Below are 57,671 nucleotides of genomic sequence, written 5' to 3'. Positions count from 1 at the left end.
TAGCTTTATTGTAATTGTTTAGTAACCAATCATACCAATCGGTATCGCGCTCAAAGTGAATTTCGGGATAATCTTCCAAAACTTACAGGGTTTTTGATTCTATATAAAAATCAGGATCAATTTCAAAAGTATTGATTTTAGAATCTGATGACATCGTGTTCCATTCAGCTTTAGGAAATAACCATTTTTCTTCGTTATTTATTTTAACTTGAATGGGCATATCGAAGTTTTCAACAATGTTTGTCCATCTATATTTTAAATCCTTCTTCTTAATTGAAAATTCTAAAGTTGGTATTTTAGTAGTTCTCAGATACTGATTAAAAAATGCAGTTAAGTCAATACCAGTTTCTTTAGATAGAAAACTTTCAATTTGTTGAGTAGTTACCGTTTGATGATAAAACTCAACGTTCATTTTACGCAAAATTTTTCGCCATTTTTCATCATCTTCAAGAAGTTGTCTTAGCGTATGAAGCATATTGGCGCCTTTATAGTACATATCTCCAGAACCTTCTTTGTTCACATTGTAAAATCCAATTATCGGTCTATCGTTTTGAATGTTTTTTCGAGTACCAATAACATATTCCGCTGAAGCTTCTTTCCCAAAGTGATAATCCAAATATAAATTTTCAGAATAGGCGGTAAATCCTTCATGAATCCACATATCTGCTACGTCTTTATATGTAATATTATTAGCAAACCACTCGTGTCCTGATTCATGAATAATAATGAAATCAAATTTTAGACCCCAACCAGTTCCTGACAAATCATTTCCTAGATACCCATTTTGATACCCATTACCATAAGTCACAGAGCTTTGGTGTTCCATGCCTAAATAAGGGACTTCAACAAGTTTAAAACTATCTCTATAAAATGGATATTGCCCAAACCAATGCTCAAAAGCTTTTATCATCATTGGCGCTTGTTTAAATTGCGCTTTGGCTTTTTCAAGATTGTAACTTAAAACATAGTAATCCATATCAAGATTCCCCGCCATTCCATCATAGACTTCAGAAAAATTTACATAATCTCCAATATTAATATTAACGCCATAATTATTTATAGGGTTTTTTACCACCCAAGTGTATGTTTTTGTATCACCTATTTGCTCGACGCGTCTTAACCTACCATTAGAAACATTGATTAATTTACTTGGTACGTTTACGCTAATTTGCATACTATCTACTTCGTCATACATGTGGTCTTTACATGGCCACCAAACACTAGCCCCCAACCCTTGACAAGATGAGGCTATAAAATGATTTCCGTTTTTATCTTTTTTCCAAGAAATACCACCGTCCCATGGTGCATTAGCTGCCTCTTTAGGGTGACCTTCATAATAGACTGTTAAATTATTGATGTCATCAATGTTTTGGTTTTCAAATAGTGATATGAAATGTGCATTACCATCATGTTTAATCTTTAATGCTTTTCCATTTTGAACAGCTTTTAGAAGTTTCATAGGCGATTGTAAATCAATTTGTAAGACAGAATCTTGTTCTAAAACCTTATATTGAATGGTGTTTTTGCCAGATATGAATTTATTATCTGGATCAACTTTTATATCTAAATGATAATAGGTTAAATCCCACCAAGCACGTTCAGGGGTAATACTTCCTCTTAATGTATCTTGCCTTGTGAAATTATTTTTTTCTAAAAGCAAACCTTGTGCATTTAAAAAAGCTAGCGGAGATAGTAAAACCACTATTAATAAGCTGTAACAATATTTCATTGACTAGTTTTATTTAAATTTAAGCAAAAATGTTATTAAGAGTACGTTCATATTTAATCCCTAAAAACGTTATTAGGAAACACAACAACACTTTCAAAACCATTCTCTCCAACTGAAGCTATTCCAAAAAAGTAATTATCAATAACAATACCATCTAATAAGAATTCTGAAACATCACCCACATAACGACTGTGATCCCAAGTTGGGGAGGTGGTTTCTCTCCAGTAAATTTTATAACCTTTTGCGCCATCAACTTTATTCCATTTAAATTTAACTGAAGGTTCTACAATACCCCCAATCGAAACACTTTTTGGGGCAGGAGGAGAGGACGCTAAACTTGCTAAATTAATAGCATTTACGGCAGTTAGTTTTTTTGCATATTCAAAATTGACATGCTCAATGACATCCCCATATTTAATACCATTTTCAACTCTAATGTCTTGATGCTGCTGTGTGTAATTTTCGTGTGCCTCCATTATTCTAATACCAGCGTACCCTAAGTCGTTAAAAGGACGATGATGACCGCCACGACCAAAACGGTCTAACCTGTAAACCATCATGGGATTCATTTCTGGCATGTATGTTTTAGTAGTTTTATAGATGTAACGTGCTAATTGCCTCGAAATACCATCTACTTCACCACCATAAAACCTGCGCATTTTTCTTTCTCTATCAGTTTCGGTTGGAGGAACAGGTTCAGAAAAAATTCTAAAGGTTCTATTGTCAATAATGCCATCAACCCCTTTAATATTTCCAATCATATCATTATTTAAAACACCAATAATATCCCAACTATTATCTTTAGCATATTTTGCTAATCCAGCGCCACCAAATAAACCTTGTTCTTCGCCAGATAAACCAACATAAACAATACTACTTTCAAATGTATATTTTGAAAGTACACGAGCTGCTTCAATAGTGCCTGCCATACCTGATGCATTATCGTTGGCTCCAGGAGCATCTGTTGTAAAATCCATAGTGTCACTTGCTCTAGAGTCAATATCACCGCTCATAATAATATAGCGGTTAGGGTATTTTGTGCCTTTTTGAATAGCAACTACATTAACAACCCAAGCATCATGAGGTACACGACTATTGCCTTGTTTTGAAACAAAATCTTTTTGGTAAAATACATTTAAGCAATTATCACAATTTTTCGAAATGGTTGAAAACTCAGATTTAATCCATCTTCTTGCAGCACCTATACCCCGTGTATTTGAAATGGTGTCACTAAATGTGTTTCTAGTTCCAAAATCTACAAGAGTTTGAACATCCTTTTGAATTCTATTTGCTGATATATCAGAAATAATATCGTATACCTGTGTGTTAGTTTGTGCAATAATAAAATGAACAGATAAAAGGAAAGCTGCAGAAATTAACGTTTTCATATTTAAAAATTTATCTAAAAATACTGAAATAAAAAACGCTTCGAAAATTAATTCGAAGCGTTTTTTAAAATTGAGTTAGTCACTCTATAAATTTTGTGTTTAAGATTAAAAACAATATTTATTTTCTTTAATTACTTTTTCAGCAATAATATGTCTTAATTCTATAATATTTGGCATGTTTACATATTTGATGTAACGCTTCAAGCCCATAAGCATCATTCGTTGTTCATCACCCGTAGAGAACGAAATTATAGAATGTTTTCCCGCAGTTTCAATAACATCAATAGCATGGAATAAGTTTAATTTTGCCATGGCTATTTGTTCTTTCACATTGTCTTCACCTTCTTTCTTTGCCATTTTTTCAGCACGAAGAATAGCAGATTCTGCTAAATATACTTGAATTAATATATCTGAAGCGGCTAACATAAGTTGTTGTTGCTCTTCAATTTTTTCTCCATATTTCTGAAGGGCAGCACCAGCTACCATTAAAAATAATTTTTTAAGGTTTTTAACAATACTTTTTTCTTCAGAAAATAACTCTGAAAAATCTGGTACTTCAAAAGAAGGAATTCCGGTAAGTTCTTTTGCTACATCTTGAGCAGGGCCTAATAAATCAACATGACCTTTCATGGCTTTTTTAATTAACATACCAATAGAAAGCATTCTGTTAATTTCATTAGTCCCTTCATAAATTCTTGCAATTCTAGCATCCCTCCAAGCAGATTCTATCGGTGTTTCTTCAGAGAAGCCCATACCACCATAAATTTGGATACCTTCATCAGAACATTTTTGAATAAATTCTGAAACAGCTACTTTTAGAATAGAACATTCAATGGCATATTCTTCAACACCTTTTAGTTCAGCTTCTTGATGTGTGTCTTTTTCGTTATTTTGACGAATAGTAATGCGGTCTTCAATATTTTTGGATGCACGATAAGTTGCAGCTTCACCAACCCAACAATTAGTAGCCATTTCTGCGATTTTTTGGCGAATAGCGCCAAAGCTTGAAATTGGAACTTTAAATTGAACCCTTTCATTGGCATAATTTACAGATTCTGAAATCACACGACGTTGTGCATCTAAACAAGCAGCGGCTAATTTTATTCTTCCTACATTAAGTGCATTCATGGCAATTTTAAAGCCATTTCCTCTTGTAGACAACATATTTTCAACAGGAACCACAGTGTCGTTAAAGAATACTTGTCGCGTAGAAGAGGCACGAATACCAAGCTTATGCTCTTCTTCACCCATGGTTATTCCGTTCGGATTTTCTGGGTCGTACTCAACGATAAAACCCGTGATGTTTTTATCATCTTCAATTCTAGCAAAAACAATCATCAAGCTGCAAAAACCAGCATTGGAAATCCACATTTTCTGACCGGTAATCTTATATGTTTTACCATCATCAGAAAGTACCGCTTTCGTTTTTCCAGAATTAGCGTCACTACCTGCACTAGGTTCAGTTAAACAATAAGAACCAAACCATTCGCCAGAAGCCAATTTAGGGACATACTTTTGTTTTTGTTCTTCATTACCGTATAAAGTAATAGGCATTGTTCCAATACCAGTATGTGCTCCAAAAGCTGTGCTAAAAGAACCCGTTGCACCAGAAATGAAATCACAAACTAAAACGGTATCGACAAAGCCCATACCCATGCCACCATACTCTTCAGGAACTGAAACACTTAAAAAACCTAAGTCTCCAGCTTGTCTCATGCACGACTCCGTTAAGGCATAATCTTTCTTTTCAAATTGTGCCTTTTTAGACCAAATTTCTCTGTCTACAAATTCGGTTACAGCTTCTTTCATCATAAGCTGATCTTCATTGAAATCTTCAGGTGTAAAAATATCTTCACAATCGATTTCTTTAACTAAGAATTGACCGCCACGTAAAATGTCTTTTTCCATAATAAGCCCCCTCTAACTCCCCCTAAAGGGGGAGATCTGTTACGGGGTGTTTTTTAAGTTATACTTTGTTTTTATCTTTTTACTTTTTAACTCTCTACGAAGGAGAGAAATCTATTGCGTGTTTGCACGGATATTTTTACTGGTTATGAGTTTTCCTTCCCTTTGGGGAGGTTAGGAGGGCCTCATTTAATTTAAAAATTCAAAGATGCCACATGCACCTTGTCCTGTACCTACACACATGGTAACTGCTCCATATTTACCTTTCATATCACGTTTACGCATTTCATCAAATAACTGTACAGAAAGTTTTGCTCCTGTACACCCCAGTGGATGACCAAGAGCAATGGCTCCTCCATTAACATTTATTATGTCTGGATTTAAATCTAACTCTCTAATTACTGCTAAAGATTGCGATGCAAATGCTTCATTCAATTCGATTAAATCTAAATCACTTTGTTTTAGACCAGCTAATTTTAATGCTTTTGGAATAGCCTTTACAGGACCTATTCCCATAATGCGCGGTTCAACACCTGCAGCTGCATAATTTACCATTCTTGCTACGGGTTCAAGATTTAACTCTTTAACCATATCTTCACTCATTACCATAACAAATGCTGCGCCATCACTCATTTGAGATGAGTTACCAGCAGTAACACTTCCGCCAGCGGCAAATACGGCTCTTAGTTTTGCTAAAGCTTCTTTACTGGTTCCGGCACGAGGGCCTTCATCCTTTGTAACTGTATACTTTTTTATTGCCTTTTTTCCGTTAGCATCTATATAAGTTTGTTCTACTTCAATAGGTACAATTTGATCTTGAAAACGATTTTCTGCTTGTGCTTTTAAAGCTTTCATATGAGAATTAAAAGCAAATTCGTCTTGGTCCTCACGAGATACTTTAAATTGGTTAGCGACTGCTTCGGCAGTATTTCCCATGCCCCAATAATAATCTTCGTGACCAGCTTTAACAATGGCATCATAATTTAATTCTGGTTTAAACCCTGTCATTGGTACGCTGCTCATGCTTTCTGCACCACCTGCGATAATACATTCTGCCATTCCAGCTTGGATTTTTGCAGTTGCCATAGCAATCGTTTCTACACCGGAAGAACAAAATCGATTAACGGTTACTCCAGGAACATCAATAACTTCTAGTCCCATTAAAGAGATTAATCGTGCCATATTTAGTCCTTGAGACCCTTCAGGCATCGCATTACCAACAATAACATCATCAATACGTTTTGGATCTAAATTGGGTAACTCTTTCATCATATATTTGATGGTTTCGGCTGCCAATTCATCTGTTCTTTTAAAACGGAACACGCCTTTTGGTGCCTTACCAACTGCGGTTCTATATGCTTTTACTATATATGCTGTTTTCATTTTCTTAGTTTCTTAAAGGTTTTCCTTTGGTTAACATGTGCTGAATTCTTTCTAAAGTCTTGCGCTCTGTGCAAAGCGAAAGGAAAGCTTCACGTTCTAAGTCTAATAAATATTGCTCGCTAACTAAAGTTGGTTCAGATAAATCTCCACCGGCCATAACGTAAGCTAATTTGTTAGCAATTTTCATATCGTGTTCGCTAATATAATTCGAGTCTTTCATAGCATCGGTTCCTACTAGAAACATACCTAAGGCTTGTTTGCCAAGAACAAGAACATCTTTTCTGCGAATAGGTTGCGTATAGCCCATTTCTGCCATCAATTTGGCATGTTGTTTGGCTACTGCAATTTGTCGGTCTTTATTAACCACCACAATATCTTTTCCTTTTTGAAGCACACCTAAATCGAAAGCTTCATAAGCAGAAGTCGATACTTTGGCCATTCCAATAGTTAGAAAGTACTCCTGTAATGTATTTAATTGCACATCACCTTTTCTAAAAGTATCAGACGCTCTTAATGCCATTTCTTTTGATCCAGCACCTCCAGGAATCACTCCAACTCCAAACTCTACAAGTCCCATATAGGTTTCTGCTGCTGCAACAACTTTATCGGCGTGCATTGATAATTCACAAGCACCACCCAAAGACATGCCGTGTGGGGCAGAAATTGTTGGTATTGATGAATAACGCATACGCATCATGCTATCTTGGAAATATTTAATGGCGCCATTAAGTTCATCATACTCCTGTTCTGCAGCCATCATAAAAATCATACCTATATTTGCACCAACAGAGAAGTTTGCACCTTGATTACCAACTACTAAACCTGCGAAATCTTTTTCAGCAATATCAATCGCCTTATTTAATCCAGCAAGCACATCGCCACCAATGGTATTCATTTTAGATTGGAATTCTAGGTTGAGAATACCATCTCCTAAATCTTCAACAACAACTCCAGAGTTTTTGAATACTTCGTTAGATTTTCTAATATTATCTAATATTATGAAGCTATCTTGTCTAGGAATTTTTTCTTGTGTTTTCTTAGGAATATCATAAGCATATGTTGCTCCGTTTTTTACGGTATAGAAAGAAGAACTTCCTGAAGCAAGCATATCGCTTACCCATGCATTAGGTTCTAAACCTTCAGCTTTCATGATTTCTATTCCAGCTTCAACACCAATAGCATCCCAAATTTGAAAAGGACCATGTTCCCATCCAAACCCAGCTTTCATAGCATCATCAATCTTATATAAGTCATCCGTAATTTCAGGAATTCTATTTGAAACATAAGCAAATAAGGCTGCAAAACTTTTTCTGTAGAATTCACCAGCTTTATCTTTTCCGTTCACTAGTACTTTGAAACGGTCAACAACTTTATCTATAGATTTTGTTAACTCTAAGGTGGCAAATTTTGCGCGTTTAGCTGAACGATACTCTAATGTGTTTAAGTCGAGCGTTAAAATTTCCTTTTTACCATCAGCTGACACTTGTTTTTTATAAAATCCTTGCCCAGTTTTACTTCCTAACCATTTATTTTCCATCATACTATTGATGAAATCAGGCAATTTAAACAATTCTAAACGTTCGTCGTTTAAACAGTTCTCTCTAATGCCATTGGCAACGTGAACTAAAGTATCTAATCCAACAACATCAACAGTTCTAAAAGTGGCCGATTTTGGACGACCAATTACTGGACCTGATAATTTGTCAACTTCTTCAACCGTTAAATCTAATTCTTTAACGGCGTGGAATAAACTTTGAATACTAAAAATTCCGATACGGTTTCCAATAAATGCTGGCGTGTCTTTGGCAACTACAGAAGTTTTTCCAAGGAATTGCTCACCATAACCATTTAAGAATTCTAAAACGGAAGCATCGGTTTTTGGTCCTGGAATGATTTCGAATAATTTTAAATAACGTGCTGGGTTAAAAAAGTGAGTCCCGCAGAAATGCTTCTGAAAATCTTCAGATCGCCCTTCACTCATAAATTTAATAGGAATACCAGAGGTGTTACTTGTAATTAAAGTTCCGGTTGTTCTATATTTTTCTAGATTTTCAAAAACCTGTTGTTTAATATCTAAACGCTCAACAACAACTTCCATTATCCAATCAACCCCTGAAACTTTAGCAATATCATCTTCAAGATTTCCCGTAGTAATTCTGCTTGCAAAATCTTGATGATAAATAGGAGAGGGTTTAGATTTTAATGACGCAGTCAGAGCATCATTTACTAGTCTGTTTCTAACTCCTTTATCTTCTAAAGTTAAGCCTTTTGCTTTTTCTTTATCATTTAGTTCTCTAGGAACGATATCTAATAATAATACATCGACGCCAATATTTGCGAAATGACATGCAATGCCACTTCCCATAATTCCAGAGCCAATAATGGCTATTTTTTTTATTCTTCGTTTGCTCATTTTAATATTTTAACTATCAGATTGATTGTATATTTTTTTATTACAAACCAGGTCATTAATAACTTCGGATACTTCGTAAAAATGCATTAATTGCTCTTCGGAGACATTGTTTTTTATGGCTTCATTAAATAACAGAACTTTGTCTTTTGAATAATCTCTTTTTTCTATACCAAAGTCGGTTAGCGATATAATAACGCCACGACCATCATTAGGATTAGGTTTTCTTATAATTAAACCCTTTTTTTCCATTGTTTTTAATAATCTAGAAAGACTAGTGGCTTCCATCCCCATTTTTGGCCCTAAGGCAGTTGAGGGTGTTCCTTTTTCAGGGTCGATACTCAATAAAGTAAATCCTGTTGCCATAGTGCTATCAAATTTTGAGGCTTCCTCATTATACATTTTTTGTACTGTTAACCAAGTAGTTCTGAGAACATAGTCGATGGTTTTTTCTTTCATTTTTTTAGATTGGTGAGCTCAAATATAATAAAAAATACTATGCGTGCATAGTATTTTTTATAAAATTATAATTGTTTTTTCAAATAAGAGAATATCGATTGAAAAATGAGAAATTTTCGAAACATATTACGACCCTAATTTTCTGTTAACTGCTCCAATCAATCCGCTTTTTATTGTTGTCATAACAATAGGGAGACGAAGGTACAAGGCTACTAATTCCATTTTTGAATAAATGTACATCGCTAAATTAAAAAAATAATCGGGCAAATCATCCAAATATGCCACCAGCTCTGACTCCAGAAATAGTGGTTGTAGTTTTTGACTGATTAGTGTAAATATATGCCAAGAATAGTCCAAAAATTAAGCAACCTAAAAATATGAATAACAACGTATTGGGGTTTTCTTCAGGTTGTGGAAATGTATCTTTAAAAATAATAAATTACATTTTAGACTATTATTAGGGCTAGCTTTATTTCGTTATATACTATTCAGTATCTGCTAATAAATAGTGTTTTATTTTGCCACTGTTTTTAAGTGGTTATGGGCGATAAATATTTTCAATCAAATTATGATACATGTTTTTTATAACATCTCTTTTCATTTTCAAAGTAGGCGTCAGATGTCCGCCATCAATAGACCAAACTTCGGGAGTTAATTTAAAAACTTTTATTTGCTCCCATTTACCAAATTTTTGGTTGCATTTATTAACTTCTTTTTGGATTCTTTTTTGGATAACATCAGAATTAGCAATGTCTTCAAAAGAATTGCCGATAGGATATTTTTTATGCTCAATCCATTCTTTTACAAATTCAAAATTTGGTTGAATTAGTGCTGCGGGCATTTTTTCTCCCTCACCAATAATCATAATTTGTTCTATGAAACGAGATTGTTTTAGATCGTTTTCAAGAAGTGTAGGCACAATATATTTACCTCCCGAAGTTTTAAACATTTCTTTTTTACGTCCTGTAATTTTTAAAAAACCATCCGTATCAATTTCACCTTTATCACCAGTATGAAAATAATCGCCAGTCATCACGCTGGCAGTTTTTTCTGGGTCTTTGTAGTACCCCATCATTATGTTTGGCCCTTTACAAAGTATTTCGCCGTCGTCAGCTATTTTTACTTCACATTTATCAAGTACTCTCCCTACAGAACCTATTTTCCAACCTCTATTTCTTCTATCACTAACTGTAACACCAGGGGATGTTTCAGTAAGGCCATAACATTCCATTATTGGCATATTTGCAGCTCCAAATAAATGTCCTAGTCTAGGTTGTAATGCAGCACTACCAGAGGCCATAAAAACGATATTGCCTCCCATAGCTTCTTGCCATTTGCTAAAAATTAATTTTCTAGCAATAGCTAGTTTTAATTCATACCACCAGCCATTTTGTTTATAGGGTTGGAATGTTGCCCCGAGATCTACAGCCCAAAAAAACAGTTTTCTTTTTATCCCAGTTAATTCTTCGGCTTTAGCCATAATTTTGTCATATACTTTTTCTATCAATCTGGGAACAACGGTTATAACATTTGGTTTTACTTCTTTTAAATTGTCGCCAATTTTATCTATACTTTCTGCAAAATAGATAGATATACTACAATATTGGCATACATATAAAAATACCCGCTCAAAGATGTGGCAAACAGGAAGAAAGCTGAGTGTTTTATCATTAGGTTTTAAAGGAAATCTTTTTGATACCGCAAATACATTAGAAACAATATTCCAATGAGAAAGCATAACGCCTTTGGGTTTTCCTGTAGTGCCCGAAGTATAAATAATGGTAGCTAAATCTATTGATTTTACTTCGTCTTTTCGTGTATCTAATTCATTTTGATTAGAGTTGTCTTTTCCAAGTTCAAATAATTCAGAATAATTTTTGCATCCCTTAATCGTATCAAAAGAAAAAACATCTTTTAATCCTGTTTTAGATTTAATCTTATTTATTTTTTCTAAAACGTCATCATCAGAAACAAAGCAATAAATAGATTCGCTATGGTTTAAAATATATTCGTAATCTTCTGGACTAATTGTTGGGTAAATAGGCACGGTTTGAGCTCCAGTTTGTAAAACACCAATGTCGGTAATATTCCATTCTGTTCTATTACTTGAAGAGATTATAGCTATTTTGTCATCCTTTTTAACACCAAGTTTTAGTAAAGCTCTACTTAAAGCATTTGCTTTATTTAAATAGTCTTTAGTATTTGTTTCAATCCATTTTCCATTATATTTAGTTACTAAGGCAGCTTCTAATGGAGCATTTTCCATTTGATAATAAGGAAAATCGAATAATCTTGTTACTTCTATCATAAATTGTACTATAAAGTCCAGTTATTGCAAAGTATGAAAATAAATGTGATTTTCAAATAATATATATTTTTGGGTAGATTGTTATGAGTTATAAAGCATTATTCAAAAAAACGGGATATGATAATTACTTTTATTAAAAATGAGTTAAAATTATAAAATACTTCTAAGTACATGACAAAAAATGGAATATATTAGTATTCATTTGATTTTCAGTGTTTAACAATACACTAGCTAAGAAAGAGAGCCCATGTTTAAAAATACTTTTAGCTTTTCTGCCATGTTTTTTGATTGTAATAGGGTTAATTTGATGTAGGTGTATTCCAATTTTATAACACCAAACAAAAGCAATGATTACCAACAAGATTAACTTTTCAATTCTATCAATATCTTTCAAGTGTGTTTTTTCTATATCAAACCCACTGGATTTCATAGCTTTAAAAGACATTTCAATCTGCCACCGCTGTTTATAATGCTGTTGAGCTTTTTCAGGTTTGTTAAACGATATAATGATCAAGAAACCTTGTTTCCCATTTCTATTATTGAGCCTGCAACCCGATAAGTAACAGAGTTGTCCATTGACCCGTACAATTTTGTTGTAATACACAAACTCATTAGGTTTAAACCTATCAAACAAATGGGAAGCCTTAATTTCTTTGTTCTTGTGAGGTATGAATACTTTAAAGTTATTACGGATACGGATGTAGTACCTAATATTGTTTCGGTTAAGAAACCCTAGCCATTGTTCGCCTACAAATTCCCTGTCGGCGACGATAGACTCAATGACATCCTTACCAAAAAGGCGGATAAACTTATTGACCAGTTCAATACGTTCACCACTGTTGGAGTTGCCTCGCTTGTCGAGCATGGTAAACAACAAGGGAAAAGCAACACCCTTATAAACAATACCGAGCATAAAGATATTAATGTTGGTCTGCCCAAACTTCCAGTTGGTCCTATCTATGCTCAGGATTAATTTGCCCTGCTTAGGGAGCAGGTTAAAAACAAGACGTGCTATAAGGTCGGGATCTAAACTGTAGTTTGCAATAAACCGCTGTATGCGCCTTAAAGAAGACTCGGGACTTGCCTGAGTATCAAAGGCATTGGCTAATTTCTCAAAAGTAACGGTCTGTACTTTACAAAGGGCAACGATAAAGTGGGAAATGAGCTTTACCCTAGCTAAATTCAGCTTTCCTTGAAAATGAGTATTCAGAATAGAAGTTAATTCACTATTTTTAGTGACAGCATTGGTTTTCTTCATTAGAAAAATAAGTGGAATTATTCATCTAATATACTGAAAATCAATGCTTTAACCTAATTAATCAATGCTTAATTTATTGAAAATCAATGAATTATATTTTTGTCATGTACTAAAAATTTGCTCATTAAAAATTAATTACACTATCCAAAGCATCATCGGCATCTTTGTGAATAAAGTTTGCTTGATAGCGAATGGTAGTTGTTACTGAAGAATGACGATATAATTTTTGCAGCATCTGAATAGGGATTTTATCCCCAGATATATTACCGAAACTATGTCTTGCGATGTGCATACTGATATTCTTTTTAATTCCCAATTGCTTAGCAGCAATCTTTAACCTTCTGTTTACATTTCGAGTGATTGATTGTGTTCTTTTCGAAATTTCCTCAGTATTATTAAGGTCTATATCCCTCAATTGAGGAAACACTAGTCCATTGCTTTCTGATTCATCCTTATAGTTATTGAATATTTCAGTTGCCTTCTCAGGAACTTTAAGTGAAACCAGTTTACTATTTTTATTCATTCTATAAAGCAGTCTGCCATCATTAAAATCCGTCCACTTTAATTGAAGGACATCACCAACCCGAATACCAGCAAAATAAAAACTGATTAGCCAAATATGAATTGCTTTTTGTTGAGCTTCTGTAATATCTTGAGCATTTTCTAACTTTTGTATTTCATCAGAAGTAAAGCCTATTTTTTGAGATTCAGGAATTCTAATTGTCATTTTGCCTTTACCAAAAGGATATAGCCCTCTGTCCGTAATAGATTCTGCAATAGCAAGATTATAAATTGTTCTGATTAAAATATGGTAGTTTACAACCGTTCTTGGGGAAAGCTTTTTGCTATGTATTAAATAGGTTTCAAATTTCTTTAGTAAGACAACATTTAACTTGTTAAAAGGAAGCACATCCTTACCTAAAAATTCCTTAAACTTTTTTAAACGGCCAAACTCAGTATCATATTGATGATGTTTATTTCTATTTTTAAGATTTTTAAGGTGCATATTGGCAACAACAAAGAAATCAAATCCCTTGTTTTCTAATATCTTGTTTCTAATTTCTGCAACTGATTCGTACTCCGGTTTCATTTCAGATTTTAAAACCTTATCATTAGCTTCTGCAACTTTACTGACAATAAAATTATTGAGCACCTTTGAGTTTGGATGGGACTTCCGAACGTTACGATTTTTTTCGTCCCAAAATTTTTCATCAATATATTGTCCAGTATTTAGGAAAGAACTTTTACGGTCTTTAGTTATCCGTATAGCAATAGGGAACCGTCCAGCTTTATTCTTCTTTTTTCTCAAAACTACTCTTACCGTTGCCATATTAAAACTATTAGATTATAAAGATAATCATTTCAGGTACAACATAGGTGCAACATTTGTTGGTTTTGTTTACTATTATTTGATATTAAATAATATTAATCATTACTTAATACGTTGTATTTCAGTGTATTTGCACTAGTTTAGCATACAAGTATCAAACACTCATAACCCGAAGGTCACTGGTTCGAGTCCAGTTCCCGCTACAAAGTAAAATCAAGCCTTCGCAGAAATGTGAAGGCTTTTTTTATATTAATTTGTAAATTAATGTTTAATATTCAGCCAGTACCGAGTACTCTTTAATTCACCAGTTTTAACAAATATTTTTTTGTCCACCATGTCTTTTAAATCACGTGTAGCAGTAGAAGCAGAGGTTTTAGCTATTTTGGTATAGTTATCAGCACTTAAACCACCATCAAATCCTTGATGGCCTGCATCAAAAATACGTGTAACAACTTTTAGTTGTCGTTCGTTCATAAGCGTATTATAGCGATCAAAGAATTTTGCTTTTTCAATTAAAAAATCAATAAGTTTTAGAGTGTCCTCTTGTGCATCTAATATGGTTTGTCCGAAGTATAGCAGCCATTCTGTAATCTCTAGATCCTTATTATTGTTCTCTAATGCGTTATAGTATGCTTTTTTATTGCGTTCTATAGTTTTTGATAGTGATATAAGCGCAGGTTGTCCTATACTTTGTGCTATAGATTTTTCGGTGAGTGCACGTGCAATTCGTCCGTTACCATCTTCAAATGGGTGTATACATACAAAATAGAGATGTGTAATACCTGCCTTTGCAAGTGGTAATACGTTTTTTCCTGTCTTAGAATTTGAAGTATTAAACCAAGATATAAACTGCTTCATTGCTACTCGCATATTTTTTGATGGTGGCGCTTCAAAATGGACTGTTGGTTTATCTAAGCGTCCAGAGACTACTTGCATAGGATCTACATGTGTTCGGTATGTACCAATATCGGTTAGATCTTGTCTACCGTTGGTAAGCATTTTATGCCAATTAAATAGCTGTTGCTGCGTTAGCTGTTTGTTAAAATTTTTATGTAAATCAACCATCATTTCTGAAATACCAAATTCGGCAGGAGCTATTCGTTTTTTATCAACTTTTAATCCTAAATTTTTTTTAATAGACGATTGTATACTGTCTCTATCGAGATACTCCCCTTCAATTTCAGAAGTCTTTAGCGCTTCGTTAGATAATATCTCAATAATCAATTGTTCCTTTGCATTTTCATTGACGTGTTTAAAAGTGCCTAAAACAGTTCCTGTATTTTTAGAGAATTTTAATTCTAAGTCATTAAGTGCATCTTCGTTATAAGAAAAATGAGGCCATTCGATCTGTTGCCAATTCCAAATATTGCGTGCCATGAGCTATAAATATTATTTTTATAGCTCAAATATAAGTATTTTTTGAGCTATAAAGAGTGTTTTTATAGCCCAAAATTAAAATTACAGATTTTCAATGACTTTGTTTTTAAATAATAACCAGTTAAAAAAGTGCTAGGTTTTATGTCAAGAAGAATAATGTATTACAAATTTTAGCATGTAATATATTCATAGTTATTTCTATATTTGATATCAAAATAATTATAAATCAGAGTACACACTTTCGTACACGATTTTATTAAAACAAGGCATAAAAAGCATTAAATTCAGATTTATTACAGTATTCAACCATTTTTATTGGTGGTGTTAATGAGATAAATGAAGTTTTAGGAAGCGATTATAATAATTCTAATGAGGATTTTATAGAGGCCAGTAAACATTTAATAAAAGAGTTTCCTACCATTAAAAAAATATTTGATAAAATTAGAACGCCCATTAATGCGTCTTGGCATAAAATACGTTCTCGAATGTGGAATGGTTATGAATTTAGAGAAACTATGGATTTAGATATTACTCACATAGTGGACAGAATTGGAACAGGAGACGCTTACGCTGCTGGATTGATTTATGGTTTGCAATATTTTGAGGATTATAAAGCCATGGAGTTTGGAGCTGCAGCAAGCGCATTAAAACACACATATGAAGGGGATGTAAACTTTTCTTCCGTAAATGAAGTGATGAGCATTTTAGAAGGTAATACCTCATGTAGATTTAACAGGTGATTTTTTATTGGAAGAATCTCGAATAATCAATTCGGCATCTAAAATAATTTTATTTAAAGTCTGTTTCATATCCGTTGTTTTCGCATGTTCTAGAAATGTTTTAGCGGCTTGCTTTCCTATTTCTCCACTATGTTGCTTTATACTTGATATGGTGGGAGTTACCATAGACGTAAAAGGTTCGTTTCCAAAACCAACTAAGGCGATGTCTTGTGGAACCTTAATATTTTGCTCATTTAAAACTTGTAAAGCACCTAATGCCGCATAATCACCTGCAACATAAACCGCATCAGGTCTGTTTTTAAGAGATAATAAATGGATCATTTTTTCTCTGCCATCTTCGGTTGTAAGACTACTTTCTAAAAGAAGTTCTTCATCTAAAGGTAATTTGTTTTTTTTCAAAGCATCGATATAACCTCTAATTCTATTATTAAATATTCGAGTGTGTTTATAACCACCAATGTGTGCAATACGTTTACAGTCTTGCTCTACTAAATGGTTAATAATCATATGACTGCTATCATAATCATTAATGCCAATATAATCTACATTGAGATCATTTTCACCACGGTCAAATAAAATTAAAGGAATCCCTTTAGATTTAATTTTTTCGTAATATTCTAAGTCTGTGGTCTCATTTGCCATAGAAGCGATAATACCATCAACTTGAGTAAACAATAGGGTATCAATGTTATTGCACTCCTTTCTAAAAGATTCATTTGACTGAGTTATTATAATATTATATCCTTCTTTATTTAAAACTTCTTCAATATTTTGAATAACTGATGAAAAAAAATTACTATTTGTTTTCGGGACAATAACCCCAACTAAGTTACTTTTTCCTTTACGCAATGCACTTGCTAGATGATTAGGTTGATAATTTAAGTTTTTAGCAACTTGTCTTACTGCTATTTTTGTTTTTTTACTAATCCTAGAATCGTCATGTAAAGCTTTTGATACGGCAGCTGGAGAAATATTTAGCACGTTTGCAATATCTTTTATAGTAGTTTTCTTTTTTTTATTCAATTTTTTTATATATTTGCTTAAACGTTTAAGCAAATATATTGTTTTAGTTTATGTAATCAAAACTCTCCTTTTAATTATTTGAGTTTTGATTTATTTTTTTAAAAAATGCTTAAACGATTAAGCAAAACTAATTAATTTTAAATAAGACCTATTAAAATGAGTAAAGTAGTAACATTTGGAGAAATCATGTTAAGATTAGCTCCGCACGGATTTTTAAGATTTTCTCAATCCACATCTTTTGATGTTATATATGGAGGCGGAGAAAGCAATGTAGCAGTATCTTTAGCAAACTATGGCGTTCCTGTAGATTTTGTAACACGTTTACCAAAAAATGATATTGGAGAATGTGCTTTAATGGAAATGCGAAAAAGAGGAGTAGGAACAGATAAGATTATTTACGGAGGAGACCGTTTAGGAATTTATTTCTTAGAAACTGGAGCTGTAAATCGTGGAAGTAAGGTTGTATATGATCGTGCACATTCTGCTATGGCAGAAATTGAAGCGGGTATGGTAGATTGGGATGCTGCATTTGAAGGTGCTGACTGGTTTCACTGGACGGGTATTACACCAGCTATTTCTCAAGGTGCTGCTGATGCGTGTTTAGAAGCTGTAAAAGTGGCGAGTGCCAAAGGTTTAACTATTTCTACAGATTTAAATTACCGTCAAAAATTATGGGGATATTGTGATGATGCGCATAGGGAAACTGTGATGACTGAATTAACATCTTATTGTGACATTATACTAGGTAACGAAGAAGATGCTGAAAAGCATTTTGGAATCAAACCAGAAGGTTTGGATATTACTACGCAAGGTGAGCATGTTAAAGGAGCTGCTTTCCTATCAGTTTGTGATCAAATGCTTAAAAAATTTCCAAGAGCTAAAAAGGTAATTACAACGTTAAGAGGTTCAATCTCTGCATCTCATAACACTTGGGCAGGTGTTTTATATGATGGTAAAACATTATTTGAATCTCCCCAATATCAAATCACCGATATTGTAGATAGAGTAGGTGGAGGAGATTCCTTTATGGGAGGCCTTATTTATGGTTTGATAGAGTATCAAGGAGACGATCAAAAAGCACTAAACTTTGCGGTAGCTGCATCATGTCTTAAACATACCATTAAAGGAGATGCTAACTTATCTTCAATAGATGAAGTTAAAAAACTTATGGGAGGAGATTCATCTGGTAGAGTAGCAAGATAGTATAAGTGTTTAATAATCAAACAATAAAATTAATTATTTGATTTGACTGTTTGACAACTACACAAATAAAAAAAATAAACATTTAGAAAAAATGGCACAATTTTCAAGATTAGAAGTAGCGCAAGCAATGAAAGACACAGGAATGATTCCTTTGTTCTTTAGTAATGATTTAGAATTAAGCAAACATATTTTAAAAGCTTGCTATGATGGCGGGGCACGTTTAATGGAGTTTACCGCTCGTGGTGATTTTGCTCATGAAGTTTTTGGAGAGCTTACCAAATACGCCATTAAAGAATTACCAGGAATGATAATGGGCGTAGGTTCGGTGACTGATGCAGCAGCAGCTTCCTTATATATGCAATTAGGAGCTAACTTTATTGTGACTCCTGTATTAAGAGAAGATATTGCCATAGTGTGTAATAGGCGAAAAGTATTATGGTCTCCTGGTTGTGGTACGTTAACAGAAATAGCAAGAGCAGAAGAATTAGGATGCGAAATTGTTAAATTATTTCCTGGAGATATTTATGGACCACAGTTTGTTAAAGGTATAAAAGGGCCGCAACCTTGGACTAGTATTATGCCAACAGGAGGTGTTTCTCCAACACAAGAAAATCTAAAAGGATGGTTTGATGCTGGGGTTACTTGTGTGGGTATGGGATCAAAATTAATATCTAAAAGCATTGTTGCTAATAAAGATTATGCAAAACTTGAACAGGATGTTAAAAATGCCTTAGATATTATCAAATCCGTTAGAGGATAATGATAAGATTGTTTTTGATAAAAAAGATACATAGTATTTTTTAATTGCAAAAAGTCAAATTAAGTTTAAGACCTTTTAGCAGAAAAGATATATTTATAATTGAGCACTAAACTGCATAATGAACATGTGGATCATTTTTATTGAAATGCCTATAAATTAGGTGAGAGATAGTGCATATATTCGAGTATAATTTTATAATGTTATAAAGTTAGTCAAACTGGTCATGTTTCAAATTTAAACAGAATATTGTTTAAATTTGAAACATGACCAGAGACTTTATACACATTAATGATTTTACAATACTTGTTGAAGAAGCTTCATCCGAAAGCGTTTCTGTAGATTCTTGCCGTTTTGATGAGCCTGTTATAGCGGTTGCTTTTTATGGTTCAGGGGATGTTGATTTGACCGTTAAATACGGTAAGAAACAAAAAGAATTTCAGTATACAAGAGGATTAGCATTATCTTTTTATGGTGATACTGAAGTTGAGTTTATGCATACGGTGTCTCGAGAAAAACCACTACAGTGTATTTTAATTGCCACATCTTTAAGAAATTTAGATAAACTTCCCAATGAAGAAGGAGAGATTTTTGCAACCTTAATGAATGAGTTGGTAAATCCATCCGATCATTATGTTGAAGGCCCCAGTTTTTTTATGACTCCAGAAATGCAGTCTATCGTAGATTCTTTATTTAATATTGAATATGAAGGAAAAACTAAAATGATGTTTTTTAGAAGTCAGATTACAGCTTTACTGTCTCATTTTTTTGGTCAATTAGCGTTATTAAAAACCGAAAAAATAAAGACTAATGAGCGAGAAAAGTTGAATCAAGTTAAAGATATATTACTTCAAAATATTGAAAATCCGCCGTCTTTAACCGAAATCTCAAAGCAAATAGGCCTAAACACCTTCAAACTAAAAAAAGAATTTAAAGCTTATTTTGGCGTTCCTGTATTTAAATATCTTCAAAATGAGCGCCTTACATTAGCTCATAAAATGATTAGAAATCAACAGATGACTGTTCAAGAAGCCTCATGGCATGTGGGTTACGATAGCCTCAGTTCATTTTCTAATGCTTTCGAAAAAAAGTTTGGTTATCGTCCAAGCCAGATTAAGTAGCAACTTTTCGAACAAATCATAATCCCTTTACGACAAACCATTCTTTTGTCTTCCTTATAATTTTGTCTTGTAATTAAAACTTATATAGACATGAAAACTCAACGCGCCATTTTATTAGGTATAGCCATTTGGATAATCGCTATACTATTTTATTCAATTTCCTATGCCATACCCATTTTAGAAAATCTAGACACACAAGCCAATGTTGTTTTGTTTGTTGTTGTGATGCCATTAGTTTGGTTCGGATGTTATTTCTATTATAAAAAGGATAACAAAACCCATGGTCTTAAAGTGGGACAAACATTCTTACTCACTGCTGTTGCTTTAGATGCACTTATTACAGTGCCCCTTTTTGTGATGCCTAATGGTGGAAGTCATTATAGCTTTTTTACATCTGTAGGATTCTGGATTATTGCTTTTGAATTTCTACTTGTAGCCAGTTTATACTGGTATGCTCGAGTGTATTCTAAAAACTTAATTTCAAAATAATAGCATTATGGACTCTATGAATCAACATATCGCATCAATTGTTCTCGTCTTGTTAACAGGTCTATCAGCAGGTTTGTGTTTTACATGGTCTAATGCAATAACACCAGGAATTGGTAGACTAGATGACTTCGTTTATTTAAGAGCATTTCAACAGATGAATAGAAGCATTATAAGCCCATTGTTTATCATCGTATTCTTTGGTCCATTCTTCTTAGGTATCATCAATCTATACCTGTTTAAAAATGCATCAAGTGCAATAATTTGGTTATTGATTTTTGCCATTGCTCTCTACTTTTTTGGAGTGCTATTGGTTACCATTTTTGGAAATGTTCCACTTAATGAGCTTTTAGATAAAACGGATTTAAGCAACGCTAGTTTAGAGGACTTGAGAATACTTCGAGAGCAGTTTGAAGATAAATGGAATCGTTTGCATTTAATCAGAACAGTTACTGCAATTACTTCATTTATAATACTCATAATAAGCTTAGTTCAAAACACAAAATAATAACATAACATAATCAAATCATATAAATATATAAATCATGAAAAACAAAAGTAACATTTTAGTCATTGGCGGAACGGGAAAAACGGGTCGCAAAGTAGCAAGTAAATTAATAGCATTAGGACACAACGTTAGAATTGGTTCTAGATCCGCATCACCAGCATTTGATTGGGATAACCCAGAAACATGGACGGAAGCTATGCAAGGTATGGATAAAGTATACATCACTTTCCAACCCGATTTAGCAGTGCCAGGAGCCTTAGAAGCCATAGAAGAGCTTACGAAGCAAGCAAAACGATGTGATGTAAAAAAAATGGTATTGCTATCAGGAAAAGGAGAAAGAGAAGCTGAGCTTTGTGAGCAAGTGGTTATGCATTCAGGATTAGACTATACGATTGTTCGTGCCAGTTGGTTTAATCAAAATTTTAGTGAGAGCTTTTTCCTAGAGCCCATACTAGAAGGATTTGTCGCCTTACCACAGGCAGGTGTCAAAGTCCCTTATGTGGATACAGATGATATTGCCGACGTTGCTGTTGTCACCTTATTAAATGATGAACACAACGGAAAAACCTATCAACTAACAGGACCAAGATCACTCACTTTTAAAGACGTTGTTGAAGAAATATCTGAGGTTACTAGCAGAGATATCGCTTTCACTCCAATTGCTTTACCAGCTTACGTAAACGTAATGAAGCAACAGGGCGTACCGGATGATTTTGTTTGGTTAATTGAATATTTATTCTCTGAAGTTCTAGGTAATCCAACCAATTCTGAAATTACTAATGATATAGAGCTTGTATTAGGCAGGAAGCCAAAAGATTTTTCAGACTATGTTAAAGAAACCGCTGCAACAGGAGTTTGGAATCCTAAGGTTTTAGCTTAATAAAATGTCATCAATCAAAAACGAATGTTATGATACATCTAACAAGATTAATAGTATTACTTATTATTTTAATTATTTTCAATTCGACTATTTATGCTCAACAAAATACCGATAGCATTCGAGTAGTTAATGAAGCCATAAAAATGATTGATTTTTCCAATCCAGAATTTAAATCTGCATTTGTTCCAAATATGGATAACAAAACCATTGCAGATATGGGTTTTGAGCAACCTAATACATCAGCTGTTTTAAAGTTTAAAAAGAGAGATGGGATTCAAATTCATGGACAAAAATATCAGTATGACTCTAATAAAAAAGTGTTATTGTTACATGGGACTTTAGCGAATAGCTATACCTATAATAAAATGGCGGGATTATTAAGGGAAGCTACACAAGCAAAGGTTATTGCAGTTGATTTTGGGTAAACGGAAACTTATTTAAAAGTTTTATTAACTAGTTGAATTGCGTGTCAGAGCCCGACATTATTTTTTTTAGTCCATTATTTCCTGATAAATCACTACTATTTTATTTTGAATATCTTCTGTTAAGTATCAAGCTTATATAGATATTTAAACGCTTGATTAAGCTAATAAGTCTTAAAAGAAATAACTATAGCTTTTATAAACATGACTGAAGTCATCAAATAATGACTTCATAATAAATAAATTAGTACTTTAAATATTATTGCCATTTTAATTTAAAAATTTTGGGTATTTCATTTCCGTTTATTGCAGCTCTAATGGCGTCTATATTACACGTAATTACGGGGCCAGATCATTTAGCTGCAGTTATTCCCTTTGCTATTGAATCTAAAAAAAGTGCATGGAAAATTGGACTCTTTTGGGGTATTGGTCATTTGTTGGGAATGGTTTTAATAGGCGTTTTATTTTTGATTTTCAGAGAAGTAATTCCTGTTGAAGAAATATCAAATTACAGCGAACAATTAGTTGGATTAGTATTGATATTTATAGGTGTTTGGTCTTTTTATAAGTTGTTTAGTCAGGAAAGAACGCATAAACATCTACATGTTCACAATGAAAATTCACCAATAATTCACAAACATAAACATGATCATTCCCATGAAAGCAGTCATCATCATAAGCATCCTAAAGATTTAAAACAAAGCAATTTGGCTTCACTTTCTATTGGTTTTTTGCATGGTTTAGCAGGAATTGCACACTTTTTATTATTTATACCTGTCGCAAGTTTTGCTAGTCAAATAGATTCTGTTTTATATATATTCGGATTTAGTTTAGGAATCATAATCGCTATGACCACTTTTACATTGGTAATTGGCAAAATCTCATCATATAGCAGGAACGAACATAATGATGCGTTATTTAAAGGCATTCGTTTATCAGGCGGACTTTTTGCAATAATTATTGGTATTTACTGGATGTTTAGTACTTAGCAAATCCTCGGTAATTGCTCGCCAATTAATGGACTTATAATTCGCTTACCACCTACTGAACTATGCATTACAACTTTAGAGGGATGCACTTCTGTAATTTCACCAATACATGCTGAATTTATGCCTTTTTCATCTTTTATCATTTGTTCCAAAACCGCATCTGCAATTTCCGAGTCAATAATTGCTATAAACAGCCCTTCGTTAGCAACATATAACGGATCCAATCCAAGAATTTCGCATGCTGCTGCAACTTGTTTTTCCAATGGAATTTTATCTTCGTGAATAGTGATGCCTTTATTTATGTCCTTAGAAATTTCAGACAATACACTAGCTATGCCTCCTCTAGTAGGGTCTCTAAACAAATGAATTTTATCTCCGAATGCGTCAATCAAATCATTCACTAGGAAGTTTAAATTAGTTGAATCACTTTCTATAGTCGATTCAAACTCCAAGCCTTCTCGTTGAGACATGATGGCCATTCCGTGTTGTGCAACAAATCCGTTTACAATAATCTTATCACCTACTTTAATATTATCAGTTGAAATATTCGCTTTTGGATTCACTTCCCCAAAACCTGTTGTGTTAATGAAAATTTTATCACCTTTTCCACGTTCCACAACTTTAGTGTCACCTGTTATTATTTGAACACCACATTTGTCTGCAGCTTCTTTTATAGATGCTACAATGGCAATAAAGTCTTCAATTTTTAATCCTTCTTCAACTATAAATGCTAATGTTAAATACTTTGGAATAGCGCCACACATAGCAACATCGTTAACCGTTCCATGCACTGCTAAGCTACCTATGTTTCCGCCTTTAAAGAATACTGGAGACACCACAAAGCTATCTGTTGAAATCGCTGTCGGTCCATTGAATTTAACAATAGAACCATCGTGTTTTTGGTCTAAAAATGGATTGCTGAATGTTTTGAAAATAATTTTATCCAACAAGTCTCTAGTCATTAAACCCCCACTGCCATGTCCCAAATTAATAGTATCAAAACCTAGTTCTTCTTTATTCATTTATTCTAAATTATTTGAAAAGTGATAATAAGCGGCACAAGCTCCCTCTGAAGATACCATTGGCGCTCCCAAAGGATTTGAAGGATTACAAACTTTACCAAACTGACTGCATTCATTGGGTTTTTTAATGCCCCGTAAAATCTCACCTGCAATACAATCGGGGTTTTCTAGAACCTTTATATAACTGATTCCGAACTTTAACTCCGCATCAAAGGCCTTAAATTCTGGTGTTAAAACATAACCACTATTAGGTATTTCTCCAATACCTCGCCACTCTCTGTTGCCAACTTCAAAAACTTGATTTATCACATTAATTGCAGCAACATTGCCTTCTTCCTTAACAGCTCTGGAATATTGATTTTCAACAACATGAAGACCTTCTTCTAACTGTTTAACTGCCATGTAAATACCTTGTGCTAAATCCACGGGTTCAAAGCCTGTGATAACAATTGGGATTTTATATTTTTCGGCTAACGGATAATATGCTTTATAACCCATTATGGCACATACGTGTCCAGCTCCTAAAAAAGCATCAATATTACAAAATTCATCATCTAAAATAGCTTCCATTGCTGGAGGCACCAATACATGGGAGACTAAAATAGAGTAATTTTTTAAGCCTTCTTTTTGAGCATGCAACACAGACAATGCATTAGCTGGCGCCGTGGTTTCAAAACCAACTGCAAAAAAAACGACTTCCTTATCTGGATTATTTCTAGCGATTTTCACCGCTTCAATTGGTGAATATAAAATGCGTAAATCACCGCCTTCTGCTTTAGCTTCCAACAAGCTTTTTGTGCTTCCTGGAACACGAATCATGTCTCCAAATGAACAAATAATAACGCCGTTTTCAAGAAGCTCAATAGCTTTATCAATTAAATTTAATGGTGTGACACAAACAGGACAACCTGGACCATGAATCATTTGGACTTTGTCTGGCAACAATTCAAGAATCCCGTTCTTAACCAATCCATGTGTTTGTCCACCACAAACCTCCATGATATTCCATTTTTTTGTAATGGTTTTATCAATAAGTTTCAAATACTTTTTGGTGGCTTCTAAATTTCTATATTCGGTTAAATACTTCATTTACAATTTGTGTAATACATGATTTGTCCAAACGAAATGTTTTCGTCGTTAGGTGGTAAATCTTTGTTAAAATACAACTTATATTGGTTTTGAGACAAGACATTTATCATATCTATTAAGGTCGTGTTTTGAAATACGCCACCACTAAAAGCAATATGTTTGATATTCTGATTCTTTGCCATTTGAAATATTATGGATGCTAAAGTGAATAGAAAATTGGCAATCACTTGCGTTTTAGAATTTCCATTCTTAAAATCAGAATATAAATTGAAAAGCAATGTTTCAGTAGGAACTGAATTATCATATAAAACGGAACTGTATAATTTACAATCATCTAAATTATAGTCGGTTAAGTAATTTTCTAGCAATATCGCTGCTTCTCCTTCATAGGTATTGATATCGCAAATATTTAATAATGACGCGACTGCATCAAACAACCTTCCAATAGATGATGTTTTTAGTTTGTTTTTTTGTTTTAATGATTGGTAGATTTTCAATTCTTTGGATGAGAATTTATCTTCCAATACAGATTGCATGTCGTCATTGACTAATGATAGTAAAGATAATCTTGGTTCTTTTGACATTTTATCAGAAGCTATCCAATTAAAATAATCAAAATGTGAAACCCTTTCCATTTTATGGGCTTGATAATCAAAAAATTCGCCTCCCCATATTTGTCCATCATCTCCATAACCAGTGCCGTCCCAAATAACTCCTAATATTTTTTCATTTGAATCAAATAAATCATGTTCACCTAAAACCGATGCAAAATGTGCTTTGTGATGCTGAATTTTATGTAATTCTGTTTTATATTTCTGTGCTAATTCAGTTCCATATAAAGTACTCTGATAGGTTGGATGACTATCTACTAACAGCACATTTGGTTGTTGCTCGAAAAGCGTAATGAAATTTTGAATTGTTTTAGTAAAACGCTCGTAAACATGAAAGTTGTCGAGGTTACCTAAATATTGACTGATATATAAAAACGCATTAGGATAGTATGCAATATTGCTTTTTAAATGTGCTCCAAGAGTCATTATTTTCTTTTCTGATTTTATGGAGGCATTAAAATAATTTGGTGCATAACCTCGTGAGCGACGGAATAATACTTTCTCTTGAAATTTCGTACTGAACTTAACAACCGAATCGTCTTGAGGATGCGTAATTTTTAAATGATGTTGAAGAAAATAGTCAGCTACATTTTTTAATTTATCAAATGCCTCATCATTCTCACTAATAATTGGAGAACCATGGATGTTTCCACTGGTAGCAACTATTGGAAAGCTCAATGCGTTGGCTAACAATTGTAAAATTCCAGAATAGGGTAACATGACCCCTAACTGATTGAGTTCTGGTGCCACTTTGTCTAAATCAATATGTCCTTTATAATCATTTAAAGACATGATAGTGATGGGTCTTTCCGTTGAAGTTAAAGATTTAACGTGAACCTTTTCTACTTGTAACTCCTTATTTAAATGATTCAACGAAGGATATAAAATCGCAAACGGCTTATTCGGTCTGTTTTTTTTATCTCTTAATTGCTGAACAACCTTTCCGTTTTCCGCATTGCAACATAATAGATAGCCACTGGTATTTTTTATAGCAATAATCTTTCCTTTAGATAAAAGATTGGCAACTTTCTTAAATAATGTATGCTTTGATGTTTTTAATTTCTTTCCTGAATGATCAACTAAAACCAAGTCAATTCCACAAGTTTCACAAGTATTTGTTTGAGAATGAAACCGTCTGTCTGAAAGATTGGTGTATTCCTTAAAGCATGCTTCGCACATAGGAAATTTATCTATACTTGTATGGTTTCTTTCAAATGGAAATGTTTCTGTAATTGCCCAACGTGGACCACAATTCACACAGGTTGTAAACGGGTAATTATAACGTCTGTTTTTAGGGTTTTGTATGTCGTTCTTACATTCTTCACAAATGGCGAAATCTGGTGTTAAGGGTAAATTTAATCGACCACTTTTTTTAGATGGAATGATTTTAAATTCATCAAAAATGCGATATTCAATTTGATGGATATGACTGTCTTTAATTCTGGAAACAGGAGGCGGAGATTGGATTATTTTTTTAAAAAAATGAAAGATGTCTTTTTCAAAACCAGACACAAAAATAATAACACCTTCTTCGTTATTGGAAACCGTTCCGGTTAATAAAAAATCTAAAGCTAATGCATAAACATACGGGCGAAAGCCAACACCTTGTACTTGTCCTGAAAAAGAAATTCTATAGGTTTTTTGCATCAAAAATACTGCTTAATACACCTTATAAAGTTACCTGACTTTTTAAAATATAAACATGATTTAGGTCATAAGAAAATCTTTAATATTTATTTATTATTGTTATAATTAAAAATGAAATCACTATGCATGAGCTGAGTATAGCAATGGGAATAGTTGATATAGCTGAAAAAGAAACAGCTAAGGCAAAGGCCAATAAAGTGGAGTCCATAGAACTTGAAATAGGTACTTTATCAGGGATAGAGGTGGACGCTTTAGAATTTGTTTGGACTTTGGCCGTTGAAGGCACTGTTTTGGAGCATGCATCTAAAAAAATACATATAATAAAAGGAGAGGCAAAATGTAGTGGTTGTAATACCATTTTTGAATTAAAACAAGTTTATGATGCGTGTCCAAACTGCAATAGCTTTTTAAAGGCTATTATAAAAGGCAAAGAGTTGATAGTAAAAGCATTAGAGGTTTTGCAGTAACGTTATTAAATGACTAAAAAATCAGCATTTTTATCTTCAATAACCCTGTGAATTTAAACAAAAGATAAAGATCTAATAATCAGGCTGTAAATGATAAATGTCATTTTTTAAGTGCTATAAGAGTGTTAATTTAGTTGCAAATCATTTTTTCTTTACTATGGATACTAAAGAAAGCACTCTACAAAAATCCTCGCTGATGAATATCTTGTGGGATATTCAAAAAAAAAGAAGGTACATAAGTCATGATGACATGACTAAAATTTCAAAAGTATTTAACATCTCAAGAATGGAATTAGAAGGTGTTATTTCCTTTTATCATTTCTATCATCGTAAACATGCGGGTAAATACACCATTTATTTGAACAATTCCATTGTTTCAAAACACAAAGATTTCGATCGGGTGAAAAAATCATTTGAAACTGAAATTGGTGTAAAAACAGGGCATGTTACAAAAGATGAGTTGTTTGGCTTATTTGAAACGTCTTGTATCGGGTTGAGCGACCAAGAAACATCTGCATTAATTAATTTTAAAGCTTTTACAAATCTTACCCCAGAAAAAGTAAAAATCTTAATCTTAAAATTACGGCAAGGTGAATCTTTAGAATCCTTAAGTGATTTTCCCGAAAATAATATTCAATATACACCTGAAGAAAACAAAACAGTGTTTTTTAAGCCATATAAACAAGGGGATGCATTAAAAAAAATAATAGGCATTGAACCAGATGGTGTTATCGATTTGGTAAAAGCATCCAAACTATCTGGAAGAGGAGGCGCCTTTTTTCCAACAGGTTTAAAATGGGAATTTTGTAGAGATAATAAAGCGGACCAAAAATATATTATTTGTAATGCTGATGAAGGCGAACCAGGCACTTTTAAAGACCGTGTTTTAATGAATATACTCCCAGGCTTGCTGATTGAGGGTATGGCTATTGCTGGTTATGCTGTTGGAGCTACAGAAGGTACTATTTATTTAAGGGCAGAGTATTTTTATTTAAAAGATAAGCTAGAAAAAACTATTAAGGAGTTCCTTAAAAAAGGATTACTAGGGGAAAATATTCTTGGTATTGAGGGATTTAATTTCAATTTGAATATTTACATGGGTGCAGGAGCTTATGTATGTGGTGAAGAAACCGCACTTATCGCATCTATGGAAGGTAAAAGGGGCGAGCCCACTACAAAAGAGTATTTCCCTGTAGAAAAAGGATATTTAGGAAAACCTACCGTTGTAAATAATGTTGAAACCCTTTGTGCGGTTCCAAGAATTCTAGAAATGGGAGTAGATAAATATTTGGCAATTGGTACTAAAGCAACACCCGGTACAAAACTCATGAGTGTTTCTGGCGACTGTAATAAACCCGGTATTTATGAAATAGAATGGGGCATGAAGTTAAAAGATTTTTTAGACTTGATAGAAGCTAAAGATCCTCATTTCATTTTATATAATGGTTTTTCAGGAGAGTGTTTATCATCTCATGATTTCGACAGGGAAATATCTGGTGAAAATTTGTTAGCAGAACATATCCAATTTCAAATAAATGACCCTATTGAATATGCACGTAAAATGAGCGCGGTAGGATTAAGAAGTGGTGGTGCTTTTATGGTTTTTGATAAAACAAGAGACCTCTTGCCTATTCTACAAAATATTACAGACTTTTTTGTAGCAGAATCATGTGGCATATGCGTACCCTGTAGAACAGGCAACTTCTTATTAAACAGGAAACTTCATAAAATAAAACTCTGTAATGCCGATAAAAATGATTTAGATGAAATAAAAGAATGGAGTAATATTATTAAACAATCCAGTAGGTGCGGACTAGGAAAAACATCAACAAACTGTTTATTGACGGCGATGTTAAAATTTCCTGAAGAATTTAATAAGTGTCTGTTAGCAGAAAGCGATATTAACAAAGCTTTTAATTTAGAAAAAGCGGTTGATGATTATGACAAAATAATTCACGAAATAGAAACTACCTATGAATAATCTAGTCAATATTAAGATTGATGGCCATAATTACCAAGTGGAAGCAGGTAAAAATTTGGTAGATGCCGCAAAAGAAAATGGAATCTATATACCAACCTTGTGTCATTTTCATAATCAAGAACATGCTTTAGGAACATGTAGAATCTGTACCGTAGTTGTAAACGGTAAAACCACAACAAGTTGTACCACAAAAGTTAATGAAGGGATTGAGGTTGAAATTAATACACCAGAACTTATAGATACTAGAAAAGCTATAATAGAAATGTTATTTGCTGAGGGTAATCATTTTTGTCCTTCCTGCGAAAAAAGTGGCAATTGCGATTTGCAAAACCTGGCCTATGATATGAACATAACAGTTACCAGATTCCCCCATGTTTATAGCAAAAAGGTTGTGGATTTTAATTCAGATCGTATGATTATGGAATCTAATCGCTGTATTCTTTGTAAGCGTTGTGTTGAAGACATTAAAACAGATGAAGGAAAAGATGTTTTTTCATTTGTGAAAAGAGGTATTAATACACGGGTTCAAATTGATTATGAAGAAGAAGCAAAACTATCTCAATCAGAAGCCATGCATGCTATGGATTTGTGTCCTGTTGGAGCTATTTTGGTTAAAGGCATGATTTATAATGAACCTTTTGGGGATAGAAAATATGATTTAGTTGGTAAAGATAAAGAAGCAAAACCTAAAGAAAGATTTGTTAAAAAAGATGCAAATAATAAATTTATTGTTGCTACCACATCTTTGGCAGGTTGTTTTGGTTGCCACATGTCACTTTTAGATATAGATACTGATATTGTTGATGTTTTAGAAATTGTGGAATTCAATAAATCACCTTTAACAGATATTAAAAAGTTTAGTAAGCGTTGTGATGTTGGACTAATTGAAGGTGGCTGCGCAAACTCAGAAAACGTTGAAGTCTTAAAAGAATTTAGGAAAAAATGCGATATCCTTATTGCCTTTGGTGAGTGTGCTATTATGGGTGGCATTCCAGCAATGAGAAATTTTGTGCCACTTAAAGAATGTTTAGAAGAAGCCTATATTAATGGTCTTACCAGCGAAATAGGCGCCAATGTTATCCCTAATCATGAAGATATTCCTAAGCTACTTAACAAGGTGTATCCATGTAATGAAATAGTGAAAATTGACTATTACATTCCTGGTTGTCCTCCAGATGCCAATCATATTTGGAAAGTTGTAAAAAACATTTTGTTAAATGAAGACTACTCCATTACTCACGAAGAATTTAAATACGATTAAAAATGAAAAAACTAGTCATAGATCCAGTAACAAGAGTTGAAGGTCATGGTAAAGTAACCATTCATTTAGATGAAGACAATAAGGTGAAAGACTCCTTTTTTCATATTGTTGAATTTCGTGGTTTTGAACGCTTTATTCAAGGGCATCCATACTGGGAAGCTCCAGCTTTAGTGCAACGTTTATGCGGTATTTGTCCCGTAAGTCATCATTTAGCAGCAGCTAAGGCCATCGATCAGATTGTAGGGTTAGAGCCAAAAGATTTATCATTGCCAGCCCAAAAAATCAGGAAATTATTACATTTTGGTCAAGTATTTCAATCTCATGCTTTGCATTTTTTCTATTTGGCATCCCCAGATTTATTGTTTGGTGTAGATGCAGACCCATCTAAGCGTAATGTTGCTGAAGTGGCAATAAAACATCTCGATTTGGCTAAAAAAGGGATATTAATGCGAAAGTTTGGTCAGGAAATCATTAAAGCCATAGCAGGAAAACGTATTCACGGAATCTCAGCAATTCCCGGTGGTGTTCATAAAAAAGTCTCCTTAAAAGATAGGGATTACTTTTTGAATGGTAAGGAAATTCCATCTGTTGATGCTATGATTCATTGGTCACATGAAATCATAGATTTTATTAAAAACTATCATGATGCAAACCACAAATGGTTAAATAGTTTTGCAGATTATCCTTCCGGACATTTAGGATTGGTTAATAAGGAAAATGGATTTTTAGAATTATATGATGGTCATTTACGAGCTCTCGATGCTAACGGAAAGGTGACTTTAAATGATGTTCCAAACGATGATTATATACAGTATTTTAATGAAGGTGTAGAAAAATGGTCTTATTTAAAATTTCCATATTTAAAAGAACTTGGAAAAGAAAAAGGATGGAATAGAGTTGGTCCATTGGCTAGAATAAATATTTGTAGCGGTATAGAAACACCTTTAGCAGAAGAAGAACGCATTATATTCAAATTGGCAACAAATAACAAAATAAACAATAAAACGATGTACTCGCATTGGGCACGTTTAATCGAAATGCTGTATTGTGCTGAAATGATGAAAATTTTATTAAATGATGTAGATATATTGAGCAATGATCTTTTAAGAAAAGGTACGCGACGAAATGAAGGTATCGGAATTATTGAAGCACCACGTGGTACTTTGATTCATCATTATGAAGTTGATGATAAAGATCGTATTACCCGTTGCAATTTGATAGTTTCAACCACGCATAATAATGAGCCTATGAACCAAGCTGTAAAATGGGTAGCAAATAATGTTATTAGTGGTGAAACTAAAATTACCGAAGGCATGTTAAATCAAGTAGAAGTGGCAATTAGGGCTTATGATCCCTGTTTGAGTTGTGCAACACATGCGCTAGGACAAATGCCTTTAGAGGTTTCACTTTACAATCATGCTGGAGAATTAATACATGAAAAAAGAAGGTAAACATAAAACAATAGTTTTAGGTATTGGTAATACCGGAAGACAAGATGATGGTTTAGGATGGTTGTTTTTAGACTTTCTTGAAACCCAAAACATGGATATGGATTTGGAATACAGATACCAACTTCAAATTGAAGATGCCGAATTAATTTCCAATTATGAAACGGTCATATTTGTTGATGCTACAAAAGAAGATACAGAACAAGGATTTTATTTTAAAACATGTAAACCTTCAGAAATCTATAGCTTTAGTACACATGCATTAAAACCAGAGACCATTTTGTATTTAGCTAACACCTTGTATCATCATAATCCTAAAGCTTCTATTTTAGGAATACAAGGCTATCAATGGGAATTAGAAATTGGAATGAGCAAAAAGGCCAAATTAAATATGAATCAGGCTAAAGACTATTTTAAAAAGAATATTCTAACGAATAGTATTTTAGTAAATTAAAAAAAATAATTATGTGTGGAACATGTGGTTGCGGAACAGGTGAGAATGGTGTTACTATTCAAAATCCGAAAGAGGTAAAAGCTCACGAACATAGTCATCACCATCATCACGATGGACATTCACATAGTCATGACCATTCTCATGACCATAATCACCATCACGATCACCAGCATCATGAGCATTCACATGGTCATAATCATCACCATAAAACGGTACTGCATCTAGAACAGGATATTTTGCAACATAATGATGTTATGGCTGCCAGAAACAAAGGGTATTTTGACGCAAAAAATATTTTTGCTATAAATTTGGTAAGTTCTCCAGGTTCAGGTAAAACATCAATTTTAGAACAAACTTTAAAAAGTTTAAAAAAAGAGGTGTCGTTTTACGTTATTGAAGGCGATCAGCAAACCTTAAATGATGCTAACCGTATTGATGCTTTAGATATTCCAGTAATTCAAATTAATACAGGAAAAGGGTGTCATTTAGAAAGTGATATGGTTTATGATGCGGTTAAAAAACTGAATATTAAGGATAACAGTGTTTTAATGATTGAAAACGTTGGGAACTTAGTCTGTCCTTCCATGTTTGATTTAGGAGAATCTAAACGTGTTGTAATTATTAGTACAACGGAAGGCGAAGACAAACCTATAAAATATCCGGATATGTTTCATACCTCTGATATTTGTATCATTAATAAAATGGATTTGTTACCCTATGTAAATATCAATATTGATAAATTAAAGGAATATGCATTACAAGTGAATCCGAAATTACAATTTTTCGAAGTTTCGGCCACTACAGGAGAAGGTATGTCGACATGGTACGAATGGTTGAAATCAAATATTCCTTCTTAATATTATAAATAATAATTCTTATGTGCCTTTCAATACCAGGAAAATTAGTAGAAATAACGAATCAACTCGACGAAACGTTTAGAACAGGAAAAGTGTCTTTTGATGGTGTTAAAAAAGAAGTTAGTCTTGCTCTGGTTCCCGAAGCCAAAATAACTGACTATGTATTGGTACATGCAGGAGTTGCTATTAGTATAGTTGATGATGAAGAAGCAAAAAAAACGTTCGATCTCCTAAAACAATTAAACGCTTTGGAGGATTTAGGTGCATCTGAAATTAATTAAGTTGCTCTTTTTCTAGTTCTAGCTCGTGTTCTGAAGTCTGGCCTATAATTTTAAGGAATTGAAATATCAATTATCATTAATAATCTGAATGGCTTTTTCAGCAAATCGTTTACCCAAAGTTTTATAGCCTTCTACAGACATGTGTAAATCGTTTTGAATGGATTTGCCTAGAGCGTTAAAACCATCATTGAGGTCATCTGTATTAACCCAACCAAAACGTGGGTGAGATGCTCCAACTTTCATTTGAATATCCCTTATCATGGTCCAATGTGGCCATTTTTCATTTTTCATATCAAAATCGCTTAGTCTTCCTATAATAAAGTTAACATCTGTTCTTTTCAAATCGTCACCTATTTGGTTATACAAGCCTAATAAACTTTTTTCATAGACTGCACCAAATGCCATGCGGGCATCGCGTTCGCCTTGCATCCAAATAAAAGTTATTGAGGCAATGTTTTGATTTTTAATAGCGTCATTCACTTTCAGCATCAGTCTATCATATTGATCGCCTCTACTTTCAGGAATACTGCCATTAGGCGCTTTCCAATATTTATACCATCTGCTAATAGATTGTGAGCCCATAGCATCTTTTACAACAATAGTATGGTCGGTTCCAAATTCAGCTTCAATTAAAGGTCTAAAGGATGCATCTGTGTCTAAACGAACCATATTGGACTGACCAGACAAAATAAAAAGGTGTTTACCTTGATGCATGGGTTTACAGGAGAAAACGAAGAGTACTAGAGGTACACTTATTAAAAGTAGTTTTATGTTTTTCTTATTAATCATTAAAAATCGTTAAATCCCAAGAATTTTCCCATTCTAAATATGGTATGTTATTTTCAAATTTAATGGGTAACCAAACATAACGCCCATCAATAGGGTTTTCTGGTCGCCATCTATCTGCGGCAAAAATAAATGCATCTTTTTTTCCTAATACAGGAATAACATAGGTGCTTTGAGACCAGAAGGTGGTTTTGTTTTCTTCATCTGTCCCTCTACATGGATTTCCTAAAAACTCCCAATCACCCATGATATTGTTTGCAACTGCTAGCTTTCCAGGATTAGGCTTCCATCCTGTTAACCCAGAACTAACCATAAAATACGTTCCTTCTTTTTTAAAGATAGCTGGTGCTTCATTTCTCTGACCCGGAAATACTCTAACGTATTCATTGGATAATGATTGGTAATCATCAGATAGTTTAGATATTAATAAGGTTTGATTCTGCTCTGAAGCCGTAATATGATATGCGGTTTGATCGTCATCTACAAATAAGGTCATATCTCTAGACATTTGACCCCCTTTAAAATCTCGTTTTAAGAAACCACCTTTTATAACCTTCTCTTTCCAGTTTTCATCTTTTCTACTTTCTATTATTGATGCATTATCAAAATCATCTTGAGAAAAATTGAGTGGTAAAACACCAGGATGAATCCTAAAACTATCTATATAATTGTATGGACCCGTGATGTTGTCTGAAATGGCAACTCCTGTTAATGCAGCATCATAGCCTTGACCTTTCAATTCGTGATGAAACCACATAACGAATTTTTTTGTCTTTTTGTTATAAATAACTTTTGGGCGCTCCAAGGTACAGCCTTTTATAAGTTTGGAATTTGAATCATTACTTACTTCTAAAGCAATACCTTCATTTTTCCAGTTATATAAATCTTTAGACGAATACACGCCAACACCAACCATGGCTCTGTTGCCTTCTTTACCTGTAATTTTATGCTCACCAAACCAATAATAAGTGTTATTATAAATTAAAAAACCACCACCGTGTGCATTAATGTGCTCTCCATTAGTATCTAACCATAATTTTCCTGGATTGAAAGAATTGGTCAGCACATTGTCTTGTTTGCAAGACAATAAACCTACTATTAATAATAAATTAAAGGTTCTTTTTATCATTTTTTATTTATTTAAAATCGCAAGGACTTCGCTTTTCAGTTTTCTTTTTACAGATTGGTTTTGTTTAACCTCGGCAAGGTTATTCAATTCGTAAGAATCATTGTTGTGATTATATAACTCTTCTTGACCATTACTATATATTATGTACCGCCAGTCTTTAGTTCTGTAAGAAAAATTTTGTTTTTCGGTGGGTGTTTTAACCCCATAGTTGCCAACAACGGTTAACGCTCCGTTAGGCCCCTTCCAGTTTTTCAAATCTTTTTTAAGTAAAGGTTGTAAACTATGCCCACCTAAATCACCACCTTTATCATTGATTTTGTTGTCGCCCTTTAAATCACATAGGTCAATTAAAGTAGGATATAAGTCAATGAGACCAACGGGTTGTTGAACCCTTAATTCTTGCTTAAAATTAGGAGCTTTAATAATTAAAGGTATTCTTGCACTTTCCTCCCAAGGTGAGTTTTTAAACAAATAATTTTTTTCACCCATTTGCCAACCATGATCACTTGTAAAAATCACTATCGTATTGTCCCTAAATTTACTTTCGTTTAAAGCGTTGATTACTTTGCCAACTTGTTCATCAACAAATGCTACACAAGCTAAATAAGCCTGTAAAAAGTGTTTTATAGCTAATTCTCTATCTCCACCATAAGATTCTAAAAGTGTACGATAATATCGTGGTCCTTTAAGTTCAGTATCAAAATTATTATTCCAGTATGTGTCAATTGAGTCATCTGCTTTCCAATGTTCTAATTTTAGATGTTCTATTGGAAACATATCGAAATATTTATCGGGCGCATGCAAAGGGGTGTGAGGTCTTACAAAACCAACGCCCATAAAAAAGGGTTGTTGAATTTTCCTTTTCTCAAGTTCATTTATTTTTTCCACAGCCCATTTTGCATGCAGTTCATCTTGCATCAAATCTCTGTCATTATCATTGATATATCTCATTGGTTCATTACTCCATCCATAGACTAGTCCTTTCTCTCCATTTTTCCCTGTTGAAATTCCAGCATCTGATAAACGACCATAAGAACCGTCTACAGAGCCAATAGCTCTGTAAGGTGATGGCACTGTTGGTAATGCTGTTTTCTTGTCACCATCGAAATAAAAAGGGCCATAATTATTTTTTAAAGACATTCCCCACTCATCCCAATCTCTTTCAACATTGCCATGGGTTATTTTTCCTGTACCTAAAGTTGTATACCCATTTTCTTTAAAAAGCCGCATTATAGTTTTATTATTCTTTAAAACTGGTTGTTTTTTCAGATCTGTCCATCCATAATCTTTAGAAACGTGAGGATAGACACCTGTAATAAAACTGTTTCTAGAAGGTGAGCAAACCGGAACATTGGTTTGTGCATTAACAAACTGTACTCCCATTGCCGCAAGTTTATCAATATTTGGAGTTTTTGCTTGAGGATGACCCCCAAATACACCTTGATAATCATTTAAGTCATCGCAGACAATAAAAAGTACATTTGGTTTTGAACTATCGTTCTGAGAAAAAATACTCAGACAAAATAAGCCAAAAACAAAAATGACTAAAACCTGCTTACTTTTCATTACCAGTTATTTTCGAAATTGTGTACATAAAGCTTAAATTTTTAGGTTGAATACGATATTCCTTATGTGGCATGGCACCCCAGCTATTATCGCCGCCTACACCCATTTGCTTATGGTCTATATTGATGTTTACAAAATCTCTTTTTACAATATCTATGGTATGTCTTTGCATTTTTTTATCTCCTGCATCAAAGTCATCATTATACTGATGGTGCGCACTAAAACTCAAATAATTTTGGGATGAAATTTTTATCCCTTTTCCATTTTCATTTGTAAATTCAATCCAACGTGTATCTGTTTTGTATCCATTTTCTTGCGGCCTGCTGTACGGAAAATATAAGTCTGAAACCTTAGCTTCATATTGTTGTATTAAAGCCGATGTATTTCTGTCTTGATAATTTTCATGTGGTCCTCTTCCAAACCATTTAACGTGATCAAATGCATTATTAATTATTAAGTTAGTACCGAATCTAGGAAGATTTGGTAGCTTAGAGTCTGCAATTGAAAGTTTCGTATTTACCATAATTTCTCCATTTGGATACAAAGTATAATCCATAATTACCAAGGCATCTTTAACTGCTGCTAATCTGAATTTAGCAGAAACGTTAACCGTGTTATTTGGATTAGCTTGCTCTGTTAGCGAGACTAATTCTTGTGTTTTAGTGGCTTTTTTCCAAGCGCCTAATTTTTTAGGCATTTTAAAACCGAAATCGTTATCTGTAGTAGCTCTCCAAAAATTTGGTGTTATGCCTGTTTTTAGCATATTTCCACTACCGTAATCAATCGTTTTTAAAACGCCCGATGTAGTGTCAAATTCTACTTTAAAATTTTCGTTAGAGGCTAGTAGTACGCCATCTGATTTGCTAGTTGTAATAGTGCCTTTTGATATTATTTTATTCGAAAAATCACCTTTTTGAAGTTGAATTTGTTCATAAGCTTGAATATGACCTTTTGAAACTAACTCAGATGCTTCAGATGTTTGAGCATAAATATTTAAATGATAATCACTAGACGTGTTTTCTAGTTTTGGTAAATCAATAAGCTGTTTTGTAGTTTGATAAGGTTCAACATTTAGTTTTGGTAAACTTCCTGAAGCAACTTCTAAACCATTTTCTAATAATTTCCACGAAAAATCTAAGGTATTTAGATTCGTGAAATCGTACATGTTCTTAATTTCAATGGCGCCTAGAGCATTTGTGTTAATGGGTTTAATCTTTACATTTTGGAAGACCTTTTTAGCTTCAAGTAACGCTGGATGTGCTGTTCTATCTGGATTAACAATACCATTTAGGCAGAAATTATTATCGTTCTGTAAATGTGCACCACCAAGATCGCCACCATAGGCCCAATACGTTTCTCCTGCTTCATTTTCAGTTAGAATACCTTGATCTACCCAATCCCAAATAAAACCACCTTGCATCGTTGGATATTTTTCAATAACATCCCAATAATCTTGTAAATTACCAAGGCTGTTACCCATAGCATGAGCATATTCACATTGTATTAAAGGACGAGCCCCACCTTCTTCAACGTAGGCAATCATTTTTTCAATAAACCAATACATGGGCGCTTGAATATCTGTATTTTCATAACCTGTTGCACCTTCATATTGTGTAGGTCTGGTTTTATCATGGTCTTTTAGCCATTTGTATGTTGCAAAGAAATTTGGTCCGTTGCCAGCTTCATTTCCTAAAGACCAGGTTACGATACTTGGAAAGTTTTTATCGCGTTCAAACATTCTAATGGTTCTGTCTAAATGTGCAGCTTTCCATTCTGGTAAGTAAGCTGGATGTTTCGCTTGTTTTTCTAAATCCTTGTCTAAGCCTTGATTTGTTGCACCCATACCATGTAACTCAATATTGGCTTCATCTACAACATAAAAACCATATTTATCTGCTAATCTATAGAAAAAAGGATCTTTTGGATAATGACTACAACGTATAGCATTGATGTTATTTTGTTTCATCAATTCCATATCCTTTATTGTTAATGCTTCGGTAACTACATGGCCTGTGGTTTCATCATGGTCGTGTAAATTAACCCCTTTAATAAGTACCGGCTGTCCGTTGACTAAAAACTGACTGTTTTCAATTTTCACATTTCTAAACCCAACTTTTATAGCTGTAGATTCGTTATTTGCAGAAATTAATAATGTATATAAATTAGGTTGTTCCGCATTCCAAGATTTTACATTGGGAATGGTTTTAGCAAAATTAATAGTATTAGAACCTGAATTAAAAGTAACAGACTTACGTTCTGAATACACTTCAACATCACCATCCAGGAGTTTTACTTCAACCGATTTTTCAATAGATGAATCGGTATTATTGTTAATATCTAAATTAAGATTTAATACACCATCTTTATAATTGTTTTCTAAATCTGAAAGGACTGTAAAATCTCTTAATGTTACTTTATTTGAAGCATAGATATAAACATCGCGTTCTATACCAGATAATCGCCAAAAATCTTGGTCTTCCATATAACTGGCATCAGACCAGCGTAATACTTGTACTGAAATGGTGTTTTTACCCGGTTTTGCTAATTTGGTAATATTGAATTCTGCTGCTGTTTTACTACCTTCATTATAGCCTACAAATTCGCCATTTAGCCATACATACATAGCACCACTAACACCTGCAAAATGTAAATAAATATCTTTTCCATCCCAATCTTCAGAAATTTCAAAATCGCGTTTATAGCTTCCGTTGTTGTTTATATTGTGCGGAATATAAGGCGGATTTGCAGGAAACATATATTTAATATTGGTATAAACAGGAATCCCAAACCCTTTCATTTCCCAGTTTGAAGGCACCGAAATGGTTTCCCACCCTTGGATATCGAATCCTTCTTTATAAAACTCTTTTGGTCTTGCTTGAACACTGTCAGCATAATAAAAACCCCAAGTACCATTTAAGGATTTATACAGCGGAGAGTTTTGCCAGTTATTATTTTTCAAGGCAGATTCGGCAGTTTTATATCTATAAAAAGAAGCTGTTGGTTGCACTCTATTAATTTGAAAAATTTCAGGGTTTTCCCATTCAGGATTCTCCCATTTTTCAGCGGTATAAATAGGTTTTTCTATTATTTCATCTTTGCATGAGACAATAGTTAATGTAATTAATAGGGTTATTATCACTTTAGTTTTCATCTGTTTATTTTAATTTTGTTGTTTATATGTACCAATTTAAAAATAGTTCTGTTATTTCGATTTATTTATAAGCGCACCTTCGTAATTTATATTTGAAGCGCATATTTTTTATGTTTTTTGAGTCTAATACCAATCAATCATGTGTTAGTTTGCTTCCCCACCAATCTTTGTTAGGTGTAAAATCTTTTGAGAGCATCTTCCTTCGTTGATTCTCAAGATTAGGCCAACGTTTTTCGCGAATCATTTTTTCATAATTAGCTCTTTTAACAGGATTAAATTCTGTATCTGTTTCAGGATATTTAGCATCAACACTAATAAGCCAATTTTTTAAGTTAGTACTTAGTTTTGTTGCTATTTCTGGGAATTGAGTAGCTACATTATTTTGCTCAAAAGCATCATCTTTTATATTGTATAATGCATTACTTCCATCTTCGTAATAATGAATTAACTTCCAATCGCCTTCTCTGATTATAGATGAGGGGTCTCCTCCTTGATTACCGTAATGTGGGTAATGCCAGTATAAAGGACGCTCTTCAGGAATTTTGCCCGCTTCAATAATGGGTTTTAAACTGATGCCATCAATATGTTGGTTATGCAATAACTCAATGTGCGCATAATCTAAAATTGTAGGATAAAAATCGGCACCTGTTACGGGATAATCAATTGTTTTTTCTGTAGATGTATTCCAAGGTACATAAACCAGATAAGGTTCTCTAATACCCCCTTCCCATTGGTATCCCTTTCCTCCTCGAAAAGGAAGATTGGAAGTTGAAAATGCATCTCCGGAAGACACACCGCCATTATCTGAGGTAAAAATGACGATGGTGTTTTTATCAAGGCCATAAGTTTTTAGTTCATTTAAAACATGACCAACAGCATCGTCCATACTTTCAACTAAACCCCCATAAATGGGATTATCTTGTGTTTGACGAATAGGTAATTTTTGCTCCATCACAAATCCGTTGGATTTAGTGCCGTTAACTTCAGCTTTATCTCTATATTTTTTCCATTTTGTCTCGGTAGTTTGAATGGGTCCATGTACCGCATAAAAAGAAAGAAATACAAAAAAGGGTTCAGATGTATTTTGTTTTATAAAAGTTGTAGTCTCTTTTGCTAGTCTCATAGAAAGGTTCTCGCCATTCGTTTTGTTTTCTAATTTCGGGTTTTTATATGGTGAAAAATAACCGCCGGCAGGACTGCCTTTATCCCAACCCCCAACATTAATATCAAAACCATGATCTTCAGGATATGAGCCTTCTTTTCCTAAATGCCATTTTCCTGCAAAAAAAGTATTATAGCCATGGGCTTGCATGGTTTCTGCAAGTGTAATATCTTCTTTTGGTAAATTGTAAACGTAGTCGGCAGGTAACAATTTATCTTGTCTTTTATGTTCTCTCCAATGGGTTCCTGTTTTTGCACCAATCCAATCGGTTATACCATGTCTTGCCGTAAATTTACCTGTCATGATTGTTGCTCTGGATGGACTACAAACTCTGCTCCCTGCATAACCTTGCGTGAAAATTGTACTTTTTGATGCTAGTTTATCTATGTTAGGTGTTTCATAATACGAACTTCCTGTAAATCCTAAATCAGTCAGTCCTAAATCATCAACTAATACAAAAAGAATATTTGGTTTTTTAGGCACTTGTAAAACATCAGATGTTATTACTTTTTTTTGGTCTTTACAAGAGACAATAAACAATATTAAAATGAAAATTATTGATTTGTATTTCATAAGTTTTTAAGATTTCGCATGACAACGCAAAATATAAAATAATGGTTTGTTATCGCCCTTTATTTTATGTTTTTTTAACGCAAAATCAACTTTCTAGACGATTTATTTCCTAAACTATCTTTGATGATTATATAATAAATGCCTTTACTGTTTTTTGTTAAATTAAGATCTATTTTAGTGGCCTTTAAATTTATTTCCTGCTTTATGAGTTGCCCTTGTATATTATAAATTGAATAAGATAGGATCTCGGATTGACTTTTTAGTGTATAAATTCCTGAAGATGGATTTGGATATATATCGGTTAAAGTTAAATCTTTAGTATTAATACTGAGTGACTCTGTTTTTGTTAAAACAGCATTATCTATAAACCAAGCTGGTTCTGTACCTTTTTCGACTTGAAATTTAATTGAATTTACACCAGACAGTACAGTAAATAAAAGTTCTACTAAATTCCAACCCGTACTTGTTGTCATTAATTTATTTGCTATTACAGTGTCATCGTTGGCATCTAATATCTTGACCTCTATTGCTGATGTTGGTGAAACAAACCATTTCGTGTAAAACGATAAACCATATTCAACTTGAGGTTCAACCATTAAGGTTTGAGAAATGTTTCCTGCATTTGCAAGTATTCTTCCTGAAGTGGTGCCTTGATATACATTTGAATTTGATAAAGTCCCAATATTTGAGCCATTCCAAGAGGTTAGATCGCCTAACTCAAAATCACCATTATTAAATAAATTATTCATTGCTGGTTCTTGCAACTCATAATAGATGTCTAAGTTACTGTCGACTAAAAGTATATCTTGAGGTATAGAAGCATTAGATATTTGATCTCTGTAAAAAGTACCAACATTGGTTAATGTCGTTCCCGATGGATCATAATAATCAGCTACATCAGAATTTGGTTGATACCATACATAACGCTCAACGTAATCTAAAGTTTCTAAATAAGGTAATGCCAATTGCATAAAACCATAGTTTGTTGCATTCGTTCTGTTGGGATTTGCATTAAACTCAGTAATCCATATTGGTAAGCCATATAAATCATGAACATTTTGTAGGTAGGTTTTAAATCTATTGAATACAGATTGTGGTGTTGCGTTTGGGCTATTTGTTGGGTTTGACCCCCAATCGTACCAATGTACAGCAATGACATCTATTCTTATATCCTGAGTATTTGCCTTGTCATGAAACTCTTTTAACCAACCAAAAGGCGCATTCTCTCTACAACTTGGTGAAACCAATCTCAGGCCAGTTTTCATTAAATTTTTATATGTACTTAAAGCAACATCTGTATCGCATAAGTTATTGTATTGCCCCGATTGATCATTGCAGTTATCCGCTTCATTAAATGCCATAATATGGGTTGCTTTATATTTTGATTTATATAGTGTTATATCTCCGTCATCATTAGCGCCTCCATAACCCCAAGCCATTGGCGCATATTCTCGTTCTATCACAGAAGTTCCCGTATTATTCCATTGGTAATTCCAGGTGTTATTTAATTCGGTATCTGGACCTGTTCTTCCCTTTTTATTTACCCAATTCCATGGAATAATTCGGATAAACGAAATATCATTTAATAAATAGGAAGGAAGTTCACTAACAATCAAATCTCCTTCTGAAGCTATATAATTTTTACTTTTCCCTGTACCATCTTCTGTTGTGGCAAAAGTTGCCATATAACCTCTTTTAAGAATAAAAGATTCCGCTTTGTTATCAAGAGTATTTGGAATTTCAGAGCCACTGTGAATAATATCTAAGCTTAAATTGGCTGATGCGCCTTGTAAGTTTGTATTATCATAAAGCGTTAAAGGCGTTTCTAAAAGATTATTACTTCTTATTACCGTTCCTTCAAGATAATAATTATCTAATCTTAAATTAGTTGGATATACTGCTGCTGCATTATTTACTGCAATCTGTCCTAGATTATCAGCATTAATGGCAACTCCTTTTTTGCTTAAGGTTTTTATCCAACCTATTCCAGAAGTAAAGTTTATACTTACGCTATTTTGAAAAGGATTAGCTGATATTAAATCTACATAACCATCATTATCTATTGTAATACTTCCAGATGAAAAAGCAATTGCTTGCAGGCTTGAATTCATAACATATAAACTCCCGGTTCCTAAATCAATGACCCCATTAGCTATTACCTTTGAACTAGCATTTTGTAATTGTAGATTTAGATTTATTGGTTGACCTCCATCAATGGTTCCAGATGCGGGAGCTAGATTTGTATTTGAGTCTTCCCAATTGGTTTCATCAAAAAAATCATTATTGTCACCATTTCCTGTCCAGATTATTTGTTGCGAATAACTCCAAATAGAAGTTATTAAAATACTAAATAACAAAAGGTTCTTTTCCATATCTATTTAATGATTATTTAAAAACTGGTTGTTCGATTTCGCTATAAGAGCCTCCTCTTATAGCTTCAAAGTTTTTTATCAATTCTTTTAATATTTCGGGTTTGGCTTTTGCTAAATTGTTTTTTTGACCGATATCTTCTTTTAGATTATAAAGTTGAAATTCTTTTGAATTGCCCGTTTCAATATTTTTAATTTTATTTATTACAGACCCCTTGTAAGGTGGAATTAATATCCAATCACCTTGTCTGAAAGCGGTACGCGTAGTGGCCTCAATAATTAAGTTTTCTCTTCCCTTATCAGTTTTGCCTAAAAATGTGCTTAGTAAGTTTTGGCTATCTCCTTTAACAACATCAGTATCTAAAAGTGAAGATAATGATGCTAATAAATCTACTTGCGACACTAAGGCTTCAGAAACGCTTGGTTTTATAGTTCCTTTCCAATAGGTTATAAATGGCACGCGAGTTCCTGCTTCTAACAGACTGTATTTGCCTCCTCTAAGTGGTCCTCCAGGTTTGTGATTTCCAAGTGTTTCGACGGCTTCGTCTGCATATCCATCGTTCAGCACAGGGCCATTATCACTTGATAATACAATAAGGGTATTTTCTAACAAGCCTTGTTCTTCAAGTGTTTTTAGTAATTCACCAATGCACCAATCGGCTTCTATAATAACATCGCCTCGGGGTCCCATACTAGATGACCCAACAAATCTTGGGTTTGGTGTACGCGGAACATGAGGTTGTTGCAATGCGTAATATAGGAAGAAGGGATTGTTTTTTTGCTGCTCTATATAATTTTGGGCTTCAGCTAAAAAATGGTCAGCCATATCTTCATCTATCCATTTAGCTGATGTTCCTCCTTTCATATAGCCAATGCGTGGCACTCCATTATTTATACTGTTGCTATGTTGGGGGTCGCCAACCATTTTTAAAAGCTCAGGATTATCAGTTCCTGTAGGTTCACCCTCAAAATTTTTATTATAATCTATTTCAATAGGGTCTGTTGGGTCTAAATTATCAACATAGCCATTTTTAATATAAACAGTGGGCACTCTATCTTGTGTGGCTGCCATAATGTAGCTATAATCAAACCCAACTTCATTCGGTCCGGGTGAAATACGTGCATTCCAATTTACATTGCCAGTGCCCAAACCTAAATGCCATTTACCTACAATACCTGTTTGATAGCCTTTTGTTTTCAACATTTTGGGAATTGTAACTTGAGTGGTATCTATTAAAAGTGGTGCTGTACCTGGTAATATTTTGGCATCTTTGTTTCGCCATGGATATGTACCTGTAAGTAGGGCGAACCTACTTGGTGTGCAGGTAGCTGACGAAGCATATCCATTTGTAAATTTAAGCCCTCCGTTTGCTAATTTATCAATATTGGGAGTGCTTAATTCGGTAGCGCCATACGCACTAACATCGCCATAGCCTAAATCGTCTGCATATATAAAAATGATGTTGGGCTGTTTTTTAATGTCTTGTGCATTTGTTTGTTCTTTTTGTAGTTTATTACCTTTTTTACATGAAGCGAATGCTATTAATAAGATGAAGAATATACAAGTGGCTTTTTTCATTTTGCAGTAAATATTTTTTAAAAATTCAATTTTCTGAATCTTTTCTCAAAATTAGAATTACAAAGGCAGAGCTAGAGGGTTAAATAAATCAATTAAGGGGGTTGAAACAATCAATAGAGTAAATTGGACTAAAATGACAAAGATTATTTTTATACATTTACTAAAAAGCAACACTGTTAGTAGTATAGCTTGTCTATTATACCTCCCCCCTATGAAAAAATTAATAACATTTATATGTTTCTTGTTATTTCTTATAAATCATTCACAAGAAAATGAAATCAATTATGTTGTTGATTTTATAACTACCCAACAAGGATTATCCCATAATTATACAACTAGTATTTTAAGTGATGATTTGAATGTTAAATGGATAGGTACGGAAAATGGTATAACAAAGTATAACGGCTATGACTTTGAGTATATTAAACCAGAAAAGAAATATGAGAATTTATTAAATGAGAATATTGAAGTGTTATTTAAAGATAGTGAATCTAATATATGGATTGGAACAAAAAGTGGGGGTTTATCATATTTAGATGTTAAAACCAATCATGTAAAGAATTTTAATTATTTAATTGATCTGGCTAAAGAAGGCGATTTAAGAATCACTGCCCTTTCTCAAGACGAGTATGGAAATATTTGGATTGGTACCTGGAAAGGTGGGGTGTTTGTAATCGATTTTAAAAATGAAAAACTTATAAAGCATTATAATTATTGGCAACAAATATATAGTATAACAAAAGATTTTAAGGGTAATATGTGGTTCTGTAATGGCAATAAATTACAAGCTTATAACCCAGCGAATGAGAAACTAAGCACTTACAATTTAAATGGGCAAATAACAGATATCCTTTCTGATCCTAGTCGTAATAAAATTTGGATAACAACAACAGGGAAGGATACCAAAATATATAATTTTAATTTTTATACAGAATCTATTGAAGAATTAGAAACAGGTGTTGCTAGTAATTTTTCCAAAAAACTTTCCTTAGATAAATATAATAGACTTTGGATTGGTACATGGGGGCAGGGGATTTATCGAAGTAATGAGAATCTTTCCATGTTTAGTAAAATTGATTTAGTTTACGGAAGTTCTGGAAAAATCAGTGGTAATTATAATACCATTCTCAATATACATCATGATAAAAATAACGTTACTTGGTTAGCAACAGCAAGCGGTGGTGTTGTAAAATTATTAGAAGGAAATGGTTTTAAAAATGCAGAAAGCCTAATAAAGAATGAAGAATTAAAAGGGTTCTTAAATTGCACCAGCCTGTATAAAAATGAAAAAAAAGTATTTGTTGGTACTTTGTTTTTGGGGCTCTGGCATGGTAAAGATTTTTCAAATTTAAGGCAAATAAAGGATATTGGCAATGTAAAAGTTAATGCTTTATATGAGAATGATCAAAAACTTTTTATAGGTACGGCTATTGCATTTTATATTTATGATCTAAAATTAGAAAAAATAGTTTTCTCTTCAAAAAAGCTTGGTAAGGTTACCTCTTTCCTTGTTAATAATAACAATCTTTATATTGGTACACAACAACTTGGACTTGCTATTGTTAGTTTAGAAAATATTGGCAAAATAAAGCGATATAAAGTTTATTCCGAAAATTTAAAAAATGGTCATAAAATAGAGAGTAACAGAATTACTGCTATTGTAGAAGACCAAAATAAGAATATATGGATTGGTACTTACAATGGGTTGCACTTGTTTGATAGAAAAGAAGAAGTCTTCATACATCAATCAAAACTTTTAGAAGAAAAATTACCGAGTGTAATAATCAACTCAATTGCTCTAAAGGATAATCATTTATGGTTAGCTACACCAAGTGGATTAATCAAACTGAATTATTTAAATAATAAATTAATAATAGAAGAAACCATTACTCAAGATGATGGTCTTAATAGTGATTTTATATGTGCGATTACTTTTGATGACAAATCGAATTTATGGTTAACTACGCACACTGAAATTGTTAAATATGATGATGTAAAGAAATCCATTATCAGTTATGGAGATATAAATGGTGTAAAATCAACATCATTTAATAACAGAAGTTTTTTTAATTATAATAATGAGTTTATTTGTTTTGGTGGTTTTGATAACATCACTTTTTTTAGTCCCTCTCAGGTAAAAGACTTTAACGCTATACCAGAAATTATTTTCACAGCTCTTCGAGTTAATAATGAATTAATTGAATACAAACCTGGTAATAGCATCTTAGATAAAAATTTCAACTATACTGATAAAATAAAACTAACCCATAACGACAATTTTTTTTCTACACGATTTATTGCTAATGATTACTTAGGGCAATTAAATATAAAATACCGCTATTTATTAGATGGATATCAAGACCAATGGATTGATTTGCAAAATAGAAACGAAATAAATTTTGCTGGATTATCTCCTGGTGATTATGTGCTTAAAGTACAAGGGTCTCGAGACAATCAAAATTGGAGTGATCCCAAATTAATTGCTATTAATTTATTAGGTTCTCCTTGGAAAAGTCCATGGGCCATAGCACTATATTTATTGTTTTTATTATCTGCTATTATTTACTTAATTAAATCTAATAACTACAAATTAAAACTTAAAAACAAGCTCGAAATTGCTAGAATAGACAAGGAGAAAGAAGTAGAATTAACAGAGGCTAAATTAAACTTTTTTACCAATATTTCTCACGAATTTAGATCGCCTTTAACCTTAATTATTAGTCCATTAAAGGAGCTTTTAGAAAGTGAGAATGTTTCTCAAAAAATTTATAAAAACTTAAATTATATAGATAAAAATACCAGTAGACTTCTAAATCTTATTAATCAATTATTAGATTTCAGAAAAGCAGATCATGGATTACTTAAACTTAATGTTTCTCAAGGTAATTTTGTTAGGTTCTCTAAAGAGGTTTATCTATATTTTAATGAAGCCATAAAGGCTAAAAATATCGACTATAAATTTAAACCGGCTAAAGAAGAAATTGTTTTCCCCTTTGATAGAAATAAAATGGAAATTGTGTTGTGTAATTTAATCTCTAACGCCATTAAATATACTAAGTCTGGTGACGAAATCACCATGAGATTAGATAGCGATTCAGAGTTTTGCACCATTTCGATTAAAGATACAGGAATAGGCATGAATGAAGAGGATCTTGATAAAATATTTGATAGGTTTTTTCAAATTAAATCTGCAAATACGGCACGTATGATAGGCAGTGGAATAGGTCTTTCATTTACTAAAAAAATTGTAGAATTACATCATGGCACTATTGAGGTAAAAAGCGAATTAAATCTTGGTACGGAGTTTATTGTAAAATTAGCTATGGATTCTAACCTCTTTGAAGGGAATATAGATGAAAATTTTATTACTTCAGATAATATTGTCGGGTATAATACTAAAGACATTTCTGTTCCTATTGACAGTTTAAATATTGAAGCAAAAGAACATGCTATACTTGTTATAGATGATAATCCGGAAATTTTAAGTTACCTAAACGACATGCTATCAGAAGACCATAATGTCATACAGGCCGACAATGGGGTTTCTGGTTTTGAAAAAGCTTCAAATGAGATTCCTGACTTAATTATAAGCGATGTGATGATGCCCGGAAAAGACGGTATCACTTTATGTAAAGAATTAAAATCGCAAATTACAACATCTCACATCCCAATTATTTTATTAACAGCTAGGACATCAACTGTTTTTGAAATTGAAGGTCTAAAAACTGGAGCGGATGATTATATTACAAAACCTTTTAATTCAAAAGTAATAAAAGCTAGGATTTCTAGCTTGCTCGCGAATAGAGAAAAGCTACGAGCCCATTTCTTGAATAAAGTTCGTTTTGAGCCTACAGCAGCTAGAATAGAAAACGACGCTGATGCTGAGAACACTTTTATACATAAAGCCATTCTACTAGTTGAAAATAATTTAGACAATCCTTCATTTGGAATAGAGAATATGGTTGACGAATTATGCATGAGCCAATCTACGTTATATCGTAAGGTAAAATCTTTAACAGGACTCTCTTTAACAGCATTTATTAGATCCATACGTTTAAAAAAGGCAGCTCATATTATTCTTTCAACTGATTTAAATTTTAATCAAGTTGCTTACGAGGTTGGGTTTAATGATTATAAATATTTTAAAACTTCTTTCAAAAAGCAATATAATTGCTTGCCTTCAAAATATAAGGAGCTTATTAATAAAAAGTAGCCGAAACCCCTAATTTTATTCTAATTGGGTTATTTAAACCCCTTGTTGGTCTATTTGACCTATTCCATTTTTCTTATTGTTAAGATATTTGTGATGTTAACTAAATATATACAAATAACTAAACAAAACTCTATGAAAGTATTCATTTTTTATTTTCTACTTTTCTCATCTATCGGGCAAGTAGCGTTTTCCCAAAACGTTATAACTGGGACAGTCTCAGATGGCAATTCGCAGCCATTACCAGGCGCTACAATTATTATTGCTAACACCAAAACAGGAACCACTACAGATTTTGACGGCGGGTTTTCAATTGAGGCTAAGCAAGGTGATGTTTTAGAAATCTCTTATGTAGGTTTTAAGAAAGCAAATGTCACGATTGGTTCTAACAGAACTTACAACATAACTTTACAAGAAGATGCAGCCCAACTAGAAGAGGTTGTTGTTGTAGGTTATGGTACACAGAAAAAGGTTAAAGTAACTGATGCATTACAAACCGTAACCTTTAAAGAAGAAATTAACCAACCTGTTACAAATTCAGGACAATTGTTATACGGTCGGTTTTCTGGTGTTCAGTTAACCCAGTCATCCGGTAGTCCCGGGGCTGATGGCTCATCCATTGTTATAAGGGGTATTGGTACCTTTGGAAACAGTACACCTTTAATAGTAATAGATAATATTCAGTACGATAATTTGGCTGCGTTTAACAACCTTGCGCCTTCAGATATTGAAAGTATTTCGGTTTTAAAAGATGCTTCAGCAGGAGCTATTTATGGGGCTAGAGGTGCCAACGGTGTTGTATTGGTGACTACCAGAAAAGGCGAGGGTGATAAATTCGAAATAAGTTATAATGGTTTTTATGGTGTTCAAAATGCCACGGTTAAACCAGAATTCCTCGGATCTTTAGACTATGCCACTTTAATTAATGAAAAATTTAGAAATGAAGATGGCCCTGGGTTTTTACCCAGATATACACCAGATCAAATTGAAGCGATAAGAACGGGGTCTTCTCCTGATTTATTTGCTGACACCAATTGGGTTGATGAGGTACTTAGGGATGCGTCTATTCAAAATCATAATATCTCTTTTTCAGGTGGTAGTAAAAAATCTACTTACCGTGTTTCTTTGGGCTATTTAGGACAAGATGCTATTATTAGAAGTAAATTTAAAAGTGAACGTTATAATTTAAGTTTTAATATTAATTCTAAATTAAAGGATTGGTTTACTTTAAGTAGTGTTACCAATGCGTTCTGGAGAAGTAATGTTGGACCAACTGGTGGGCAAAACGCATTTAGTGGGGATAATGGCATTATATACTCATTTCAAAGAACTGCACCTACAATTCCATCCTATTACAGTAATGGAGAGTATGGTATTGTTGATGGAGCTTTTGAAAACGGTAATGCATCCTTCTTAACACAAAACCCCATACGAAGAGGTTTTTTAGGGAATTTTGAAAGCGACAACATTAACTTAAGTCAAAGAATTGGTTTAACATTTCAGTTTTCAAAACACTTAACTTTAGAAACTAGTGGAGCAGCCAACGTGATTTATTCAAATACGTCAGATTTTAGCCCTAGACAAACTATTAACGATTCTTTTGGGAATCCAGTAATAATAAACACATTAAATAACCTAAATAACTCTAGTAATTTACAATATAGATTATTAAACGAAAATATTCTTAGATACTCAAGAACTATAGATGATACGCACACATTTGGTGTCTTATTAGGGCATTCAGCATCCTATTTTAAAAGTGATGGTTTTGCAGGTCAGTTAAGTGGCTTTCCTACTGATAATTTAGAGGAATTTAATGGTGGTGGTGTTGTAGATCCAGCAGTTACTGGTGGGGCTTCAGAAGAAGCTTATCAATCATTTTTCGGAAAAGTTAATTATGATTATAAAGGTAAATATCTGGCTCAATTTACGTTAAGACGCGATGGGTCTTCTAAATTTGGTTTAGGTAACAAATATGGTAATTTCCCATCAGGTTCCATAGGATGGCGAATTTCTGAAGAAAAATTTATGCAAAACCTAAATGCCATAAGCAATTTGAAATTAAGAGCTAGTTGGGGTATTTCAGGTAATGACAGAATTGGTAACTATATTTTTAATCAAACTTACAACCCTGGTATTGATTACGTACTCGGTGATGAGAGCACTGTTGTAGGTGTAGCCGTTACAAGCCTCGCAAATCCAACAATTAGATGGGAAGAGACCGAACAATATAACTTAGGTTTAGATTTAAGTTTGTTTAAGAATAAGGTAGAAGTTGTAGCAGAATATTTTAATAGAGATAGTAAAGATATTTTGTACACAAATTTTCCAGTTCCTAATACCTTAGGAATTAGTAATCTGGCAGCTCAAAATGCGGCAGCTATGATTAATAAAGGTGCTGAGTTAGGTATAAACTATAGAGGTAACTTAGGAAATGCTAAATTTAGTTTAGGTGCTAATTTTACAAAACTTTTAAAGAATCAAGTAACCGGATTGGGTGATGGTGGTGAAGAAACTATTACTAATACCAATATTATTAGAGTAGGTGAACCGTTCAGATCTTATTTTGGATATAAAGCCATAGGTGTTTTTCAAACAATAGAGGAAATTGCCAATGCACCAACTCAATTTGGTAATGTCAACACAGCCCCAGGAGATTTAAGATATGCTGATGTTTCAGGCCCAAATGGTCTGCCAGATGGAGTTGTAGATGCTGATGATAGAACCATTATTGGAAATCCAAATCCAGATTTACTTTATAACTTTAACGGATCTATTGAATATGGAGGGTTCGATTTTAATTTCTTGCTACAAGGTGTTAATGGTGTAGACAGACTCATTATGGGTAACGGTAATTTACCAATATCAGATAATAGAAGTAACGTTTTAACATATTGGATTAATAGATGGACTCCAGAAAATCCAGGTGTTAATTTACCAAGAGTTGGAGGACAAAATAACACGGTTGTGTCTTCATTTTATGTTCAAGATGTGTCTTACCTAAGATTAAAAAATATTGAATTAGGTTATTCGCTTCCAAAAGATGTTCTCAAAAAAATAAATATAAATAAACTCCGTGTTTTTGTTGGAGCCCAAAACTTACTCACGTTTACTGGTTTAGAATTTTTTGATCCTGAAAGAGCTAATGGTAATCAGAGTAACAGAGGTGCCCCACTATACAAAACAGTAACATTTGGTATGAACGTAAAATTATAAAAAACTATGAAAAAGATAATATTTGCAATAAGTATTGCGCTAACACTAACAAATTGTAGTAATGACTTTATTGATAAAGCTTCATTAACTCAAATAGCAGAAAATAATTTCTGGACAAGTGAATCAGATGCCTTTTTAGCATTAAATGCGGTGTATTCAACGCTTCAGTCAAGATCCATGTATGGAGGTAATTTAAATGGTTTTCAAGGATTTCCTGGTTTTGATGGATTAGGAGATAATGCATTCAATAACTTTAAATGGGAAGGGCCAGGTAACTTTATGGAAGGTAATGTAGACCCTACAAATGGACCTATTGAAAATATTTGGAATAACCTTTATCAAGGCATAAGTCGCGTAAATTCTGTCATTAAAAATGTGAATGAAATTTCGGAAGAATTAATCCCTTTAGAAACTAAAAATGAATTATTAGGGCAAGCTTATTTTTTAAGAGCGTTACTTTACTTTAATGTATCTGTTTATTTTGAAGATGCTCCCTTAATTACGGCGCCCCAAACATTACAAGAAGCATTTGTGTCAAAGAATTCCTATGCTGAAATTACAGAACAAGTTAGAGAAGATTTAAAACTTGCAGTAGATTTTTTACCACCAAGCCAACCAAATGATTTGTATGGTTATGCTACTAAAGGAGCTGCTCTTGGTCTTTTAGCTAGAGTGCAACTATATAACAAACAATATGATGGAGAATTTGGAGTATTAGCATTAACTGAACAAGCCATGGGATTAGGCTATTCGTTACACCCAAATTATGCTGAATTATTTACTCCAGAAAATGAAAAGTCTAATGAGGTTGTATTCTCAATTCGTTTTTTAAGAGGCGATGACACTAGCAATGGTGAAACTTTTTCAGGAACGTTCAATGGTTTTCCAAAAGGAGATTTACGACCTATGCCTAATTTAGCAAATGATTATTATTGTATTGATGGGTTACCTATTTCAAGTTCTCCTTTATATAATGCATCGAACAAAGGAGCAAATAGAGACCCAAGGGCAACTGCAACTATTTATTACGGCGGAGAGGTTTATTTAACCGAGCCGCTTAGAATATTCCAGGGTAACGGACCAACTAGATTTGGAACTAAAAAATATATTAGAACGGGCCCTGACTCTGAAGGAAATGCCGTTTTTGGTGAAGGTTCACAAGATTTTTATGTGATACGCTATGCAGATATTCTATTAATGCGTGCCGAAGCTATGGCAGAAACGGGAAATGTATCTGGGGCTAGCGCTTTAGTGACAGAAGTTAGAAATCGTGTTGGAATGCCAAGTGTAGAAGATGTAGAAGGTGATGTAAATCAACCCGAAATGATTGCCATTGTGAGGCATGAAAGACGTGTAGAATTTGCTATGGAAGGCTTACGTTTTATGGATTTAAAACGTTGGGGAACTATCGAAGAGGCTTTTAATAGAGCTATTGCAGATCCAGTAGGACCTTACAATCCACAATATAGAGGAGGAAAATCTGAAGTATTTCCAATTCCGCAAAGCGAAATAGATGTGAACACAAAATTAATCCAACATCCAGATTGGATCTAACAAATAAAAAAATATATTATGAAAAGAATTCTATTAGTAATGCTGACACTTATTACAGTGATTAGTTGTGAAAAAAATGTAATTGGCGACTTTGAGGGGCAAGCTGCTGAAGCCGTAATACCGGAACAAGAAAATATTGAATTAACAGAGGAACAGCGCCTTAGTAAAAGAGGTGTAGCCTTTACCAATAATGCTAAAGCTTGGTCTTATAGAACCAGTGACTTAGCGGTGCATTGGATGTACAGCTGGGGAAATGCACTAAGAGAAGAAATTCCTGAAAATGTAGAATATGTGCCCATGTTTTGGGGTAAAGGTTCTGTTAATGAAGAGAATCTAACCCGAATAAAAGGACAGATTGATGAGGGTAAAGTGACCTATGTTTTAGGTTTTAATGAGCCTGATGGTGCTTCTCAAGCAAACATGACTGTTGACGAAGCCATTGCTTTATGGCCACAATTAGAAACTTTAGGAGTGCCATTAGGGTCTCCTGCTACTGTAAGTCCAAATAACGAATGGATGATAGACTTTATGGAAAAAGCAGAAGCTTTAAATCTACGTATTGATTTTGTAACTGTTCATAGCTATGGAGGTCCTAATGTTTTGTCTTTTATAAATAAATTAAAAGAAACGTATCAGGCTTATGAGCGACCTATTTGGGTTACTGAATTTGCAGTTGCAGATTGGAATGCTACCTCTCCAGAAAACAATAGGCATAGTGAAGCTGCTGTTATAGAGTTTATGGAAGACGCTTTGGTAGCTATGAATGATATAGATTGGGTTCACAGGTATGCTTGGTTTGACGGAGGAACAAGACCACCATTAGCTTCTTCTGCATTATTTGATGAAGATGCTAATCTTACTGCCTTAGGACAAGTATATGCAGGTATTAAACCTAATACAGCAATTGGCCCTGGTCAAGAAACAGAATATACACCAGCTATTGATTTGGATGAATTATTACTCAATGGCGGTTTTGAAGACGGGAAAGTACCTTGGGGTGGTTTTAAAAGTGGAGCAGTAGGCATTGCTACCACAGAACCTGTTACAGGTAATTTCTCTGGTAGAATTGAAAATGGTGATGGCTCATTACTTCAGGCTGTTGCTATTGAAGAAGGAAGTACCTATATATTAAAGTTTTCCTCAAAATGGCGAGATGCAGGAGCTACAAATGCGTTAACACCAATTATAAGAGACGACGCTGTTGGTGGTGCTGACGGAGTGCTTTTTAGACTAGATGGCTTATCAACTACTGATGAGTGGGAAGAAACTAGCTATGAGTTTACAGTGCTAGCAGGTGTTTCAACTTTAAGAATCGTGTTTTATAAAGCGAATGGCAATCCACCACTTTTCTTGGATGATGTTTCTCTTAAACTTAAATAACAACTACTAAATGCAACTTTCATGATATTGTAATCATGAAAGTTGTAAATATTAATTATTAATTGAATATCCGTAATACATCACAATTAAAAATTTATTCATAAATTAGCTAAAAATTCCACCATATGAATATCTTCAGTTTTACAGCAAATTTTGATAGTGAAGCTTCTTGTATCGCTCACTTTAAAGCACATCGTGATAA

The 57,671-nt window shown here is 33.4% G+C and carries 42 protein-coding genes (1 of these 42 running past the window's edge); 20 read left to right on the top strand and 22 right to left on the bottom strand.

What is annotated here, in order from left to right; genetic code table 11:
* The 11 genes from P8K68_RS06635 to P8K68_RS06585 all read right to left on the bottom strand — a co-directional run.
* Positions 1-79, bottom strand: partial view of a YdeI/OmpD-associated family protein gene (locus P8K68_RS06635; protein ID WP_300248908.1) — the start only. Its footprint begins 512 nt before the window's first position; only the first 79 of its 591 coding nucleotides appear in the window; the start codon lies at positions 77-79; the stop codon falls past the left edge of the window.
* A gap of 3 nt (positions 80-82) precedes the next feature.
* Positions 83-1,729, bottom strand: a complete 1,647-nt coding sequence (locus P8K68_RS06630) for a M1 family metallopeptidase (RefSeq protein ID WP_300248907.1) — start codon at positions 1,727-1,729, stop codon at positions 83-85.
* 53 nt (positions 1,730-1,782) lie between these two features.
* Positions 1,783-3,117 (bottom strand): M28 family metallopeptidase, encoded by a 1,335-nt coding sequence (locus P8K68_RS06625; RefSeq protein WP_300248906.1) that lies wholly within the window; start codon positions 3,115-3,117, stop codon positions 1,783-1,785.
* 105 nt (positions 3,118-3,222) lie between these two features.
* Positions 3,223-5,025 (bottom strand): acyl-CoA dehydrogenase family protein, encoded by a 1,803-nt coding sequence (locus P8K68_RS06620; RefSeq protein WP_300248905.1) that lies wholly within the window; start codon positions 5,023-5,025, stop codon positions 3,223-3,225.
* Positions 5,026-5,211: 186 nt separating this feature from the next.
* Positions 5,212-6,405, bottom strand: a complete 1,194-nt coding sequence (locus P8K68_RS06615) for an acetyl-CoA C-acyltransferase (protein ID WP_300248904.1) — start codon at positions 6,403-6,405, stop codon at positions 5,212-5,214.
* Between the two features lie 4 nt (positions 6,406-6,409).
* Positions 6,410-8,818: a 3-hydroxyacyl-CoA dehydrogenase/enoyl-CoA hydratase family protein gene (locus P8K68_RS06610; protein WP_300248903.1), complete on the bottom strand. Its 2,409-nt coding sequence runs from the start codon at positions 8,816-8,818 to the stop codon at positions 6,410-6,412.
* Between the two features lie 9 nt (positions 8,819-8,827).
* Entirely contained in the window at positions 8,828-9,274 is a 447-nt protein-coding gene (locus P8K68_RS06605) for a MarR family transcriptional regulator (RefSeq protein ID WP_300248902.1), read from the bottom strand.
* 538 nt (positions 9,275-9,812) lie between these two features.
* Entirely contained in the window at positions 9,813-11,582 is a 1,770-nt protein-coding gene (locus P8K68_RS06600; protein WP_300248901.1) for an AMP-dependent synthetase/ligase, read from the bottom strand.
* Positions 11,583-11,745: 163 nt separating this feature from the next.
* Complete coding sequence (locus P8K68_RS06595) at positions 11,746-12,840, bottom strand: IS4 family transposase (protein ID WP_300248900.1); 1,095 nt, start codon at positions 12,838-12,840, stop codon at positions 11,746-11,748.
* A gap of 124 nt (positions 12,841-12,964) precedes the next feature.
* Positions 12,965-14,170: a site-specific integrase gene (locus P8K68_RS06590; RefSeq protein ID WP_300248899.1), complete on the bottom strand. Its 1,206-nt coding sequence runs from the start codon at positions 14,168-14,170 to the stop codon at positions 12,965-12,967.
* 261 nt (positions 14,171-14,431) lie between these two features.
* Positions 14,432-15,547: a Fic family protein gene (locus P8K68_RS06585; protein ID WP_300248898.1), complete on the bottom strand. Its 1,116-nt coding sequence runs from the start codon at positions 15,545-15,547 to the stop codon at positions 14,432-14,434.
* Between the two features lie 485 nt (positions 15,548-16,032).
* Between P8K68_RS06585 and P8K68_RS06580 the strand changes: the two genes are divergently transcribed.
* The gene (locus P8K68_RS06580) at positions 16,033-16,287 is read left to right on the top strand and encodes a hypothetical protein (protein ID WP_300248897.1); all 255 of its coding nucleotides are present in this window, start codon (positions 16,033-16,035) and stop codon (positions 16,285-16,287) included.
* Here P8K68_RS06580 and P8K68_RS06575 read toward each other — a convergent pair.
* Positions 16,267-17,310: a LacI family DNA-binding transcriptional regulator gene (locus P8K68_RS06575; protein WP_300248896.1), complete on the bottom strand. Its 1,044-nt coding sequence runs from the start codon at positions 17,308-17,310 to the stop codon at positions 16,267-16,269. The two genes, P8K68_RS06580 and P8K68_RS06575, sit on opposite strands and share 21 nt — an antisense overlap.
* A 156-nt stretch (positions 17,311-17,466) precedes the next feature.
* On the opposite strand from P8K68_RS06575, the gene P8K68_RS06570 reads away from it, so the two are divergent.
* The 8 genes from P8K68_RS06570 to P8K68_RS06535 all read left to right on the top strand — a co-directional run bounded on the left by P8K68_RS06570 (position 17,467) and on the right by P8K68_RS06535 (position 23,676).
* On the top strand, positions 17,467-18,513 hold the full coding sequence (locus tag P8K68_RS06570) for a sugar kinase (RefSeq protein ID WP_300248895.1): 1,047 nt from the start codon (positions 17,467-17,469) through the stop codon (positions 18,511-18,513).
* 91 nt (positions 18,514-18,604) lie between these two features.
* Positions 18,605-19,273: a bifunctional 4-hydroxy-2-oxoglutarate aldolase/2-dehydro-3-deoxy-phosphogluconate aldolase gene (locus P8K68_RS06565; protein ID WP_300248894.1), complete on the top strand. Its 669-nt coding sequence runs from the start codon at positions 18,605-18,607 to the stop codon at positions 19,271-19,273.
* 263 nt (positions 19,274-19,536) lie between these two features.
* Positions 19,537-20,391, top strand: a complete 855-nt coding sequence (locus P8K68_RS06560) for an AraC family transcriptional regulator (protein ID WP_300248893.1) — start codon at positions 19,537-19,539, stop codon at positions 20,389-20,391.
* A 90-nt stretch (positions 20,392-20,481) separates the two neighbouring features.
* Positions 20,482-20,880: a DUF5367 family protein gene (locus P8K68_RS06555; protein ID WP_300248892.1), complete on the top strand. Its 399-nt coding sequence runs from the start codon at positions 20,482-20,484 to the stop codon at positions 20,878-20,880.
* A gap of 7 nt (positions 20,881-20,887) precedes the next feature.
* On the top strand, positions 20,888-21,385 hold the full coding sequence (locus P8K68_RS06550; RefSeq protein WP_300248891.1) for a DUF1772 domain-containing protein: 498 nt from the start codon (positions 20,888-20,890) through the stop codon (positions 21,383-21,385).
* 37 nt (positions 21,386-21,422) lie between these two features.
* A complete protein-coding gene (locus P8K68_RS06545) occupies positions 21,423-22,265 on the top strand; it encodes an NAD(P)H-binding protein (RefSeq protein ID WP_300248890.1) in 843 nt (280 codons plus the stop codon).
* Between the two features lie 29 nt (positions 22,266-22,294).
* Complete coding sequence (locus P8K68_RS06540) at positions 22,295-22,690, top strand: hypothetical protein (protein WP_300248889.1); 396 nt, start codon at positions 22,295-22,297, stop codon at positions 22,688-22,690.
* 281 nt (positions 22,691-22,971) lie between these two features.
* Entirely contained in the window at positions 22,972-23,676 is a 705-nt protein-coding gene (locus P8K68_RS06535) for a sulfite exporter TauE/SafE family protein (protein WP_300248888.1), read from the top strand.
* Here the strand turns inward: P8K68_RS06535 and hypE are convergent.
* From hypE to hypF, 3 genes are read right to left on the bottom strand one after another with little or no spacing between them, the layout of a single operon-like run.
* Complete coding sequence (gene hypE / locus P8K68_RS06530) at positions 23,673-24,698, bottom strand: hydrogenase expression/formation protein HypE (protein ID WP_300248887.1); 1,026 nt, start codon at positions 24,696-24,698, stop codon at positions 23,673-23,675. The two genes, P8K68_RS06535 and hypE, sit on opposite strands and share 4 nt — an antisense overlap.
* Positions 24,699-25,787, bottom strand: coding sequence for a hydrogenase formation protein HypD (gene hypD / locus P8K68_RS06525; RefSeq protein ID WP_300248886.1), 1,089 nt, complete (start codon positions 25,785-25,787; stop codon positions 24,699-24,701).
* Positions 25,784-28,045, bottom strand: a complete 2,262-nt coding sequence (hypF, locus tag P8K68_RS06520; RefSeq protein ID WP_300248885.1) for a carbamoyltransferase HypF — start codon at positions 28,043-28,045, stop codon at positions 25,784-25,786. The genes hypD and hypF overlap by 4 nt, the downstream gene beginning before the upstream one ends.
* 122 nt (positions 28,046-28,167) lie before the next feature.
* Here hypF and hypA point away from each other — a divergent pair, with 122 nt between their 5' ends.
* The 7 genes from hypA (at position 28,168) to P8K68_RS06485 (ending at position 34,794) form a co-directional block, all read left to right on the top strand.
* Positions 28,168-28,512, top strand: coding sequence for a hydrogenase maturation nickel metallochaperone HypA (hypA, locus tag P8K68_RS06515; RefSeq protein ID WP_300248884.1), 345 nt, complete (start codon positions 28,168-28,170; stop codon positions 28,510-28,512).
* Positions 28,513-28,609: 97 nt separating this feature from the next.
* The gene (locus tag P8K68_RS06510) at positions 28,610-30,493 is read left to right on the top strand and encodes an NAD(P)H-dependent oxidoreductase subunit E (RefSeq protein ID WP_366143732.1); all 1,884 of its coding nucleotides are present in this window, start codon (positions 28,610-28,612) and stop codon (positions 30,491-30,493) included.
* Positions 30,486-31,754, top strand: a complete 1,269-nt coding sequence (locus P8K68_RS06505) for a 2Fe-2S iron-sulfur cluster-binding protein (RefSeq protein WP_300248882.1) — start codon at positions 30,486-30,488, stop codon at positions 31,752-31,754. Before P8K68_RS06510 ends, P8K68_RS06505 begins: the two co-directional genes overlap by 8 nt.
* A 2-nt stretch (positions 31,755-31,756) precedes the next feature.
* A complete protein-coding gene (locus tag P8K68_RS06500; protein WP_300248881.1) occupies positions 31,757-33,205 on the top strand; it encodes a Ni/Fe hydrogenase subunit alpha in 1,449 nt (482 codons plus the stop codon).
* Positions 33,189-33,656 (top strand): hydrogenase maturation protease, encoded by a 468-nt coding sequence (locus P8K68_RS06495; RefSeq protein WP_300248880.1) that lies wholly within the window; start codon positions 33,189-33,191, stop codon positions 33,654-33,656. Before P8K68_RS06500 ends, P8K68_RS06495 begins: the two co-directional genes overlap by 17 nt.
* Before the next feature lie 11 nt (positions 33,657-33,667).
* On the top strand, positions 33,668-34,513 hold the full coding sequence (hypB, locus tag P8K68_RS06490; RefSeq protein ID WP_300248879.1) for a hydrogenase nickel incorporation protein HypB: 846 nt from the start codon (positions 33,668-33,670) through the stop codon (positions 34,511-34,513).
* 20 nt (positions 34,514-34,533) lie between these two features.
* Positions 34,534-34,794, top strand: a complete 261-nt coding sequence (locus P8K68_RS06485; protein WP_300248878.1) for a HypC/HybG/HupF family hydrogenase formation chaperone — start codon at positions 34,534-34,536, stop codon at positions 34,792-34,794.
* 66 nt (positions 34,795-34,860) lie between these two features.
* Here P8K68_RS06485 and P8K68_RS06480 read toward each other — a convergent pair whose 3' ends face one another.
* From P8K68_RS06480 to P8K68_RS06450, 7 genes are all read right to left on the bottom strand, one after another.
* Positions 34,861-35,583 (bottom strand): sialate O-acetylesterase, encoded by a 723-nt coding sequence (locus tag P8K68_RS06480; RefSeq protein WP_300248877.1) that lies wholly within the window; start codon positions 35,581-35,583, stop codon positions 34,861-34,863.
* Positions 35,576-36,709 carry a glycoside hydrolase family 43 protein gene (locus P8K68_RS06475; RefSeq protein WP_300248876.1) on the bottom strand — a complete coding sequence of 378 codons (1,134 nt, stop codon included), beginning with the start codon at positions 36,707-36,709 and terminating at the stop codon, positions 35,576-35,578. The genes P8K68_RS06480 and P8K68_RS06475 overlap by 8 nt, the downstream gene beginning before the upstream one ends.
* Positions 36,710-36,712: 3 nt before the next feature.
* Positions 36,713-38,275 carry a sulfatase gene (locus P8K68_RS06470; RefSeq protein WP_300248875.1) on the bottom strand — a complete coding sequence of 521 codons (1,563 nt, stop codon included), beginning with the start codon at positions 38,273-38,275 and terminating at the stop codon, positions 36,713-36,715.
* A complete protein-coding gene (locus tag P8K68_RS06465) occupies positions 38,265-41,426 on the bottom strand; it encodes a glycoside hydrolase family 2 TIM barrel-domain containing protein (protein WP_300248874.1) in 3,162 nt (1,053 codons plus the stop codon). The genes P8K68_RS06470 and P8K68_RS06465 overlap by 11 nt, the downstream gene beginning before the upstream one ends.
* Positions 41,427-41,559: 133 nt before the next feature.
* Positions 41,560-43,161 carry a sulfatase gene (locus P8K68_RS06460; protein ID WP_300248873.1) on the bottom strand — a complete coding sequence of 534 codons (1,602 nt, stop codon included), beginning with the start codon at positions 43,159-43,161 and terminating at the stop codon, positions 41,560-41,562.
* 74 nt (positions 43,162-43,235) lie between these two features.
* Positions 43,236-45,533: a glycosyl hydrolase gene (locus P8K68_RS06455; RefSeq protein WP_300248872.1), complete on the bottom strand. Its 2,298-nt coding sequence runs from the start codon at positions 45,531-45,533 to the stop codon at positions 43,236-43,238.
* Between the two features lie 13 nt (positions 45,534-45,546).
* Positions 45,547-47,109, bottom strand: a complete 1,563-nt coding sequence (locus P8K68_RS06450; protein ID WP_300248871.1) for an arylsulfatase — start codon at positions 47,107-47,109, stop codon at positions 45,547-45,549.
* A 211-nt stretch (positions 47,110-47,320) separates the two neighbouring features.
* On the opposite strand from P8K68_RS06450, the gene P8K68_RS06445 reads away from it, so the two are divergent.
* From P8K68_RS06445 to P8K68_RS06430, 4 genes are all read left to right on the top strand, one after another.
* Positions 47,321-51,322, top strand: a complete 4,002-nt coding sequence (locus P8K68_RS06445; RefSeq protein ID WP_300248870.1) for a two-component regulator propeller domain-containing protein — start codon at positions 47,321-47,323, stop codon at positions 51,320-51,322.
* Between the two features lie 132 nt (positions 51,323-51,454).
* On the top strand, positions 51,455-54,535 hold the full coding sequence (locus tag P8K68_RS06440) for a TonB-dependent receptor (protein ID WP_300248869.1): 3,081 nt from the start codon (positions 51,455-51,457) through the stop codon (positions 54,533-54,535).
* Positions 54,536-54,541: 6 nt separating this feature from the next.
* The gene (locus tag P8K68_RS06435; protein ID WP_300248868.1) at positions 54,542-56,089 is read left to right on the top strand and encodes a RagB/SusD family nutrient uptake outer membrane protein; all 1,548 of its coding nucleotides are present in this window, start codon (positions 54,542-54,544) and stop codon (positions 56,087-56,089) included.
* A gap of 18 nt (positions 56,090-56,107) precedes the next feature.
* Positions 56,108-57,469 (top strand): glycosyl hydrolase, encoded by a 1,362-nt coding sequence (locus P8K68_RS06430; RefSeq protein WP_300248867.1) that lies wholly within the window; start codon positions 56,108-56,110, stop codon positions 57,467-57,469.
* The last annotated feature ends 202 nt before the right edge of the window (positions 57,470-57,671 follow it).

The sequence above is a fragment of the Algibacter sp. genome (assembly GCF_029245835.1).
Classification (GTDB): domain Bacteria; phylum Bacteroidota; class Bacteroidia; order Flavobacteriales; family Flavobacteriaceae; genus Algibacter_B.
This window is presented reverse-complemented; position numbering and strand designations above follow the sequence as displayed.

Excerpts from the sequence above, each read along its gene's own strand:
- P8K68_RS06565 (WP_300248894.1), top strand. The coding sequence starts at position 18,605 with ATGGCACAATTTTCAAGATTAGAAGTAGCGCAAGCAATGAAAGACACA.
- P8K68_RS06615 (WP_300248904.1), bottom strand. The coding sequence starts at position 6,405 with ATGAAAACAGCATATATAGTAAAAGCATATAGAACCGCAGTTGGTAAG.
- P8K68_RS06600 (WP_300248901.1), bottom strand. The coding sequence starts at position 11,582 with ATGATAGAAGTAACAAGATTATTCGATTTTCCTTATTATCAAATGGAA.
- P8K68_RS06585 (WP_300248898.1), bottom strand. The coding sequence starts at position 15,547 with ATGGCACGCAATATTTGGAATTGGCAACAGATCGAATGGCCTCATTTT.
- P8K68_RS06550 (WP_300248891.1), top strand. The coding sequence starts at position 20,888 with ATGGACTCTATGAATCAACATATCGCATCAATTGTTCTCGTCTTGTTA.
- P8K68_RS06555 (WP_300248892.1), top strand. The coding sequence starts at position 20,482 with ATGAAAACTCAACGCGCCATTTTATTAGGTATAGCCATTTGGATAATC.
- P8K68_RS06580 (WP_300248897.1), top strand. The coding sequence starts at position 16,033 with ATGTGGAATGGTTATGAATTTAGAGAAACTATGGATTTAGATATTACT.
- P8K68_RS06625 (WP_300248906.1), bottom strand. The coding sequence starts at position 3,117 with ATGAAAACGTTAATTTCTGCAGCTTTCCTTTTATCTGTTCATTTTATT.
- P8K68_RS06480 (WP_300248877.1), bottom strand. The coding sequence starts at position 35,583 with ATGATTAATAAGAAAAACATAAAACTACTTTTAATAAGTGTACCTCTA.
- P8K68_RS06560 (WP_300248893.1), top strand. The coding sequence starts at position 19,537 with ATGACCAGAGACTTTATACACATTAATGATTTTACAATACTTGTTGAA.
- P8K68_RS06610 (WP_300248903.1), bottom strand. The coding sequence starts at position 8,818 with ATGAGCAAACGAAGAATAAAAAAAATAGCCATTATTGGCTCTGGAATT.
- P8K68_RS06545 (WP_300248890.1), top strand. The coding sequence starts at position 21,423 with ATGAAAAACAAAAGTAACATTTTAGTCATTGGCGGAACGGGAAAAACG.
- hypA (WP_300248884.1), top strand. The coding sequence starts at position 28,168 with ATGCATGAGCTGAGTATAGCAATGGGAATAGTTGATATAGCTGAAAAA.
- P8K68_RS06430 (WP_300248867.1), top strand. The coding sequence starts at position 56,108 with ATGAAAAGAATTCTATTAGTAATGCTGACACTTATTACAGTGATTAGT.
- P8K68_RS06470 (WP_300248875.1), bottom strand. The coding sequence starts at position 38,275 with ATGAAAAGTAAGCAGGTTTTAGTCATTTTTGTTTTTGGCTTATTTTGT.
- P8K68_RS06500 (WP_300248881.1), top strand. The coding sequence starts at position 31,757 with ATGAAAAAACTAGTCATAGATCCAGTAACAAGAGTTGAAGGTCATGGT.
- hypF (WP_300248885.1), bottom strand. The coding sequence starts at position 28,045 with ATGCAAAAAACCTATAGAATTTCTTTTTCAGGACAAGTACAAGGTGTT.
- P8K68_RS06435 (WP_300248868.1), top strand. The coding sequence starts at position 54,542 with ATGAAAAAGATAATATTTGCAATAAGTATTGCGCTAACACTAACAAAT.
- P8K68_RS06540 (WP_300248889.1), top strand. The coding sequence starts at position 22,295 with ATGATACATCTAACAAGATTAATAGTATTACTTATTATTTTAATTATT.
- P8K68_RS06445 (WP_300248870.1), top strand. The coding sequence starts at position 47,321 with ATGAAAAAATTAATAACATTTATATGTTTCTTGTTATTTCTTATAAAT.
- P8K68_RS06510 (WP_366143732.1), top strand. The coding sequence starts at position 28,610 with ATGTCATTTTTTAAGTGCTATAAGAGTGTTAATTTAGTTGCAAATCAT.
- P8K68_RS06440 (WP_300248869.1), top strand. The coding sequence starts at position 51,455 with ATGAAAGTATTCATTTTTTATTTTCTACTTTTCTCATCTATCGGGCAA.
- hypE (WP_300248887.1), bottom strand. The coding sequence starts at position 24,698 with ATGAATAAAGAAGAACTAGGTTTTGATACTATTAATTTGGGACATGGC.
- P8K68_RS06505 (WP_300248882.1), top strand. The coding sequence starts at position 30,486 with ATGAATAATCTAGTCAATATTAAGATTGATGGCCATAATTACCAAGTG.
- P8K68_RS06495 (WP_300248880.1), top strand. The coding sequence starts at position 33,189 with ATGAAAAAAGAAGGTAAACATAAAACAATAGTTTTAGGTATTGGTAAT.
- P8K68_RS06570 (WP_300248895.1), top strand. The coding sequence starts at position 17,467 with ATGAGTAAAGTAGTAACATTTGGAGAAATCATGTTAAGATTAGCTCCG.
- P8K68_RS06460 (WP_300248873.1), bottom strand. The coding sequence starts at position 43,161 with ATGAAATACAAATCAATAATTTTCATTTTAATATTGTTTATTGTCTCT.
- P8K68_RS06595 (WP_300248900.1), bottom strand. The coding sequence starts at position 12,840 with ATGAAGAAAACCAATGCTGTCACTAAAAATAGTGAATTAACTTCTATT.
- P8K68_RS06590 (WP_300248899.1), bottom strand. The coding sequence starts at position 14,170 with ATGGCAACGGTAAGAGTAGTTTTGAGAAAAAAGAAGAATAAAGCTGGA.
- P8K68_RS06620 (WP_300248905.1), bottom strand. The coding sequence starts at position 5,025 with ATGGAAAAAGACATTTTACGTGGCGGTCAATTCTTAGTTAAAGAAATC.
- P8K68_RS06485 (WP_300248878.1), top strand. The coding sequence starts at position 34,534 with ATGTGCCTTTCAATACCAGGAAAATTAGTAGAAATAACGAATCAACTC.
- hypB (WP_300248879.1), top strand. The coding sequence starts at position 33,668 with ATGTGTGGAACATGTGGTTGCGGAACAGGTGAGAATGGTGTTACTATT.
- P8K68_RS06465 (WP_300248874.1), bottom strand. The coding sequence starts at position 41,426 with ATGAAAACTAAAGTGATAATAACCCTATTAATTACATTAACTATTGTC.
- hypD (WP_300248886.1), bottom strand. The coding sequence starts at position 25,787 with ATGAAGTATTTAACCGAATATAGAAATTTAGAAGCCACCAAAAAGTAT.
- P8K68_RS06450 (WP_300248871.1), bottom strand. The coding sequence starts at position 47,109 with ATGAAAAAAGCCACTTGTATATTCTTCATCTTATTAATAGCATTCGCT.
- P8K68_RS06605 (WP_300248902.1), bottom strand. The coding sequence starts at position 9,274 with ATGAAAGAAAAAACCATCGACTATGTTCTCAGAACTACTTGGTTAACA.
- P8K68_RS06630 (WP_300248907.1), bottom strand. The coding sequence starts at position 1,729 with ATGAAATATTGTTACAGCTTATTAATAGTGGTTTTACTATCTCCGCTA.
- P8K68_RS06475 (WP_300248876.1), bottom strand. The coding sequence starts at position 36,709 with ATGATAAAAAGAACCTTTAATTTATTATTAATAGTAGGTTTATTGTCT.
- P8K68_RS06455 (WP_300248872.1), bottom strand. The coding sequence starts at position 45,533 with ATGGAAAAGAACCTTTTGTTATTTAGTATTTTAATAACTTCTATTTGG.